Below are 57671 nucleotides of genomic sequence, written 5' to 3'. Positions count from 1 at the left end.
TTATACGTACATATACACCGTTTACTCAGCTTTGAAACAGCAACAGCATATCTTTTTTTCAAGACGATTATGATCTGGGCTAACAAGAAAATCTTACTTCGTAGCAATCATGACCATGCAGATATCATCTTTCTGATCCTCGCTGCTCTGCTCTGTAACAAACTCACGAACGGTAGCCGCATGCTCCCCAGGGGCCTGTCCAACCAACTGATTAATAAGAGTATCAAGCTTCGCTTCTTCGTTCTCGCCAAGTGACTCACTTAAACCATCGGTGTACAAAATAATTTTCATCTCGTCGAGGTAGGATAGACTGGCTTTGTCAATCTTGATGTTTTCAAACAAGCCAATCGCACAGCAGCCTTCCGTAAGCAGCGTCACCTGATCCCCAATTATCAGCTTGCCCGGGGGATGTCCCGCGTTAACATATTGAATCGTTCTAGCTTTTGTATCCAACACTAAGTATATGGCCGTAAAATAATAATTAAGAAGCTCCTCTTTCTTGTAGAGCTGATTCATATAGCGATTAAGCTCCTGCATAACCAAATCGGGTTCAGTAATACGTGTAATGGTATCCTTAAGGACAGAAGAGATGTACATGCAAACCAAGGAAGATGAAATGCCATGGCCCATCATATCGAGTAAAATAACGCCATATCGGTTATCGTCGATACGATACCAGCTGTAAAAATCACCAGCAAGCTCAGTAGAAGGCTGGTAAATCGCGCTGATATCTACATTATCATCATGAATCGGTTGACTTAATACATTTCTTTGCACTTTTTTGGCAAGCTCCAGCTTGAATTTCACCTGCTTGTCCCTTTCCTTATGCCAATCCATTTCCTGCTTCAACCTTAGGGAAGAACGGATGCGCGCTAGAAGTTCCATCTTATTGATCGGCTTCATCACATAATCGCTTGCCCCTGCATCCAAAGCCTCCGCCATTTTGTTAGAGTCCCCAAGCGCAGTAACGAATATGATAGGCACATCCTTATAACGTTCCGTCTGCAACACACGCTTGCAAGCTTCCAAACCATCAATCTCTGGCATCATCATATCCATAAGGATAAGATCCACGTTTGACTCCGCTATGGAGTTTGATTCCAAATCGAGGATTGAATATAGCTCCATCGCTGAGGAGGCTATCTTCAAATCCTCATACCCTGCTTTGTTTAGAATAGCCTTAATAATAATTTGATTCGTAGCATTGTCATCCACGATTATAATACTCATATGCAGGCTCCCTTTTACTCCAGTCTCTATACTTATATATTGAGCTCAACGAAACATGGAGTCAACTTTAAATGCGATAAATTTGAGTAAGGTGAAACGGCTGTCGCCGTCCTTTGGCGGCGCGGCGCGTTTCATTCCGAGAAATATAGAGAAAGGATGGCGAAATCATATACTTTCTTATATTTTAAAAAGGCCTATCCTCGCGGATAGGCCTCAATATGCAACTCTCTAAGCTATCAGTTAAACGACGTAATGAGGGTAATAGTATACGGCAGGGTCAAATTCTTCCCCCGTATACTCCTTGCCGCCCCATGCGATGACCAAAATTTTATCTTGGTCCATTTCTCGTTCCAGACGCTGCGCGTCTTGTTCTGATATGCCGAGCGACCGCATTTTTGCCCGCAGCTCGTCTCCGGTTGAACGGAAAATGTTTGCGATAGCATTTCCAAGGCCTTCTTCAGCCACTCCGATTTTTTCCGCGTCCGTATTGTCCACGATCCGTTTCGTCCGGTCTTTGTCATGGGTCAGGACATAAATCCGATCCTTCGCATAACCTTCCGTTTGGAACTTATACACTTGCTCCTGAACCTCGACAGGATTGTTCACCGTATGCACCTTTGTATTGGATAGATTATTCATTGTAATTCCTCCTCATATTTTTATAATAAATGTCCTTCTTCTTACATCAGCTGCCAGATCGATCTTAATTGGCCTTACACCTCCCTAAGCGAAGTTAACTGACTCGTCTTCGGCCAACGATGAGAGATACGATAAAGAGTACGACGAATATGACGAATAGAACTTTTGCTATCCCAGCTAATGCGGAAGCAATTCCCAAGAAGCCGAATATGCCTGCAACGATTGCGAAGATGAAAAATAATAATGCCCATCCTAACATTGGAATCACCCTTCCTTCGATTCTGTTTTTTGCTAACTTGTCATGTTATTAACCAGCCTGTTTCCCTTTGAAACAGCGGAATTTATTGGCATTGAACGAAATGGAAGGCTATTAATGAAGAAATAAAAATACGGAATTTCGAATGGCATTTTCGCTGTTTCAGATGCTTCGGATGAGGTTAAGAGACTACACCAAACAAATCGATAATAGAAAAGGCTGGTGATGATCGATGGAAAAGCAACGTATACACGTTAATGGCATCGATTTAGGCTATGAAGAATGTGGAAGTAGTAAAGGAAGTGCAATCGTATTGCTCCACGGCTTTTGCGGCTCATCTCAATACTGGCAAAAGATATGTCCGATGCTGGGCGACCAGTATCGTGTCATTATCCCGGACCTTCGTGGTCATGGCGAATCCTCAGCACCTGAGGGAACCTATACGATGGACATTATGGCTGAGGATATTGCAGCGCTTCTCGAAGCGCTTGAGATCGAGAAGGTAGTTATGTTTGGTCATTCATTAGGCGGCTATGTAACAGCCGCATTCGCAGATAAATATCCGGACAAACTTGCTGGCTTCGCGCTTATCCACTCTACCGCGCTACCCGATACCGAAACCGCCAAAGAAAAACGGGCAGATGATATTGCGGAGATTCGCGAGAAAGGCGTTTCGAAGTATCTCTATGGAATTATTCCTAATCTGTTTACCGATGAGAAGCTCGGCGAAATGCGCAATGAGGTCAACGATATGATTGGCGTAGGCCAACAAATGGAAGCCGGCGCGGTGATCTCTACCTTAAAAGGAATGATGCAGCGCCCGGACCGCAGCCATGTGCTTGCGAAAGCAAAATTTCCGGTGCTGCTCGTCGCAGGAGCCGAGGATGGCGTCATCAAACCTGACGACACGTTCACGGTCACCAATCTTAATCAGCCGGAGACCACCTATAAATACCCGCATATTTTGGAAACCACTTTCGAAGATGTAGGTCATATGAGTCTTGTAGAGGTATCCGATCAATTGGCTAGGGTGATGTCAACCTATTTAAAAACACTCTCAGAGCGTGAGAAAACAAGAAAAGAAGGGACTACGGAGGAGCCGGCCGATAAAAAACCGTATTTTCTTCATTGATCGTTTCAAATGTAATCCAAACGGGTATATAAGATTAGGCAGTTAACCCCCTATCTAACTGCCTTAAAATAACTGGAGGTGCTAGATACTATGAATAGTACGAATACTTCTTATCGAACGGGAGAAATTGTTGACCATGCTGGGAACTACATTTCAGAATCAGGCAAGAAGGATCAGCTCAAAAAGGGAGAAAAATTCCCTGCTTGTCCTCTTAGCGGTAATGAAACAACTTGGAAAATTACCGATTAATGCAAAATAAAAGTTTCAGAACCATATCGAAGGGCTGTTTCAGAAGGTAGAGCATCTACTTTTTGGGGCAGCCCTTCTGGCATTTTCATTTCCCTCTTTTCCTTCACTTAACTTGTATGGTAGTATGGTAGTGTACGGCGGAAGGGGTTATCTTTATGCAATTCAACTTACGTACGCAGCCCGTTTCGACAAGGGATGCGGTATATATGCAGCTCAAAGAACAAATATTGAAGCTCGAGCTCGTGCCGGGAACGCCGTTATCGGAGAATGAAACTTCCCTCCTGTTTAATGTTAGCCGTACGCCAGTAAGAGAGAGTTTCCTGCGGCTTGCCCAGGAGGGTCTCGTTCAGGTGCTTCCGCAGCGCGGCACATTCGTTTCTCTCATAGATACCGGACTTGTGGAGGAAGCGAGATTCATGCGCGAGCAACTGGAGAAAGCGGTGATTCGTCTGGCTTGCAGTGACTTCCCTGAAGCTTTCCTTGCCCGGCTGGAGGAGAATCTCAGCAACCAGCAGGAATGCATCCGTAAAAAGGATGACAAGAGCATGTTCGAGCTGGACGAGCATTTTCATCGTATTTTGTTCGAGGGCTGCAGCAAAAGCAACACTTGGTCGCTCATGCAGCAAATGAATGCGCACCTTAATCGGAGCCGCATGCTCAGGCTTGTAGATGATCACAATTGGGAGCATCTTTATGAGCAGCACCGCAGGATGGCCGAAGCAATTAAGCTCCACGACAGCGCGGCTGCCGAACGGATCATGTCAGAGCATCTCGCTCTAAACATTGCCGATCAGGCACTGCTGAAAGAAAAATATCCGAATTATTACATCTAACTACGGAGGTCTGGTTAAGCATGAAAATGACGTTCAGATGGTTTGGGGAAGGCAACGATACCGTACCTCTCCACTATATCAAGCAGATTCCTGGAACAGACGGCATTGTCTGGTCGCTTCATGATGTACCTGCGGGCGAAGAATGGCCAATGGAAAAAATACTTGAGCTTAAACAGCAAGCAGAAGCTGCCGGATTACATATTGATGTCGTTGAAAGCGTTAACGTACATGAAGATATTAAGCTTGGCTTGCCTTCCCGTGACGTGTATATCGAAAACTACAAACGGACGATTGAGAAGCTCGGCACCGTTGGCGTCAAAGTCATCTGTTATAACTTCATGCCGATTTTCGATTGGCTGCGGACTGATTTGCACAAGGCAATGGGCAACGGCGCTACCGCTCTATTTTACGAGAACAGTCGTATCGCAGATGCTGACCCTTTCCGCCTCGTGGAAGAAATCAATGCTAACTCAGCGCTGACGATGCCCGGCTGGGAGCCGGAGAGGCTGGCTCATTTATCGAAGCTGTTCGAAGCCTACCAAGGCGTGACTGAAGAGCATTTATGGGAAAATCTGCGTTATTTCTTAAATGAGATTATTCCTGTAGCCGCACGCAGCGGCATTCGAATGGCCATCCATCCGGATGATCCGCCATGGCCGGTCTTTGGCCTTCCGAGAATTATGACTTGCCAGGAAAACTTCCGAACCTTCTTGAAGCTATACGACAGCCCTTATAACGGGATTACGCTTTGCAGCGGCTCGCTTGGAGCTAATCCTGACAATGATATTATTGCGATGATTCATGAGTTTGCCGACCGAATTCCATTCGCGCATATCCGAAACGTCCGTGTCTACGAAAACGGTGATTTTATTGAGACCTCGCACCGTACGGAGGACGGCACTGTCGATATTGCGGGAATCGTTCGCGCTTATCATGAGATTGGTTTCACTGGCTATGCTCGGCCCGATCATGGGCGACATATTTGGGATGAGCAGTGCAGGCCTGGATACGGATTATATGACCGTGCGCTTGGCATCATGTATCTATGGGGCCTGTGGGATGCGAATCAGCTTCATGCGGGGAAGCAGGTGACCGGCTCATGACTCAGCTTCCCAAGCATGAATCGTTAGCAGGCAAGGTAGCCGTCGTTACGGGAGGCGCGGGCGTATTATGCCGAGTGATGGCGCTTGAGCTTGCCCGTCAAGGAGCCAAGGTGGCGATTCTGAATCGCACATTGGAGAAAGGCACTGCCGTCGCTGAGGAGATACGCGCTGCTGGCGGAGTAGCCATTGCGGTTTCGTGCGATGTCACCAGTGTCGAGAGCACGCAGTCTGCAGGCGCGAAGGTTCTGGCAGAGCTGGGCCCTTGCGATATTTTGATCAATGGGGCCGGCGGCAATCATCCCAGTGCCAATACGACGAACGAGACATTCAAACCGGAACATCTGCATGCAGAGGGCATGACAACGCTGTTTAATTTAAGCGTGGAAGGCTTTCGCAGCGTAATGGATCTCAATTTCGTAGGGACGCTTATTCCTACTCAAGTGTTTACCGAGCAAATGCTGGGACGGTCCGGTGTGACAATTATTAATATTTCGTCCATGAGCGCTCCATCCCCAATGACGAAGGTGCCCGCATACAGCGCAGCCAAAGCAGCGATTGTTAACTTTACGCAGTGGCTGTCCGTCCACCTTGCGGAGTCTGGCATTCGCGTTAATGCAATCGCGCCGGGCTTCTTCTTGACGGAACAGAACCGTAAGCTGCTCTTGAATGAGGACGGCTCGCTCACCGAGCGTTCCGGCAAAATTATTTCCCATACGCCAATGCGCCGTTTCGGCAAACCGGAAGATCTGCTTGGCGCTTTATTATGGCTTGCCGATGAGGCAACATCTGGTTTTGTGACGGGCACAACCATCCCGGTGGATGGCGGATTTCTAGCCTATTCCGGTGTTTAAGCACCTTATTTGAGCATATGGCCCCCGCCTTGTTCTTCTGTATGAGATCGGCAGTAATATGCCACCCTACAGGAGGAAAGGGGGGATCAATCATGTCATCGCCAAAAAACCGCCGCGAGAACGCTTGGCATCAACGAAAGCATACACAGCAGCCTCATGGCAAAGTGAAGTCGTTTGAAAAGCTTAGCCAAGAAGCTAGTGGCAAGGATAAGCCGGAGGCTTAGTTGTTTCATTAGCTAGGGAGAACTATCTCCTTTTTGTCTCTACCAACGATAACATTGAAAAAAGCCACTATCCTAAGCTTTGTACAGGCTTGGAATAGTGGCTTTTTTGCGAGCCTACGTTTGGAGCGTTAAGAGTGGTACGGTAGCTTTTATTCACGTACATAAGCTTGATCAAAGGCAACTGCTGTCTTGAAATCAAGACTTGTCAGGCCGCCAGCGCTCCATGTCGTGAGACGCAGCGTTACCATTTTATAATCGATAGCAATTAAGGGATGGTGATTCAGCAGCTCCGAAGCTTCTGCCACCTCATTTACGAAAGACATGGCATCCCTAAATGTACGAAAACGATATTTTTTTATGATCCACTTGCTGTCCTCCCGCTTCCAGCCCTCGCATAACGTTAGTTGATGATCTACTTCCGCTTCATTCAACTTCATTTCCACTCCCCCTTCCCTTCCATCTTTTTGAATTTATTTTATTCAAACTGTTTCAATAGCGTATGATAAGGATAATTATTATACAAGCAAAAGTATGAAAGTGAGGACTTATGGATGGGAATGACAGGATATTTACAGCAGGTTTCGATGCCGCAGTTGCAAGAACTCCTTGCTCGGTTGGATGAATTGAATGGTGTGATCGTTCATGAGGATTTTGATGTAGAAGCACTTGATATCGATAAAGCCTGGCATGCCATTCATTTCATGCTGAACGGGAGCTCCTTCGATGGAGAAGAACCGCTTCTCTATACTATACTTGGCGGGACGCCTGTCGGCGCAGACGAGGGGCACGGGCCCGCAAGATATTTGACCGATGGGCAGGTGAGGGCTGTAGCCGAGGAGCTCTCCCAAATCAATAACGAGGAGCTCGACAAACGCTTCGATCCCGAGCAGCTTAGCGCAGAAGGAATCTACCCCTCGGGCTCCGAATGGAACGATGAAGAGGACAAGGAGTATGTGCTCAGCTACTTCCATGAGGTGGCCAATTATTACACCGATGCGGCAAGCAAAGGGTATGGCATGATTTTATATATGATGTAGCGAAGCTTTAAGATCGTTTGATGCGTATGCCATTAAATAATAAAGTTGGATTAGAAAATTAGTTTAGGTCATTTTGTAATGAAAATACAAAAAGCCGCTTCCCCCTTGAGGTGTTGGCGGCTTTTTGCGTTGGCATGCAGCACTATGAATGGCTCGGATAGCATGGACAAAGCTGCTGTTCGGGGAGGGGCTGGAGCTATCCTGCACTTTGGCATTAACTTGATACAATGCTGCTGGATCTCCCCGCTTAATGAAGAGCTGTGCTACTTCGAATTTTTCAGATAAGCGGGGTTTTTCTTTTTTAGCAATTCTCGCAGAATCTCGATCTCAAGTTCTTTCTCACCGAGCACCTTCACGGCTTTTTCGTAACGCTCCTCCACATTTTGCAGTCGTTGGAGTTCTTGGAGGTGTTCGCCAGTCATCGGAATTTCCTCTGGTGGGATAGAGTCACGGTGGTCTCTGACCCATAGTCGTATCGTTTCAGGATGAACGTCATACAGGCGAGCAAGCACCCCTACTTTAATACCAGCCAAAGCCTCACGTACAATTTTTAAACGCGTTTCCTCTTTCAACCTCTTACCACCCATACCGAATCATCTCCCTTATCCTTATTTTAATTGATTTGGATAGGAAGACTCCAGTTTAATTAGGGGGCCTAGGAGCATTGGCATTAACTTCATACAATTGAAGCTGGCTGGCGGGCTATACTGCACATTAGCATTAACTTCATCCAATAGAAGCTTGTTTGGCGAGCTATACTGCACTTTGGCATTATAGTCGTTGTTCAAAGCACCTATTGAGCACGTTGGCGCCCTTTGCTCATTCTTATCCTGCAGTTGTACAATATAACCTTTAGAAATTAGGAATAAGAGGGCCCTGTCCTGCAAAAGTGCAAGATAGGCCACATGGCAACTAATTCTTAGAGCATGCTGGCCTAGATTCTTTGCTCCTATCGCGGTACGGCTTAGCTTTACTTTATTATGTGGAAGCCGTATGAGTATAAATACTTTCAAAATTATTATTTTAAACCAACTACATTGATCGCTCTTGAGCTGTAACTGGTGACATCTATCCTTCACTCGACCTCTGGAGAAGCTTCTGCTGAGTTGTGCTAAACTAGCGGGAATTTGTACCGTTAATTTAGCGTTATTTGCTCAGCCCATAAATTAGAGGGAATTTGTACCGTTAATCTTGGCACTTCCTTTAATTTTCGGGCATTCCCTATAAATTAACAGGAAAAATTCCAGCTATATGCCCAGAAAAGCTTAGAATCAATGAATTTACAGGAGAAATTCCAGCTAATCAAATGGAGTAGCTATCATTCAAGGCGTGATGCGGAAGAAGAGCCGATTGGATAAAGAAAACAGCTCCTGCCATATGCTGCGTGCCCACAACAAGAGCAAACCGCACCTTCAACGCATATTGTAATTCCCGTCATCAGCATGCTGCATCATCCAACCGGCTCCTACTCAGCTTAGTTAGCCACAACCAGTACTTTCCCTCATTACTCTCTCATGCTGTTTCCAGATCAGCTGGTTGTATATCATTCAATAAGAAAAGCCGATGGAATGATTCCATCGGCTCTTCCTCCTCCTCTTCCTTTCTTTCACCCGTTCAGCCCGCCTGCAAAAGTATCCAGCACAATTTGCACATGAAGCTTGGCACCTAGGACGAGAGCCCGCTCGTCCAAATCGAACTGCGGATGATGCAGCGGATGAACGATTCCTTTGTCCTTGTTGCCCACACCGATCAACACCATCGCTCCAGGCGCTTGATTCAAATAATAGCTGAAATCCTCGCCTGCAAGGCTCGGCTGTTCAAGCACGCTGGACTTGTCGCTGCCGAACACGTTCACGCCGGCACGCTGTACTAGCTCCACCGCTTTCTCCGCATTAAGGAGCGCCTTGCCCATTCGGAACCTTGTTTGTGCTTCCCCGCCAAAACGCTCAGCACAGGAGGCTGCGGATTGCTCGATGATGCTTCGAATTCGCTCAACCGTATCCGGCTCGAAAGCACGGTAGGTTCCTTCGACCGCGCCGGATTCGGCAATCGCGTTAATGACCGTCCCGGCTTGCAGCCTGCCGAAAGCAAACGCGACCGGTTCAAAAGGATTAACCGCGCTGGCAACTGCCGCACGCGTCTCGATCACAAAATGTGCTGCCATCAACAGCGCATCGGCAGCTAAATGCTGGGCGCCGTGATGGCCCGATCGACCCCGGAACGAGACCTGGAAATGCGAGGAAGCCGCCATCGCATACTTGCGGTGAACCGCGACTTCGCCGACCGGAAGGCCCGGCCAAACGTGAAAGGCAAAAGCGGCGGATATCCCGTCCGCCGCCCCGCTTTCAACCATATCGCGCCCGCCGCTTAGCAGCCTGCCGTCCAGCGGGCTTTCCGCTGCGCCTTCCTCTGCTGGCTGGAAGACAAACCTAACCTCGCCAGCAAGCTCCTCGCGGAACCGGCTTAAGCCGTAAGCCGCGGCGAGCAGCATCGTCACATGCGCGTCATGGCCGCAGGCATGCATGAAACCATCGATGCTGGACCGATAGTCCACCTCATTTTGCTCCTGAATCGGCAGCGCGTCCATGTCGGCTCTCAGCAAGATCGTTTTGCCCGGCTTACTGCCCCGCAGCACGCCGATGACTCCTTTGCCGAAATGTTTGCCAACCTGGCGCTGCACCTCAAGCCCATAGCTTTCAAGCAGTCCTGCAATTCGTTCCGAAGTCCGATCTACGTCATAGAGCAGCTCGGGCTGGCTATGGAAGTCACGCCTGAGCGCAATCCATTCCTGCTCTTTTGCCTCCAACAGCGCAAAAATCGGATTCGCTTTGTCCATTAGCTATTCACTTTTTCTTTTTGCTTAGTGTACCGGTTAGTCGGAACAGGCAGACCCAAGTTGCCGCGCAGCGTATCCGATTCATACTCCGTACGGTAAATGCCGCGTTCTTGAAGAATCGGAACAACCAGCTCAACAAAGTCGTTCAAGCCGCTTGGAATGGAGGAATGAATAATGAAGCCGTCGGCCGCTCTCTCTTCATGCCATTGCTCAATAAGATCAGCCACCTTCTCAGGCGTACCAATGAATTGGCCGCGCGGTGTAGCCGATTGCAGCGCCACTTGGCGGAGAGTAAGGTTTTGTTCCTTGGCATTTTTCTTGATTTTGTCGGTACCGCTGCGGAAGCTGTTATGTCCGAGATCGCCGAGCTCCGGGAACGGCTCATCCAGCGGGTATTGCGAGAAGTCATGATGCTCAAAGAAACGACCCAGATAGTTCAGCGCATTTTCAATCGTAACCAGCTCTGCCAGCTCTTGATATTTGCGCTCAGCCTCTTCCTCCGTACGCCCAATGATGGGCCCAATGCCTGGAAGAATTACAATGTCATCTTCAGAGCGTCCTTCTGCTACCGCACGGTCCTTGACATCCTTATAAAAAGCTTTGGCATCCTCAATGTTCTCATGACCCGTAAAGACCGCATCCGCTGCTTTGCCCGCCAGCTTCTTGCCGCTCTCTGACGAACCTGCTTGGAAAATAACCGGATGGCCCTGCTTCGAACGGGCAATGTTAAGCGGCCCTTGAACGGAGAAATATTCGCCCTTATGGTCCAGGCGGTGCAGCTTGGAAGGATCAAAGAACACGCCGGATTCTTTGTCTCTCACAAAAGCATCGTCTTCCCATGAATCCCATAGGCCGCGCGTAACCTCCAAGTATTCCTCAGCGATCTTGTAGCGCTCGTCATGCGTCGGATGGTCGGTTTTGCTGAAGTTGCTTGCGGAGCCCTCGAGTGGAGAAGTGACCACGTTCCAGCCGGCACGGCCACCGCTAATATGATCAAGAGAGCCAAACTGCCGTGCAACGGTAAATGGCTCGCTATACGAGCTGGAGAGCGTTCCGACCAAACCGATCTTCGAAGTAGCCGCAGCCAAAGCGGATAAAATTGTTAGCGGCTCAAAGCGATTCAAAAAATGCGGAATCGATTTTTCGTTTATATACAAGCCGTCCGCAATAAAAACAAGATCGAATTTCCCCGCTTCAGCCGTTTGCGCCTGCTGCTTATAAAATTGAAAGTTTACGCTCGCATCCGCCGGTACCTCGGGATGACGCCAGGCTGACACATTGCCTCCCACTCCATGAATCAATGCGCCAAACTTAATTTGTTTGCGATTCGCCATTATAAACAACCTCCCAATTCGATTATGATCATCCATGAATGTCTCCAACAACGTTACCTTCCACCAACAAAAATCAGGACTACTACAGAAAGCAGCCATATTCTTTCATGTTTAACTCTTGTCACTCAACCATCAGACTTCCAGCAATGCCGCTTGCTTGAGCTGCAGCCGGTAGCTTTTGACCAGTGTCTCGCCATTCATAATATCTTTGTCGAACGCCCGCTCGAAGCCAAGTCGCTCATACAGCCGAACGGCTGAGTCCATCATGTCGGAGGTATGGAGGTGCAGCGTTTCCGCTCCCCAATCGCGCGCCAGCTTGGCGCTGGCCCGTATAAGCTCTGTTGCCACGCCATAGCCGCGGGCTTTCTGGGATACAGCGAGCAAGCGAATGATGGGAGAATGAATCTGAAGGTCCTCTCGTCCATAAGCAGCTTCAGAGGAATCGAACAAAAACACGCTGCCCACAACTTCGCCGTCCAGTACGGCGACTAATCGCTCCTTCGTTTCCGCGCCTTCTACCGATGCCAAAATACTGTCCCTGTACTGAATCCAATAGGGCTCCGACAGCACCGAAGCATATTGTCCGTATGCATCAAGCAGCACCTCCCGGGTCGCATCGCGATCCGTAGGTTCCGCCTGGCGAATGGTAACGGCTTTACCTGACATGGTTCCTCACCCTCCTCCACGAAAAATAATGTATAAGTTATACGAGTCACATGGGATGATTTAAATCGCGCGGCTAGAGTTAAGCGATTCTGATTCTCCCTGCTTAATTCGGCGTACTTGAGCCAAATGATTCTGTACGTGAGCTACAAAGGCAGGCACAATAGTGGCTATTGCCACCGGCTCGCCTTTAAAGTTGATGCCGGTCTTACTCCATTCTTCGTCAGTCAAGCGGCCAAACAGCAGGCTATTGTATTGAACGAGCGCCCGCGCTGCAATAAGAATGTCTTTGGCATCGCCTTGATTGGCATGCTGGCCGGATACCCAGGCGTCCTGGTTAAAGATCGGCAGCCTTACTTCAGAGCCAGCCAATATTTCACGAATGCGGAACGATACGATAATGCTATGGTCAACCAGATGCGTAAGCACCTCCGTCACGCTCCAAGACTCCGGAGCAGCCTTCCATTTGAGCTGTTCTTCCGACAGGCCCTCTATTTCTTGCTCGATTTGATCATAGGCCTGCAAATACGCTTGAACATCGACAGTTGACTGGCTCATGTAAGCTCCTCCTTATGAATGGCAATAATATGGATCATCTCATTTAGCAAAACGGCTTAGCTCGAATAGTCGAAGATCATAGCCGGTAGGTTTCTTTTCCAATTGATCAGCTAAAATCTCGCCGACCACGCTTGCGAATTTGAAGCCGTGACCAGAGAAGCCTCCGGCAAGCAGCACGTTCGCATGCTCCGGATGGGCATCAATAATGAAGTCCTCGTCCGGCGTAAACTCATATTTGCACACCGCGCTTTGCAGCAGCTTCCCCGCTGCTCCGGGAACAAAAGCGTCGAGCGCACGGCGAAGGTCATCCTCGTCCTCCGGGTAAGCCCCGAACGGCGCAATGGGCTCGCCCGGGGACCATTCCACTCCCGTATCATGCCGGCCAATTTTGATTCCTGCGCCATGTATGCTCGGAAAGCCATAATAACCGCCTGCCGCGCCGCCCCAGGTAAAACCGGGAAACACGCCTGCATCGAATGCTGCCGAATTCGTTTCAAACCAGCCTACGACCTTACGGACGGCCCGGATCGGCAGCGAGATGTGATTGGACAGCATATTGAACCATGCGCCAACGGTAATAATAATTTGCGGCGCTGTATAGGAAGCATCTTTCGTAAATACCGTTACTCTCGAAGAAGTCGCTTGAATATCGGTGACGAAGGTGTTCACCAGCAGCTCGGCTCCGGCTGCAATGGCTAGCTGCTTATAGGCAGTCACGCAGCGTTCGCTGTATAAGTAACCGGCATTCGGCTCATACATGCCTTGAAAGGAATCCGGAAGCTGAACGCCCGGAAAGCGCCGATTGATCTCTGAAGCACTCAGCAATTCAACCTGCACGCCATTCGCCCGCGCATCGTCCAACCTGCCTTCATAGTTGTAATAGCTCGTTTCCGCCATATTCAATACACCAGAGCGCTCCAGCAGCTTTTGGCCGGTTTCCTTCTCCAGCGCAAGCCAGCGTTCATCCGCTCGCAGCGCCATCTTCACATAGTTGTCTCCGCCATGGTACGCATGCCTGATGAGGCGCGGTTCGCCGTGATGGCTCCCGTTCGAGTGAGGGGGGTCGAAAGCATCGATAAGCAGCGTCTTTGCCCCGCGCGCCGCAAGCTCATAACCGGCACTCATGCCCATCGAGCCCGCGCCGACGACGATGACATCATAGGATTTCGGAATGCTGTCGTCCTCCCCGCAACCGATCATCCGCCAGCTTTCGCAAGGCATCAGAAGCTAATGATGCAAAAAAAGATGCTGCGATCGGCAGTGCTTTCTCATCCAGATCAAAAGCCGGATGATGCCACTCCTGCGGACCTGCCGTGCCGAGAAAGACGAATAGCCCTTCCGTTTCTTTCAAATAGAAAGCGAAGTCTTCTCCCGCTGGCGAAGGCACGGGCTGTATGACAGTCAAGCCAAGCGCTTCAGCCGTAACCGTTGCCTGATCCGCCCACTTTTGGTCGTTCACGACCGCCGGAGGTCCTTCCAGCCATTTCACCTGCGCCGTTGTCGCAAACGCGGAAGCCACGCCGGTAACCACCTGCTCGAAGCGCTCGCGAACCTTCTCGCGTACGCTCTCGTCAAACGTGCGAATCGTACCGTCGAATACCGCTTTATCGGAAATGACGTTCCACGCCGTTCCCGCATGAAGCCTCGTCACACTGACAACTGCGCTATCAAGCGCGCTTACGCTGCGGCTGACGATCGACTGCAGTGCGGTAATGATATGCGCCGCCGTAACGATCGGGTCAAGACCGGCTTCAGGCACCGCAGCATGGCTTCCGCGGCCGGCAACCTCAACCACAAAGCCGTCAGCTGCCGCCATAATCGGACCACCCTTGATTCCGATTGTACCCACGGGCAGATCCGGCTTGTTATGCAGGCCAAACACCGCATCCACACCTTTTAGAGCTCCGCTCGCAATAAGCTGCCCTGCTCCTTTCGCCTTCTCCTCCGCCGGCTGGAACAGAAAGCGTACGGTGCCCCGCAGCTCCTGCTCCTGCTCTTTGAGCAGGAAGGCCGTACCGAGAATTGAAGCGGTATGGAAGTCATGGCCGCAGGCATGCATTTTTCCCGGAATCTTGGAAGCGAACGATAATCCCGTCTCTTCCTGTATCGGCAAGGCGTCGATATCGGCGCGAACCGCGACAACCGGGCCGTCCAGCAAGCCGCCAATCTCAGCAATGACACCGGTCTTCAGCCCATAATCAACGATTCGAATGCCAGCTTCCGTCAGCCAGCCGCGTATCGCCGCCGTGGTCTCGAACTCCTCATGGGAGAGCTCTGGATGCTCATGCAGCTGCCGTCTGATGGCTACTAACTGCTGCTCGATGGATTCAGCTGTACGTTTTGTCATACCAATTCCCCTTCAAAGGCTTCCTTCAGCAGCTCAAAGGATCGGATTCGTTTCGCGAAATCGGGAATGATCGTCGTAAATACGAATTCATCCACGCCGTATTGCTCCTGTATTTCGAGCAGCCGTTTCCGAACGGTTTCCTTCGTGCCGCGCGTAATGTCCGCGTCTCTTTCCTCGGCTGTAAATTCCTCGCCTGCTTGCCGCGCAAATTCCTTCGCTTGCTCCAGCGACCCGACATTAACCGTTTTGCCGCTAGCCAGCGTCACTCTCACGCTTTTGAAATTGCCTGCCAAAGCATTCGCTTCCTCTTCCGTATCGGAGGCAATGACGGATAATGCCAATATCGTCTTCGGCTCGCCGCCAAGCGAGCGGTTAAAGTTCTTCTTGTACGTATCCAGCGCTTGGCTAGCCAAAGCAGGATCATTATTAATAAATAGAGCAAAAGCGTACGGATACCCCTTCTCTGCAGCCAGCTCCGCACTCGATACGCTTGTGCCGAGCAAATAAATCTCTGCGGGTGCAACCGGCAGCGGGCTCGCTTCAAGCCCGGCCAACGGGTGCTCCTCGCCTGTCGGCGCATGGAGAAGCTGTTCCAGCTCTGTCAATTTTTCCGCTAGCGTCGGATGATCGGTCACGCCCTTCTGCAATGCTTTGGTCGAACGAGGCAGCCCGCCAGGTGCACGCCCAATGCCGAGCTCCACCCGTCCAGGCGCCAACGAAGCAAGCACGTTGAAGTTTTCAGCAACTTTATAAGGGCTGTAATGCTGCAGCATGACGCCGCCGGAACCGATTCGAATCGATTTCGTTTGAGCCAGCAAATACGCGATTAGCACCTCTGGCGAGGAGCCTGCCATTCCCGGGGAATCATGGTGCTCCGATACCCAAAAGCGCTCGAAGCCAAGCGATTCCGCCAGCTGTGCCAGCTTGACGGTATTCCCTAAAGCCTCAGCAGCCGTCTGGCCGGGGAAAATAATGCTTTGATCCAGAATGCCAATTTTAAGTGACATATCGATTCGCTCCTCTACTTATTTAAATGGAATACACGCCGTCTGGCGTAATTCGCTTGAAAAATTGCTTCGTTCTTTCTTCCTTCGGGTTATTAAAAATTTCGGATGGCTTCCCTTCCTCCACAATGACTCCCCCGTCCATAAATACAACATGGTTGGCGACATCCTGGGCAAAGCTCATCTCGTGCGTAACGATGATCATCGTAATGCCTTCCTTGGCGATTTTGCGAATGACGCCCAGCACCTCGCCAACCAGCTCCGGATCAAGCGCTGACGTCGGCTCATCGAACAGAATCACTTCGGGATTGAGCGCTAACGCACGGGCGATCCCGACGCGCTGCTGTTGCCCGCCCGAGAGCTCGCTTGGATACGCATCCAGTTTGTTGCCGAGCCCGACCTTATCCAGCAGCTCTACGCTCATTTCGCGTGCCTTCTCCTTCGGAAGCTTCTTGACGATGAGCAAACCTTCCATGACATTTTCCAGTGCAGTCTTATGCTTGAACAAATTATATTGCTGGAATACCATCGCGCTTTTCTGGCGAAGGGTATGAATATCCTTTTTATCCGGACGTTTGTAATTAACGGTGAATTCGTCAATCGTAATTTGTCCGTCGCTTGGCTTCTCCAAATAATTGATGCAGCGCAGCAGCGTTGTTTTTCCGGAACCGCTGGGGCCCAGTATCGCGACGACCTCTCCCTTCTTAACGGTAAGATCGATTCCCTTCAGCACCTCATTGCGACCAAAGCTCTTCTTGATTTGTGTCAGCTTAATCATGAAACACCGCCTCGGTTATACAGATTAAAGCGCTTCTCGGCCAGCGCCGTCAGCCGTTCAATAATAAAGGTTAGTCCCCAGAAGATAAGAGCTGCCGCGAGATAAGCCTCAAAAAATTTCCAATTTGTCGATGCGACGATTTGCGCTTTGGCATTAATGTCAACCACCGACACCGTAAAAGCGAGCGTCGAGCCGTGCAGCATGCCGATGACTGAGTTGGACAAGTTCGGCAAGCTAGCTGAAAAAGCCTGCGGCAAAATAATTCTTCGCATCGCCTGCGAAGTCGTCATTCCAATGGAATACGCGGCTTCAATTTGTCCACGGTTCACGGCGAGCAAGCCTGACCTGACAACCTCGGACATATAAGCCCCTGCTGTAATAGAAAATGAGATATAAGCAAATCCTATCATCGGAATAGAGACTGAACGAAACGATAGACCGAGTGCTTCCGATATGCCGTCAACGATAATCGGGAGACCGAAATAGATAAGCAATAGATGCGTCAGCATCGGTGTTCCCCGGATAAAGGTAACATAAGAAGCTGCTATCGGATGCAGGACAGGTATCTTGTAAAGCCGGATTATCGCTACGCTAGTTCCAATAAGAAGACCGCAGGAAACGGAAACGACCGTGATGGCCAGCGCCGTTGGCACAGCCGTCAGCAGCTGTAGAAATGCCGTCCAAATGAATGCAAAATCAAGCTTCATTTTCCCTGCCTCCTCTACTGTAGCCAAATCCTAATAAAGACCGCTTTGTTTTTCCAAGCTTCACCTGCTGCTCTTTTACCTCTGTCGTGATTCGGCGCTCGTGCTTCAGCAGCTTGCGCTCCAGCAGATGGAACAGCTTCTCTAGGCCAAAGCTAATTACAAAATAAATAATAGCGAGAGAAATGTACGTTTCCACAAAATGCCGCGACATAACGGCTAGCGTCTGCGACTTGCCCGTCATCTCCATAATGCCTAAGGAGAAAGCGAGCGACGTATCCTTCAAATTAGCAATAACCAGATTAGCAAAAACAGGTATAGCAATCGCCATGGCTTGCGGAAGCACGATTCGCGTAAAAGCTTGGAAACCGTTCATGCCAACGGAATACGCCGCTTCCACCTGTCCGCGATCCACCGCTCCAACGGCTGCCCGAATCATTTCGGCCATATAGGCTCCGCTGTGCAGCGCGTACGTGAGAATAACAAAATATAAAGCCGGTACCTTGGCCACATCCAGGTTAACGAGCTTCAAAATTTCGGGAAGTCCATAATAAAACAAAAAAAGCTGAATCAATATGGGAGTGCCTCTGAAGAAGGAGAGATACACCTGCGAAAACCGTCTTAAAATCGGAATCTTATAAAGCTGGGGAAGGGCGACGATAAACCCGACGCCCAGCCCGATTACGATGGAACTCACTACAATGAGAAGAGTGATTTTCAAGGTAGGTAGCAGCTTTACTAGATACTCGAACACATAACTGATATCAAATGGTTCTCCCATCTAGTCATCTCACCTTTCACCCACGTTTATTTTTCTTCAGAAGTAAAGTCGTCGCCGAGCCATTCTGAGCTTAGCTTAGCAAGCGTGCCGTCTGCCTTAAGCTCTTTAATCACTTCGTCAACAGCATCGGATAGCTTCTGTTGGTCAGGATCATCTTTGCGGAACATGAACAAAATGTCCGCTTCACTCAGTGCAGGCCCAACCGTCTTAAGCTCTTGCTTAGGATCGATTAGGGAAAGCGTGAAGTCTGCAGCAAGGAATGCCTCTACGCGGCCAGTCGTTACTTGTGCGACGGAATCGTTCGCGCCTCCGTTTTGGTATACGAGATTTAACGCGTTGTTATTCTCTTTGTTATAGTTTTCAAGAATCGTTGCTGCTGCGCTTGTTGCCGTCGTCAGCACTTTTTTGCCTTTCAGGTCAGCTAGTGATTGAACGGAATCATTGCCCTTAGCTACGACGATTTTGTTTCTCCAGTGTGCATAAGGCTCTTTATTAAACAGGTATTTTTGCTCCCGCTCAGGATTTTTTTCCATTTCATGCGCAATCAAATCGATTTTTTTCGTTTCTAGGCTAAGAAGCAAGTTCGTAAATTCCATTGTTTGAATATCGAATTCATAATCTTCCAGACGTTTGTCAATTTCTCTTACCAATTCAACGTCGAAGCCAGTCAGCTTGCCGTTCTCGTCAATAAAGCATACATTGGGGAATTGCGTTCCGGTGCCGACTACGATTTTTGTCACTGCTTTTGGAGCATCTCCACCAGCCGCTCCGGCATTTTCTCCTGTATTTTTGGTGTTGCTGCCGCAACCTGCAAGCGTAAGTGCCAGGACTAGTGCAATCGATGATACGAACCATTTTTTCATTTTCTTTTTCCCCCAAATAATGAAGTTTTTAAATCCTTATAATTCCTACCTGATAAGTAAGAATTAGCATTGAATTCACTTTACCACCTGAATGCCAACTTCGTCAATGCTATTTCTTATAGAGATCTTCTATAAGCAAATTGATTTGTCCGATGCAATGAAGCATAAAAAAATCCGCTGCTTCAGAAGAAGCAGCGGACGGATGTTATATTACACTATTCCAATCGGCTTTACTGACAATATAAATGTATCATAGCGGCAGGCTTCCCGATAATAGAGGTTTTCTATTACAGCTTTTAAATTGCCGATAAGCTGTGCTTCTCGCCAGCAAGCTGCTTTCCGATCCCGGTAATCGCATCGAGCAGCTCCAAATGCTCCCCATGATGCGAAATGAGATTGGTCTGCAAGAAAATCCCCTCGGTTTCAGGAACCCGAATCGGATGCAGCTTTCCATCCAATATTTCCTGCTTCGCACACAGATTAGGCAAAAAGCCGATTCCTGCTTTCTGCATAACGAGCTTCTTCGCCATCTCTGAATTATCCGTTTGAATTTGAATATTAGGCGGCAAATCCAAATGCTCGAATATGCGGTGGATTCGAAGCCAATCCAGCGAGCCGCATTCAAAGAAAACCAGCGGCTGCTCGGCAATCGATTCGATCGTCAGATTGTCCGACGTCAAAAAAGGATGCCCTTCATAAGCATATAGCTGGATCGGGTCCTCGTAAAACTTGCTGGATTGCAGGCTAGGATGGTTCACGTTCCGGACAAAGCCGATGTCCACTTCCTTGCCAAGCACTTTATTTGTAATCTCGTCCGTCGTGCCGGTCACAAGCTTATAATGCGTATTCGGAAACCTCAGCTTCAAACGCGGCAGCAAATCAGGAATAATATAATTGGATACCGATACGGTACAGCCGATTCGGAATTCATTGGGCAGTGATTTCTTCTGATTGATATGCAGCTTGCCCTTCTGGTAAATCAGGAGCAGCTGCTGGGCATAGGGCAAAAACCGTTTGCCATCCTCTGTAATCTGAATTTGCTTGCCTTGCCGATCAAACAGCTTGCAGTCAAGCTCCTGCTCCAGCGATTTGATCCTGGCCGTTACGGATGGCTGGGACAAATAGAGAGCATCGGCAGCCTTATTAAAGCTTCCACAGTGAATAACGTAGACGAAGGCCTCAATATTTTCAATGTTAATAGGAAACACCCCTCGCTCACCTAATACCGACTAATCCAATAAGAATATAATATTTTAAAAATAACAAACTAATGCCCTCCTGTCAAATGAAGCATCCCGATTGCAGCTTATTTGCGATAGCTATAGAAAGCGAACTAAAGTCGATTACAAATTTCATTGCTTTTGTCCGTTTTATGGAGGAACGATAGAGTGGTTATGAATTAGAGGGAATTTCTCCTATTAAAATAGCGTTTTTCGCCAGTTGGATGAATTAGCGGGAATTTCTCCTGTTAAAATAGCGTTTTTCGCCAGTTGGATGAATTAGTGGGAGTTTCTCCTGTTAGTTCAAACGTTTCGCGTCATTTCGGGCATATCTTCCAGAATTATAGGGAAAAATTCCTTTTAAATGCCGCAAAGGCCCAAATTTGATTAAAATAGCGGGAGAAATTCCTGCTAAATCAAATGGGGTGACATCATAGCCAAACGTGAAAACAAGGTCCGGCGAAGGCTAAATTTAGAAGTGGAAAACGGCCGTGTACAAGGAACTTATCCCGTAAGAGGCCGTCATTTTTTCAAGCCCGTTTTATAAATAAATTTAGCTTTATAGATAGAAAGAAGCCGCAGGCGAACTAGGTTCACCTGCGGCTTCTAACTGGCTGATTATGAGTTGCAATCCCTTAAATCTGTTCCATTTTCACTGTGACATTCCATGCTGTTACCTTCCAAATTGCTGCTATATAGCAACTTGGTCGCTGCGAGTAGATTATTGTTCGGAGTCGAAGTTGCAACCAGACTCTTTGCATACTAGAGCTACAATCAGACTGCTAGTGCAAACTCTTCGTCTCCCCAGAACGTTCTTCCCGCTCCGTATCCATCTTACGATTTAAAAGCATTGGACATCCCTCTTTTATATACGGTTAACGAGGAATCGTCCTGCCATTTATGCCACCGTTGTCTCCGCGCCCTTTCATTTTTTGGAACGTTTTGCGAAGGAAAGGAAGTGCGAAGTAGTCCACGCCGTATTTGCCTGCGTTTGTTCCTGCGACGACGACGATCATTCCGAAGAGCATGAGCCAAGGGTTAGTCGATACCGTACCGGCGAACATGAACATGAAGTTCATTAATAGTCCGAAGAAAGCTGCGGTTGCTGTTAGAGCACCAACGATAAGTCCCAATCCGACCAGACATTCGCCAATCGGAATCACTACATTTATGATTTTGGCATTTGGCAAGGCCACATGTTCAAGAAATGCGGTAAACGTCGGATACACTAGCTCATTGGTTGCCCTATCAATAACAGGGGTACCGATAGCCCCTTTCAAAAATCCGCTTGCATCGAATCCGCCTAGTTTATGCCAGCCTGCGCTCAGCCACTGCCAACCCAAGTATACGCGCAGCACGAGCAGCAACCCCGCTGCATATTTATTTTCGCTTAGCCATCTGATCACCATGACGATCAGCTCCTTTGTTTTATGATGTATCTTCACTATAAACCTTGTTAACCCTTTAGTATGTGATCTATTTCACAAAGTGGGCGAATGGGGCAGCCCATTTTTTAACTGCCCTCTACACTGGTTATACCGAGATCGTTTCAATAAGCTCCTTCAGCTTGCTCGCCGAACGGTGCAGCAGCGCCTTTTCTTCTTCGGTAATCGGAATATCAAGCACCTCTCGTACCCCTTGGCGGTCGACGACGCAAGGTACGCCCATGTATACATCCGATAAGCCGTGGTAGTTCTCTACCAAAGTAGACACGTTGAGGACTGCCGATTCATTTCGCAAAATTGCTGTTACAATCCGGTCCAGCGCCAAAGCAATCGCATAGTACGTTGCACCTTTGGCTTCAATGATTTCATAAGCCGCATCTCTGGTGTGGACAAAAATATCCGTTTTCTCCTCTTCGCTTAGCGCGATGGACGAGCCCGCTACGTTTGCAAGGCTCCATACCGGAAGCTCGGAATCGCCATGCTCCCCGATAATATGGGCATGCACGCTGCGTGGGTCGAGCTGCAATTTCTCTCCGATCAAATAGCGGAAGCGTGCGCTGTCGAGCAGCGTACCGGAGCCGATGACGCGGTGAGTAGGCCAGCCCGATTTTTGCCAGCAGAAGTAACTCATAATATCTACCGGGTTCGTAGCGATCAGCAGAATGCCATCATCATTGTATTTCAATACTTCCGTAACGATGCTCTCATAGATAGCAATGTTGCGCTTGAGTAGATTAAGCCTTGGCTCGCCCGGCTTTTGCGCAGCTCCTGCCGTAATAATGACGATATCCGCATCCTTGCAGTCCTCGTAGGTGCCTGCCCATACTTTGGTTTGGCCCAGAAACGGCATGCCGTGGTTCATATCGAGTGCATCCCCGACTGCCTTGCCTGCATTAGCATCAATGAGTACAAGCTCATCCATCCGGCTGCGAAGCAGCAAGGTGTAAGCTGTTGTGGATCCGACCGCCCCTACTCCGATTACGACTACTTTTGTTTTTTTCATTGTTATTCCACCTCATCAAATGGTTTATTTACGAAATAATACATTACGCCCATCAGGACGGAACCGCCGATTAAATTGCCGAGCGTCACCGGAACCAGATTATGAATCATGCCGCCGAGTGAGATCGTGCCCGGGTGATTAAGAACTAGCGCAATGGCGAACGTGCAGAGATTAGCGATGCTGTGCTCGTAACCGGAAATAAAGAAGCAGAACACGAACAGCATCATGGCGAATAGCTTAGGTCCATCGCCGCGCAGCGACATCGGTACGAAAAATGCTAAGCAGACCAACCAGTTACACAGCACGCCTCGGAAAAATAATTCCAATACGGGAGCGTGAAGCTTCTTCTCTACTACGCTTAGCAGAAAGCCGTTAACGGAAGCATCCTTAAATAGCCCCGTCGCCCAAATCAGAAGAGCAAAAGCAACGGCTCCCAGAAAATTTCCCGCATAGCTCGTAATCCATAATTTGATTACGTTTGCCCACCGCATTTTGCCGCGAAGGGCAGTGAAGGTGAAGTAGAAGGTATTGCCGGTGAACAAGTCTCCTCCGCCATAAGCAATTAAGATAATAGCTGCGCCAAACGTGATCGCCGCCATCGGATAAGTGAGCGGGCTATGCGTTTCATAGAAGAAGCTGCCTGTCTTGAAAGCCACGATGACGCCGAAGCCGATAAACATACTCGCCAGCATCGCTCGCAATATATACCTCAGTTTGCTTGACAGAAACACTTTCTGCTTCTTCAAAGCAAGCTGCTCAACCCTTTTTAAAGGTATGTGCTCCACTTTGTAATCCCCCTTACGTGTGATGCTTGGCGACTTGAGCTTTGTTTGCTCGCCCTTGCCATACCCTTATTCTAGGGGATTCCTTTTCATTTGTATGTCGGGGAACTCCCTGAACTATTACTCAGGGTTTCTGCTCGAAAGCCTCGGTATAAATAGGGAGGTTCCCCGATATGGCAGGAGCGCTCCTTCATTTAAAATAGAAACAAGAGATAAGCCGAGAGGGGCTGGCAAGTAATGGCAGTAAGCATATACTCGCTTTTAAACGAAGAGGAAAGCAGGCAGGATACAGGGGTGGCCGCTTTTTTCTCCGAAGAAAACTTCAATAAGCTAAAAGGCATTATGCATACCCGAAAGGTCGACGTTCACGGCTTTTTGTTTCAAGAAGGCGAATCCGCCGAATATATGTATTATGTAAGGAAAGGCCGCGTCAAGCTGACGAAAACGACCGATACAGGCAATAAAATCACACTATATCTTCATCATGCTGGTGATATGTTTGGGCATATTACACCGTTCCAGCCTTCTGTTCAGGCCTTTAGTGCGGAGGTCATTGAGGCTGCGGAGTTCGGGGTCATTGAACAAGGGGAACTGGAGAAGCTTCTGCTGGCCAATGGCGACCTTGCCATTGAATTTATGCGGTGGATGGGCGCCATGTACCGGATGACGCAAACCAAGTTCAGGGATCTGCTCCTCTATGGCAAGCCGGGGGCCCTTTGCTCCCTGCTGATCCGTATGAGCAATTCCTACGGCATTAAGCAAGGCAATCAAATTACAATAAACTATAAGGCGACTAATATGGATCTTGCGGAGATGATCGGGGCCACGCGGGAGAGCGTCAACCGTATGCTCAGCGATATGCGGAAGGCGGAGGTTCTCGAAATCAGCAACGGAACGATCATTATCAAAAACATGGATTATCTTCGCAACACCTGCAGATGCGAGCAATGCCCGATTGAAATTTGCCGGGTTTAGCCTGCCCCTCTGGAGACTGAATGAAATCAACGATAAATACAGAATCATAACAGTCTATCCCGCCACAAGCTTAACTGAAATCCTCTTTCATAGAAAGAGCTCTCCGAATAGCCTGTAAAGGCTAATCGGAAAGCTCTTTTCATTGTATATACATGTACTAAAGAATACCTAACAGGATAATGATTTGGGCTATGCTTAACGATTTACGATTATGCAAGATGCGTAATAACAAGATGAGCCGAAACGGATCTTGTTCCTCCGGCGAGAGGAGTAATCGTCAGTGCCGCCGCATTACCAGCGGGATTTCGCACAGTAATTATCGTATTAATAACCGTTGTTTGCACAATGGCCATGCCAACAAGTTGAGTAGTCCCTGTCGCGCGACCTACCACCGTATAAGCTAAATCTACGCCATTTAATGTTAAAAGCAGCTGTCCCGGTTCATTTACACTGACTTGAAAAAACACCTGATAGGTACCTATTGCAGCAATGTTAAATGAACTTGGTCCTGTACGAGAAACTCCTGCACCGCTCACAGGCCCATCCTGCGGAAAACTTACATCTGATCCAGGAGCTACTGTTGTAGCATTATCAGGCGGCATTAGCGCGAAGAAATCCGCAAAACCTAATATACCACCAGTTCCCGTTGCTCCTGTTGAACCCGTTGCCCCTGCCGTTCCCGTCGCTCCTGTCGCACCTGCAGGGCCTGCTTCCCCTGCCGTTCCCGTCGCTCCTGTCGCACCCGCGGGACCTGCTCCTCCTGCCGTTCCCGTCGCTCCTGTCGCACCCGCGGGACCTGCTCCTCCTGCCGTTCCCGTCGCTCCTGTCGCACCCGCGGGACCTGCTCCTCCTGCCGTTCCCGTCGCTCCTGTCGCACCCGCGGGACCTGCTCCTCCTGCCGTTCCCGTCGCTCCTGTCGCACCCGCGGGACCTGCTCCTCCTGCCGTTCCCGTCGCTCCTGTCGCACCCGCGGGACCTGCTCCTCCTGCCGTTCCCGTCGCTCCTGTCGCACCCGCGGGACCTGCTCCTCCTGCCGTTCCCGTCGCTCCTGTCGCACCCGCGGGACCTGCTCCTCCTGCCGTTCCCGTCGCTCCTGTCGCACCCGCGGGACCTGCTCCTCCTGCCGTTCCCGTCGCTCCTGTCGCACCCGCGGGACCTGCTCCTCCTGCCGTTCCCGTCGCTCCTGTCGCACCCGCGGGACCTGCTCCTCCTGCCGTTCCCGTCGCTCCTGTCGCACCCGCGGGACCTGCTCCTCCTGCCGTTCCCGTCGCTCCTGTCGCACCCGCGGGACCTGCTTCTCCTGCCGTTCCCGTCGCTCCTGTCGCACCCGCAGGGCCTGCTTCCCCTGCCGTTCCTGCCGCACCCGCGGGGCCTGCTGGCCCAACTGCTCCTGTTGTTCCCGTCGCTCCAGCAGCACCTGATGGACCCGCTATACCTTGAGGGCCACGTGGGCCTTCAGGTCCAGGAGGGCCAGGAGGGCAATTACACCTTCCCATGTACTCAGCTCCTTATGATCAGACAAACGTAATTCATTATATTGATTCCATTAAGAAACCAACACAGCAAACACCTATCAAATTTTAAAAATAGGCAAAATAGAGAACTATTTTCGTTCTATGGCCCCTTCATTATGTTAATGTCCCAGTCCGTTCTCTCTATACTTGCATTTAATAATAAAAGAGCTAGAGCAAAGGAGCGATGAGAGTGGACAAACGTCCTTTAATTGGAATTCTAGTCACGCACAAAAAACATAGAAAAACGATTTTGGAGCTTCATAAACGTTTTAACGACTTGAATGTGAGAGTATTTTCCTTCACGCCAGCAGATATTGTTTGGGAGAAACGAAAAATTATTGGACTTGGCCAAAAGAAGGGCAGCTGGAAGCAGCGTTCATATCCTTTTCCTGATGCCGTTTATAATCGGGGCTTTAACAAAAAAATAACGACACTCCAACGCTTGGAGCTTGCTATCGGCAAAAACAAATGCTTCAACACCGTCAACCATTTTAATAAATGGGAGCTTTATAACCAATTAACGCAATCCTGGCTTAGTTCGCATTTACCCGACACCTTCTTATACAAAAGAGAGAATATAGCGTCGCTAATCGCCAAGTACAAAATCTTATATTTGAAGCCCTTCTACGGCTCAAAGGGGGAATCCGTCCACCGGATTGAATTAATGGACAACGGGGATGTTCATATCTCCTTGCATTGCTTGGCCCCCTGCTATATTTGCAGAGAAAATGAAGAGGTTCCGATGCTATTGGATAAATTGGATAAGCTAGCTGGATTGAATAACTACATTATTCAGCAGGGCGTTCGTACGGAACAGCTTGGTCATCATTATTTTGATCTGCGGGTTCTTGCACAGAAAGGGGTTTTAGGAAACTGGTCAGTCACAGCAATAACAAGCAGAGTCGCTTACAAGGACTATTTTAATACGAGTATGTGTGAATCAATTTACGACAGCTATGAGTTGCTAGGACAGTTACTCTCCACAGAGGAAAGAGATCAAACACTCGAAGAGTTGTACGATCTCGCAATACAAGCTGCCAAATCAGCAGAAAGCTCCATCGGTTTATTAGGAGAGCTTAGTGTCGACTTTGTCATAGATAAACAAAAAAAACTATGGATCATTGAGCTAAACGGGAAACCACAAAAAGATATCTATAAGGATCTCAAAAGCCCGGAGCTTACCAAACGGATATACAGTAGTCCCTTGCAGTTTGCCTATTATATTTCTCAGCTGTGAGCAGAAAGCCGTCCTGTGGAGGCTATGCTCACGTTTAGCATAGCTGTATAGAGAAAGCATGAGCAAACTCATATCATTTACTATACGTAAAAAAAAGGGATGCCTCGCCGTTAAACCGGCTATGAGGCACCCTTGCTTCTTATTCTACATCCATTTTGATTTCTTCGTATTTCTCGTCAAACGAGATGCGCAGCGACTTTTTCTCCAAATACCATAAATTATCTTCTTCTATATAATAAGTTACGCCTTCCGCTTCTACGCTCAAACCGATGCTTCTTGGTTCATCCTTGGTGATGCCAAGAGAAAGACCCGGATGTACGCTGCCGCAGCCGCCTAATCGCACAAATATACGAATCGCGTCTCCATCGACCAGCCCCATCTCCGTCTTGTACCAGCTTGCCGCTGGCTGCTCAACTATTAATTTCATCGCGGTCAACTCCCTTCCCTGCCTATTCTATTCCATCATTGCGAATAAGCGGGGCTATGTCAACCTTTCGATTGCAAAATGGGGATCGTCAGCGTCCACTATGCCCGTTATATAGTTGAATAGCGATAAGCTGAGCATAGGGAGAGCCGTTTGTCGCCTCGATAACGATACGAATCGCTTGTGTCTTCACCGGCTTCTCCAGCTTCACGACATTCAATCGCCTGCGATTATCTGCCGTGGCTGCAACCGCATGCCACTCTCCAGCGGCAAAGGCTTCGATTCGGTAAGACTTGGCCAAATCGGGCAAAACCTCAAACGAGGTGTAATGATGATGCAAATTAATGAGATCCTCGTTCACATCATTATTCCAAATGATTCTTAGCTCCGTTACGGTCTGCTCCTGCTCCCAATCGAGCTGCAGCCATTCCTCGCGGCCAACCGCCATACACTCGGACATCCACAGATGAGGGCCTCCATACGGACGGATAATGCCATCTACAGCTTTAGCTGGCGCGTAAGCCGATGTGCTTCCTTGCACTCGGAAGCCAAATAGCCGATGGGCCAAATGCTTCATGCTCCACTCGATAACCGGCTGTGTTGGATCATGGTCCTCCAAATCCTTGCTCGCGTTAGGAGCTGCTTTACGCTCAAAGGCGAGCACGCCCGGGATGGATTGCTGCACCGTATGCAGCTTAATGTGGTCATTTTGCGCGATAATGACAAATGCGTTTTGCGCAAGTTCAGGCTGCCAGCCAAGCTCCAGCGCTGCCCATTGCTTCTCTCCTTTGGCTAAGCGGATCTTGGACGACGCTTGCAAACGAGAAGGCACGTAATTTTCCGCTCGCCCGGTATCCCAAAGCTCCACGCAAAGCTCCGAATCCTGCATCACGTCCACCAGCAGCTCCAAGCGCTCCAGTCCCCCGTCCACAGGAAACAGCAAAGCTGCATCATTTGTCAGAGCATACGTATGGTCGGTATCCGTATCGGTCTGCAACTTCTGAAACACGGAAGATGCGGATAGCTGGGCTGCTTGGGCAAGCTCCTCTTCATCGCTAAGCGCCAGCCCGATCAAGGAAGCATCCTGCTTGAGCAGCGTCCGTTGAAGCTCCTCCAGCCGGCTTTGATACAACTCTCTCGGCGTTACTTCATTGCGCGCACACAGCGCAGCCGCTGTTCCGGCAGCTTCGCCGATGACCGCGCAGGTCGCCATCACGCGTGTTGTGCCAAAGGCCACGTGGCTTGCGCTAATATTGCGGCCTGCGAACAGCATGTTATTCACATTAACCGAATACAGCGAGCGGTACGGAATGTGATAGATGCCGTCCGCATGCATATGCTTGGAGCCGCTCTCCGACGCATACATCCCTTGAGGCGGATGCAAATCGATCGACCAGCCGCCGAAAGCGATCCGATCCTCAAACGGCGTTTGCGCGATGATATCGTTTTGGTTCAGTACATAATCGCCCACAAAGCGGCGATACTCCCGCTTGCCAGGTAGCGAGCCTACCCACTCCAGCGTCATCGTATCCGCCTCGAATTGTCCCGAGTTTTTGATATAATCCCATATTCCGTAGATGACCGACCACAGCTCATCCCGGATCAGCTCATTCGCATGGACCGTGTCCAGCTCCCCGCCCCATTCGATCCACCAATAATGGCAGCCGGAATCCCCGCTTCGAATGACCCGCTTAATCGGAATTTGCGTTTGGGCAATGTCCTTGGCGAAGCTTGGCGGCACAAATCTCACGGGATGCCCGGCATCTTTCGTATAAAAGAGGAGCGTGCTGCCGAGCGTAATATCATCAGCCGTTTCCGGTGCCCATTCCTCATGAAATTCGTGCCGGGCTTCTCTGCCGAGCCGATATTTCGCCCCTGCCAGAAAACCGACAAGGCCGTCACCCGTACAATCTAGAAATATTGGGCTCTCAAAGCGAATGCGCCGCTCCGAGCCCATCATCCAGCCCGTCACCGATTGGATTTGCCGCTCATGCTCCGGCCCGTCCGCTTCCACCTCATGCACGTCCGTATGGAGGAAGAGCTGGATGTTAGGCTCCGCCTTTACCGTCTCCAGAACGACCAAATCCCATAAATAAGGGTTTCCATCCGGATTCTGATACTGGTTCTCTACGAACATTTCGCCCATGATGCCGGTTTCCCTAGCGTAACGGTTCGTTCCGTGCGCTGTTGCTCCGCATACCCATACGCGAACCTCACTGCTGGAATTTCCGCCGAGTACGCCTCGGTTATTGATTAGCGCCACCTTGCTGCCTAGACGTGCTGCCGCTACAGCGGCGCATACGCCAGCCAAGCCTCCGCCGACGACGGTTACATCCGAGCGGACCGTTTCTTCCTTCATGTTGAGCTCATCCTTTCACTGCGGAATTCGTAATGCCTTGCACGATGAAGCGTTCGCCGATAATGAATACGAGGAGCATCGGCACGATGCCCGCCGAAGCGGCCGCCATCATCCCGTTGTAGTCCACGTTATTTTCAAGAATGAAATTTTGCAGGCCCAGCGGCACCGTATACAGGCTTTCATCGATCAGGAATACAAGCGCATTCTCATAATCGTTCCAATGCCAGGAAAAGTCGATAATCGCAAGCGTTGCCAGTGCGGGCTTGGCAAGCGGCATAATCAGCCGGAAAAATATCCGGATATGCCCCGCCCCGTCTATAAATGCGGACTCCGATATTTCATTCGGAATCGAGAGGAAAAACTGCCGCATCATAAATACCCCGAATATCGTGAACATGCCTGGCAAGATAAGCGCCCAATGCGTATTGTAAATGCCCCAACTGTCGAACATAAGAAACTTCGGCACAAACAGTACCTGCGGCGGAACCATCATCATCGATAGGTACACGACGAAGAGTGCATTTCTGCCTTTAAACTCAATGCGGGAGAAGCCGTATGCCGCAAAAGCAGAGAGCAGCGTTGCCCCTACCGTGCTGATTAGCGACACTTTCAAAGAATTGATGTAATACGTGCCAAAGCTCTTCGGTCCCGTCCATACCTTGATGTGATGATCCCAGATCCACTGCGACGGAAGCCAGCGGACCGGGTATTCAAATACTTGCGCCGGCGTTTTGAAGGACGTACTGAACATCCAGACAAAAGGCAGAATCATAACAATCGCAAAAAATGCCATGAGTATGGTCAGCCACCAGTGGCTTGTCTTCGTAATTATTTTCATGCGTAAGCCTCCTCAGTAGTGAACCCAGCGTTTTTGCCCCCACCACTGCACGAGGGTGATCAGCATAATAATGAAGAACAAAGCCCATGATATCGTCGCAGCGTAACCCATCTCGTAATAACGGAAGGCATTTTTGTATACGAACAGTGACAGAATCATTGTGCTGTTACCCGGACCGCCTTGGGTAATGGCCTGAATAATACCAAAGGTCTTAATCGTCATGATCAGCCCCGTAATCATAAGCAGGAAGGTTGTCGGGCTGACTAGCGGCCACACGATTTTGTAGGTGACCTGATAGGGCTTGGCTCCGTCAATCTTCGCCGCCTCAAGCAGCTCGCCGGAGATTTCCTGCAAAGCAGCCAAATAAATGATCATATTGTAGCCGAGCATGAACCAAATCCAAATAATATCAATGGCGAGCATGGAGTACTCTGTTGTAGACAGCCAGCCCGGCGGGTTGCTGACGCCAAGGCTTGTCAGGATCGCATTGATCGGCCCCTGCTTTGGATGAAAGAGCAGCATCCATACGAAGGCGACTGCCACGCCGCTCGTGATGTAAGGCATGAAATAAAGCGCTCTCAGCGTTTTTTTGAAAAAGAGCTTGCGGTTTAGGGCCAGCGCTACGAGAAACGCTAGGCCAATCGATATCGGCACCGCAAGCAGGAAGACGACGGTATTTTGAAGAGAGACATAAAAAATTTCATCGCGAAGCAGCCGTTTAACGTTATCCAGTCCGATAAAGCTCATTTTCGGCGCCATAAATTTGTAATCTGTAAAGACAAGATACAGAGAATAGATTGCTGGCAAAATAAAAAATAAAACGACGCCAAGCATATTAGGTCCAATAAACAGATAGCCGAGCAGCTGCTGTCGCTTCATCCAATTTCGTTTCATGTACACACCTCATTTGCTGTTTATATGACCAGTCTACCAGCAGTCCACAACGATTTGAGGTAACAGAACAACCGACTTCATATCACAAAACCATTCATTTTCAGCTCACCGAACTCTTGAGAAAACAAAGATATGTTCTATTCCGCAAGAAGCATCGCAGCTGCAGGCAACAAAAAAACACCTGGATCGAATCCAAGTGTTTGACCATTTTGCTATATATAATCTACAAAGATAAAGAAGCGGCTTCCGCTCTTCTACAAAACCTCATGATCCTTGCTTGCGTTCTGCCCTTGATCAAACGGCCTTGAAAGCAGATAAGGAAATTGAAGCCTGACGAGCGTGCCGCTCTCTGAAGAAGAAATTTCAAGGCTTCCTTTTTCTTTGAACAGCAATCGCAGTCTCTCTTTTATATTTTTCAGCCCGATGCCCGGCCGCTTCCTTCCCGGCTGCATCGTAGACGCCCGTTCGACGCCCACGCCGTTGTCCTCCACCTCCACAATGAGGCTTTGCTCCTCCTCCGCATAGATTCGGATTCGAATGCTGCCGCCTTCGGTCATATGGGCAATGCCATGCTGAATGGCATTTTCGATCAAGGGCTGCAATGCAAGCTTCGGAACGAGCACATATTCATTGGCCTGCTCATATTCGTAATGAATCGTAAAGCGGTGATTGTAGCGCATTTGCTGGATATAAATATAAGCCTTGATTAGCTCCATTTCGTCGCGCAAATGTATTAAGTCTACATCGGAATTGAGGCTCGTCTCCAGCAGCTTCCCAAGCGACATGCTCATTTCTGCGATCTCATCCTGGTCATTGCGCAGCGCAAGCCACTTCATCGTATTGAGCGTGTTAAGCAGAAAATGGGGATTCAGCTGGGCCAGCAGCATTTGGAAATGGACGGCATCCTTTTCCCTCTCCTCGGTCTTCAAGCGCCGGATCAAGCCGTTCATGTCGGCGAGCATCGTATTGAAGGTTTGGGCCAGCTCAAACACCTCGCCCTTATAACGCTTCTCCGGCAAACGGATGTTCAAGTCCTTACGGACGGCCTCCCGCATTTTGTTTTGCATATGGGATAGAGGCCTGGTGAAGCCGTAAGCAATCATAAAGGCGATTAAAATAAATGCGGCAATGAAAATGAAAAAGGTTAAAAAATATTGCTGCTTGAGCGAGTAGAGATCATCGAACAAAATAGCCGACGGAATGCGGTTCACAATATACCAGTCCAACGATTCAATATAGCTGAAATTAATAAGCGCCTCCGACACGGGATCAATCAGATAACCTTCCTGCTTGCCGCCCGACACGATCTTCTCCGATACCTCCCGTGACAGCGAGTCTCCGGAAACCCCTTGCGCCACGTCTTCTCCTTCGCCCGTGATGAGGAAATACTCCTGTCCGCCGGAGGAGGTATTCAATATCGATTTAAACCAATAGGAGTAATCGATGCTTACGCGGGCCATGCCATACGGCTTATGCTGCGAATCTCTCAATACGCCATAGAGCGAGAGCAGGGTACTGCTTCGCGATAAATCCGAAAACAAATAATTATCGTCATTCGGAACCCACTGGTACGGCGTGCCTTTGCGCAGCGTTTCCTCGAACCAGCGGCTTTGCCGCATAGACTCGTAATTTAGTGTCGTCTTCGGCTGATAAGAAGTGTAGACGTTTCCCTGTAAATCCAGCAGCGTAAAATACACGGACGGGTTGTACAGAAAAAAGCTGTTGTTGATGCCTTTGAACTTCTCCTCCATCACATCCTTGTTATCCAGCAGATTTCCGGTTTCCGGCGCTTTCAGCAGATTGCGAACGACAGCATCCTGCTCCAGAAAAATAAGCGCCTTAAACGCGATGCTCATCTGGTCTTGCAGCGTCCGCTGTAAATTTTTGAGCTGCTCATGGCTTTGGTCACTGATTTTCTCCTGAATGACTGATTCAATCCGCTGAAAATTATAGACGTTCAAGATGCCGAACGGCAGCAGAATGAGGAGAGCAAAGGCGACAAACAGCCGATATTTCAGCTTATGGGGTATAACGTATTGGAACCATTTTCGCATGCGGACCAGCCTCCCTGCTGCCTGAGAGCGGACGGCTGGCGCCGTGCTTCACAGTTGGATATTGGGCAAAAAACCGTCCCCATACGCCTTTTTGGCGCATAGGGACAGCTATCGTACGTTCCTGCTTATTTGGCTTGCTTCAAATATTCATTATGGCGCTTAACCATATTGGCCGTGGTCTGGTCTGCGTTCTGATTGCCCAAGAAAAATTTCTCGTATTCCTGCGTAATCAAATCCGTAACCTCTTGCGGCAGCTCGCGGACATGCGTTGGCGTCTCGTCTTCGAACAACACGTACATCAGAGATTCTTTGTCGTAAGTGTCTCCTTTGTCGCCAAGCAGGTTCGCCACCATTTCGTCTTGATCGGCTGCATTCGAGGCAGGCAAGCGGCCACCGGCAGCCATTGGCGCCATTCCGCCATCGGCATACCATTTTAGAAATTCCCAAGCTTCCTTCGTATACGAGGATTTTGCATTGATCGAGATGTAATCCCCTAAGCCCCCGCGAGGGATATAATCCGCCTGATTCTCTACGAGACGAGGAACAGGTGCGAATGCAATCTTGAAGTCACGCGGGAAATCGGTGAAATTATTGGAGCTTCTCAGCAGCCAGGCACCGATGTTCAGCATTGGAGATTCTCCGGCAAGAAACACATTTTCAACCGGAATTTTCGATGTAATCTGCTCGCCAAGCGGCGGCGTCGTCTGATCTAGCGTCATCATTCCGCCAAGCGTCTCCAGCCATTTCTTCACAGAAGGCGAGTCAAGGTTCGATGTGCCATCCGCTTTAACGTAACCTTCCTTAGTCAAAGCCGCGTCAATCGGATCAAGGAATGGCTCCAAATGCTGGACCATACCGTAACCAGTAGCGGGCTTTAACGTTTTGGCATACTCTCTTGCTTGCTCCCATGTCCAATCCTTTGGAACCGGAAGGCCCGCCGCATCCAGCGCATCCTTGTTCAAAGCGACGAAGAAAGCGCTCCTTGTCGTTGGGACGCCGTAAAATTTACCGTTAACCTGCCAGCCTTCCGCGTTGCTGCCCATCTTCTCCAAAATATTGTAGTCGGTAAAGGCGCTCAAATCGAGCGCGACGCCGGCATCAATGCGCTTTTGGGTTTGGGTCAGCGTGTAGTTCACGAACAGGTCCACGTTTTGCCCAGTCAGCAAAGCCGTATCCAGCTTTAAGTTGCCATCGTCGTCATTGACGAAACGCACATATTCCACCTGAATTTCCGGATGCTCCTTATTCCAAGCATCGACAACAGCCTGCGGGCCCGACTCCGGCGGCACCCCGCCCCACATCATCAGCTTGACAGGTGCGGAAGGCTTATCCGTTCCCGCTGTCTGCCCGCCTTCCGTTTTATTGCCACCCGATCCGTTGTTACCGCTTGAGCAAGCGCCCAGCATACTGATCAGAACGATGAACACGAGTGAAAGCGTTATCCATTTACTAGTTTTCAATGCTTTGACCTCCCGTTTGTATATTCGATTTACGTTGCACACTTAGAATAGCAAGCCGGAGGTCGATCCTTTAAGGAACAAATCGTTTGAATTCATGGAACAGATATTTGCAAAACAAAACAATGACCAGCATCGATGTGAACGGTTTTGTTCTATCCCTTGCGGAATTGGCTTGGCGTCGTACCCGTAATCCGCTTGAATATTTTGATAAAATAATTATCGTTCATAAATCCTACGCGCTCGCCGATTTCATTGACGGTCAAGTCCGTCCGCTTCAAAAACTCCTTTGCTTTGTGGATACGGAACTCATGCAAATAACTAATCAAGGTCTGTCCCGTCTTTTTCTTAAACAGCGCACTGACATAGTTCTCGCCCATCATGACGTAATGGGCAAGAGATTTGACTGTTATATCCTGGGCGTAATGTCCCTCAATATACGTCAAAATCTTTTGCACCTCGGGATGCGCTGAGCGTTCTGGCTGACTTAGCACCTGAGGCGCAGGGGCTTCCTTAGCTCTGCTTGATTTCACTAATTCAGCGTTGATCTTGTGAAGCGTTTCTCTAAGATCCTTCACGCTCATCGAGAGCTTCAATATATAGTTGGACGCGCCGTATTCCATCGCTTGACGCATATACTCGAAATCCCCCATGCAGGTGAGCATAACGAATTTGGAGGAGCAACCGGCCTGACGGGCTTCCTTCAGCAGCTCGATGCCATCCATTCGGGGCATAATGATATCGGTTAGGACTAGATCGGGAGGGTCTTCCTTGATCATAGAGAGCGCTTCCATCCCGTCTCCCGCTTCACCAGCTAAGATGAAGCCCATCTCTTCCCACCGAATGATTTCCCTAATGGATTCACGAACAAAAACCTCATCCTCCACAAGCAGAACCTTCCACACTGGCGCTCCCCCCTTTTGCCCCCATTATAGCATCCTCTTCCGGGGACGCGCAGCAAAAGAGAAAAATGTATGGTTTTGTTCCACCCGTAGATGATGAGGGTTTATGAATGCGTAGATTTGTTCTATTGCTTGCGCGTTCTAATCTTTATGTTCCTCCAGACCGCCCGCGTCCATCTCGGACTTCGCTTCCTCGGGCAGCTTTTTCGAGGCGCTTGGCACCTGTCTCTTCTTCTCGTTCACTTCCTCGGAAGAACAGATGACGATGCTCGCTTGCCCTCCGCTTGCATAAGCGCGGATCAGGACGGGCTCGCTGTAATTATTTTGAAATACAAAATCTGGCCCATCCCAGCTAACCGTCGCATCGCGTCCATGTGGTACATATTTAACGTTGCGGCTGTGCGTATAGCGCTGAACGATTTGCAGGCCCGCGCGGTCAGCCGCATTAAAGAGCGTGGACGATATTTGGCAGATTCCTCCGCCTATGTCCTCGGACATTTCTCCTCTTACAATTACGGGTGCACGCAAATATCCCTTTTCCGTCGTCCGTTTGCCAACGACTTCATTGAAAGAAAACTTGTCGCCGGGAAAAACAACATAGTTATTAATGGCTTTGGCCGCCAAGCTGACGTTATGAGAGCGGTTTTTGTTATTCGGGTTGTAATATGTAGCATAATGGCCGATCCGCTTACCTTTTATCGTCGACAGCAGCTCACTGTCTACTTTGGCATACGTCGTTGTTAGCGGAGTTTCGAGACGGGCGAAGCCTCCTTCAAAAACAAAACGATGAAATTGAACCGTAAACGCGTCTCGGTCAAGCTTTCTTCCCGTTTGTTCCGAGACAATTCGTCCAGATCCGTCTAGCGCCGCATTAACGGGGAGTTTTAGCACTCTTTTGCCAAGCTCGTCCATAAAAACCTCAAGCTTATCCGGATCAATAAGAGGCACGCCAGCATTAGAATCGCTATAATGGGACCGGCTCATTTCGAATAGCTCCTGCCCTTCATGCTCGATAATCAAAGGATCAGGATAGTGACCTTGCTGGAACAAAATTAAAATGGCTATCACCCACTGCAGCCCCATAATCGCTAATCTCCCCCTTACGGTAATCTGCAGAGTAGTATGAGGCATTTTGGCGGAATCCATGCAATTTGGAACCCTGTACATAAAAGGCAACGATGATGTTGAACCTAATATAAAACGACTACGGATGGAGGGTGGCTTATGAACCGTCTAGCAAAGAAAATGACAGCCACACTCCTACTGTTTCTGTTGATGCTGCTCCTCTTGCAGCCTCAGCTTCTATCCGCACAAGCGGCATCAATCACGCAAAAACCGAATAAAGCAGGTCTAAAAAAGGAACAAAGCCAGATCATCATGACTGTTAGCACGTCGCCTAATGCCGCTTTCATCAGTGAAATTGCCTTGGCGAGCCGCGAAATCAATGATGCTCTTCGTGAAGCCAAGCAAGTACAAGCGTCTACATCGGGCTATTACTACGATGTAGATATCGTGCTGCAGGAGTCAGAGGGAGCAAAGCATTTCCGATTGGAGCATACGGGCAACCTTTGGAACGCCGCGAACGGCACAAGAACAGTGTTGTCTAAAAAAGCCGCAAACCGGCTTGTTCATCTAGCGGACGGTCTGCGCGCGCAGCATTATGGGAAGCTCGTTTCTTGGCAGGAGTCCGGGCAATTGTTGCCTAACAAAAGCATTTTTTCAGTGACCGAGCTCGACTCTGGCTTAACCTTTGAGGTGCAGCGGAGAGCAGGCAGCGATCACGCTGACGTGCAGCCGCTCACGAAAGAAGACACTCGCATCATGAAACAAATTTACGAAGGCAAATGGAGCTGGAAACGAAAAGCTGTACTTATCCATTCCAATGATACATGGATTGCCGCCTCCATGAACGGCATGCCGCATGGCGGGGACGGCATTCCGGAGAATGGCTTCTCGGGCCATTTTTGCATTCATTTTCAAGGGAGCTCCACTCACAAATCCGATAGCCCGGACCCTGCTCACCAAATTATGGTCCATAAAGCCGCAGGGCAAGTAAACGACTATTTGGATTCAGCCGCGCCGATGACGCTTGCCAAAACCTTTATTGAAATTTTGTATCATCAAGACACGGAGCTGCTGCGGCTGCTCGGAGAAGAATTGCCTCAGGATAAGCTCGCAGCCTTAGAAAGCTTCATGGGATCGCTTGTCTCCATCAGGGAACAAGTTCCGCAAAAAGGAAAAGATAAAGAACCCGAGATGGAGCTCGGCAGCGCCCTTGTAACTGAAATTAACCTGCCGGTCTCGATCCATCAGTTAAACGAACCGCGCCGCAACGGTTATTACCGCTTCTCATTCAAACGGGCATCCACAGCCTCGCCATGGCGCATTCAGGACATATCTACAAGCTGACTAATCCTAAAAAATCCCCATAACCGTTCAGCTCCTATGTTTCGGAACAAAGCGGGAATACCGATACAAGTGATTGTTGTATTCTTTTTAGACACCACACCAATGAACAATCTTTCAATACCTCCCCCTCCTGAACGAGGAGGATTCTAAGGTCCATTTTGCGTATGGTGAAGCTTAGCCTTGATGCAGTTGCCTCGTTGACGCTAATAGCTATAGTGTACATTTGCAGGATAGAAGCTGTTTTACCATTAGCCGGGTGCGCTATCCTGCATTTCGTACAATATAAAAACCCAATTTCAAGACAAATTGGCCGTTAATGCATTAAATTATTGCAAATTTGCAGGATAGTTCCGCCAAAGGCAGCAATGGTCTTAAAGTTCATGCAATTGTGCAGGATAGCAAAGCCCACCCGATCCAGTTGCTTTCCCACACAGGAATCAACTGCATGCTTGCTCTAATTCGCTACTTTTTCATTGTTCTTCAACGAAAGCTATTTTTGTTCATAATCCATAAAATTCAAAGCTAACGCTTTAAGCGTTGCGGCACTTGTATACGCTGCATAGGCTTGCAGCTCATCATTTTTATGCTCATCCGCATAATCGCTCACAGACTTGAGCACAAACACCTTGGGTTGAACGCCTGGACTATTTTCGGCTGCATAAAAAACGCTGTAGCTTTCCATATCTATTCCGATCAAATCTTTATGCTGCTTCTTGATTCCCTCAATTGCATCCTTATTCGCCAATACAGCGGCTCCCGACAGCATCGGTCCACAATGTATAGCCAGACCTGCGGGGCCTGTCTTGTTTTTCAGATTCAACTGCTCATTGCGGTCCCAATCCTCCCTGATCTGTTCCAGTAAGGCTGAATCCGCAGCAAGCAGCTCAATTTTGGAGCGTATTCTCGGCTGCAAATTTATCGGATTAGGCGCAGGGAGAAAATTCGAGCTTCCGTTATCCGTTGTTATTTTGCCACTGCCATGATCCCATGTAACCGTGACCACCAGAATGTCCCCCAATTTCACCTCTTCCATAGAGCGAGGGCCTTCCGAGCCCTCTTTTAACACCGATTTGCGAATACCTGCTGCGATTCCCGTCATCACCAGATACTCCGGCTGGAATAATGTAATCAGCTTGGTTGAAAGCGTGGCTGTAGCAGCCATTCCCTTCTGATGACAGCATGCTGCCACCACCCGAACTTCCTTGCCGGACTGATCCCGGAAATTGCAACTGTAATAATTTGTTGTTGAATCGGTGCTCGCAGGCTGATCCGTCAGCAGCTCCCAATCGCTTGCAACGCTCCTTAGCCCTTCAAGCTCAGATCTCATGGCACACACAACGGCAATATCGTAGCGTTTTGCTATGAAAGGAGCTTGCTGCACAGGCTGTTCTTCGACCTTGTCTTCTGCGATAAAAGCAAAAAAGCGTGCCGCGAAATCCTCTAGTTTCTCTTCAAGCATTTTATGAAGCCCTTGAATTGAGACCGTTTCATGCGGACGGTAAACGAAGCGCTCATAATTTTCCACCTGCCCAAATTTATACGTAATCCGAATCTCTGATCCTGTGAACAACTGGGTGATGGAATAATCGCTCACAGTCGTATCAGCTCTTTTCAACGTATACTTTGTCAATTGATTGGCTTCATCTGACTGCATTATTAACTCAATATCTTTGCTCTCATCAGTCTTATGCTTGAAATCAATCTTAAAGAAATGTCTTAACGTTTCGACCGAGCTTATAACTGAATCATAGTGCTCCTTTAGTTGATGAGAAAGGCTTGCATACAAGGTTTGTACGATAACCGTTTTATATGTAAAGCTCTGCAAATAATAATACAGGAACTGCGTTTTGGAGTTGGCATCCAAGCTGGAGGAATCAATAATCGTTTTAATTTGCTTTTCCCAGACCGCATTTCCCAAATAGCTCCAGCCGAAGGGAAAGTTTTGTACGGAAGATTTCTCATATTTTTGGAGTAACAGCTTAATCAATGCATTATCTAAAATATGTATATGCTTGCGGACCGTTTCCAATCCGCCAAACTCATAGCCAATCTCCGAATCTCCCAAACCTACTAGATGACTGTATAGCGCGTCGACAAAAAGATGATCATAGCCGTATAAATTGTCCTTATAATTGCTGTAAATATCCAAAAGTTCTTTTACATATTTAGAGTAATAAAAGCCGTCATAACGAACATTCCGATAATGCGTTAATGCTTCTAATAAATAAAGCTCTTGAAGTTCATATTTTTGAACAATACTCATTACTAGATCATCGAGGTATTCATAGCCGGTTATAAGAGAAATTTGTGTAGACAACAAGGAGCGCAACAAATGTTTCTGGCTTTCGGCCTCCTCCATACCAGCAAAATCCGAAAAATAATCGAGAAACTGCTCCAATTGATTGATCCTGTCATATATATTCGTAGTTGGACCAGTCAAAAGTCTATCATATAAGCTGCTCAGCTCTTGCCGTTGGCTTTCAATAGGAACATTAGCTGGCTCCAAATTAGGAAACCGCTCTTGTAATAGCTGTGAAAAAGAATTCATAGACAGACCTCCTTATGTTGTCACTGCTCTCTCTAAATAGTTTATTCATAAAACTTTTATTAATATCGTTTTGATAAATTCATTATGACATATTTAAATTTTTTGTCAATCTTTCTTACATGAGATTTCACAAGCCAGAAGGAGCCGCAGTTATAACGAAATGCCACTAACAAAAAAACCGTAAAGGTTCATCCCTTCACGGTTAATCTGTAGTATAGGCACCTTTTAAATGGTTTTCGGGCATACAGTGTAGACGCGGCTTCTATGTTCTTCTGTACAATTGTAGGACCGGTAAACCTTGAAGAACACTTCCTCGTATCAATATACAATCAGATGGGTCAATACAGGCTACAGCGTTCTATCAATCTTCTAAGGTAATAGAATCGCACGGAACAACAATTCCTCTCCAAAGGCACATCAACCAATTTAAAGCAAGCTTTTTCAACCGGCTATAAGATTACTTCACTTCTTGATTTACTCCTGCTTGCTCAAAATAGAATAGATGACTTTCGCTGCCTGCGCTCTGGTCGAGAGGCCATCAGGCACGAATGACTGATTAGCCATTCCGTTCAGAATACCTGCAGCCTGCATATCTTGAACAGCTTTGACCGCATAATCCGCAATAGCTGCTTGATCGGCAAAAGCTTCTCCACCGCTTCCTGCTAGCGTAATATTCGCGAGTGCCGCAGCACGGTGGGCCATGACGGCCATATCCTGACGCGTAATGAAGTCGTTGACTCCAAAGGTCCCGTCCGATTTCCCTTTCACGATGCCAAGCCGCTCAGCGGCAGCAATCGGACCGGCATACCAAGCCCCTTGCTGGACATCGGTGAAGCTGCTCGATGTTTCATTCTCTTCCAGTTCCAGCGCAAGCATGAGCATTTTTACAAATGCTGCCCTGGTCACCTGGACATTCGGACGGAAGCTTCCATTCTCGTACCCTTCGATTACTTGACGTGCAGCCAAGGCCTCGATAGGGTCTATCGCCCATGCCGCTTGCTGCAAATCTACGAATTTCGGAGCAGCGTGCTGGCTCGCATAGTAGCTGAAATGATTCGTTTTGAAGGTAACTAAGCCTGCCTTCGCATCATATTTCGCATTTCGAACCACTTCCAGCTTGCCATCATCCGAGATGTAATAAACGACGACATTGCCAGCCTTCTCGCCTGATTTCAGCACATAAGGAAGCGTGACTTCAACCGCATGCTTGCCACCTGAGAATTGGCTTATTTGTTGACCTCCAACCATGAGCTGAAAATCATATACAGCCGCATCGCCGACCTGCTTGCGCACCTCGTCAGATAAAGCGGAAGCCTCGACGCGCTGCACGGTTAGCTTCCAATCGCCAGAAGCTGCCCCAGCTGCTGCTTGCAGCGCCTCTGCTGAGAAGGTAAACGTGGCGGAGCCCGTTTCGAGCGATAAACGCAATGGCCCCTTCGCAGCAAGACTCGCTATGGCTGCCCCAGGAATGCTGACCTCCACCTCTTGGGCGGTATCAGCAGCGTTTATCTGAATAACAACTAACTGATTGCTCGCTGCTTGAATGGCTTGTTGAAGCTTAGCGGCATCGACTGCCGCGCTTGCTTTACCGTTCGCAGTGATGGCTGCGACAGTCACTATATTGGTCGCTGGCGCCGATGATGGCGAGCCTGGCGTTGCAGCTGGCGACGGGGTCGCTATTGGCGTCTCGGACGGCGCTGGCGACGGGGTTGCTGTTGGCGTCTCGGACGGCGCTGGCGACGGGGTCGCTATTGGTGTCTCGGACGGCGCTGGCGACGGGGTTGCTGTTGGCGTCTCGGACGGCGTTGGCGTTGGCGTCGCAACCGCCTCGGCCGTAATCTTAATTAGCTTCTCCCCTTTGACGAGCGAGCCGTCAATAGCCGTTGCCGTGACTTTAATTTCACCTTCCGCTAACGTCTGAAGCACCCCGTCCGGTCCGATCGCTGCTAGTTGGGTAGGGCTTCCATCCACATGTGAAACAGTCCAAGTTACCGTTTTATTTATGGAGGCATCCCCATAAACTTCCGCAGTAAATTGCAGCGTGCTGCCGGCCGCAACGGAATCCGCATTGTCAGCTGCCGTTACCGTAATTGCAGCAACGAGAGGACGAACATAACTGATGCTAGGCGCTGCCGGCAGCGCCATGCCGTGGCCCAAGAAAAAGCTCGGGTGCGGTGGCTGGTTGTAGCTGACATTTTGCCAAGCAACTCCAAGTCGGTAAATCGGATCATGCATCAGCGTGCGAATGCGGTAATCCGTTTCATCTACGGTCGAATAAATTCTAAATTCCATGCTGTCCTCTGAACGCCACATCACTTCCTCGCGCCAATCTCCGAACAGGTCAGCCTGCAGGCTAGAGTTCGCTTTGGTCGAATTGTTCGTAGCTGAGCCCACGGCTGTTAGTATGTTTACCGTTTTGTTATTTTCATAATCCCATTTATCGATACGGTTGTAATCTTGCAGCTCGCGGAGCAGGTCGCCGTCCCACCATACGCCAAAATTGGTCGAGCTCGGAATGCTGGACGTAATTTTTTCGCCTTTCACGCTGTATAATCCAGTTACTTGGATATGCTCGGCGTTTACAATGTTTGCACTCCACATTTCCTCACCGGGGTAACGGGGATCAAGGTCTGCGGACATCCCGCGTCCCGTATCCACGCCCGTATGGACTCCCCAAATGATCTCGCCCGTTCGCGCATCCTTCAGATCCATGCCGTACGGAGAATCAGAATGCTCCTGCACCGCAAATATTTCAAGGCCCGGACGCTCCGGATCCAGATCGCCAAAGTGCATCGCATCGCCATGCCCCAGCCCCGTATTATATAGCGGCTTGCCATTATCATCGATCCCCATCGCGCCAAAATGAATCTCGTCCTTGCCGTCGCCATCGGAATCGCCTACCGATAAATTATGGTTTCCTTGACCCGCATAGGAGCCGTACCCCTCTTCATTCGAGTCAAACACCCATCTTTTGGTAAGCTGCCCCTCCCGGTAATCGTAGGCTGCCAGCACGGTGCGCGTGTAATACCCTCTGCTGAAAATCAAGCTCGGATGCTCGCCGTCGAGGTAGGCTACTGCCGCCAGAAAACGGTCTACCCGGTTGCCGTAAGCATCTCCCCATGCAGCGACGTCGCCGCGCGGCGGATCATAATCGGTTGTCGCCAGCGCTTTGCCAGTCGCACCTTCAAATACAGTCAAATACTCGTTGCCAAGCAAAATGTATCCTGTGCTGTTCCGATAGTCCTTGCTTGGATCGCCAATAGCTTTGCCTGTTCCATCAATGGTGCCGTCTGCTGTCTTGAACGTTACTTCCGCACGTCCGTCGCCGTCGAGATCGTAAACCATAAACTGAGTGTAGTGCGCGCCCGCTCGAATGTTCGGGCCGAGATTAATGCGCCACAGCCGCGTACCGTCAAGCTTGTAGGCGTCCATATATACAATGCCCGTGTAACCCGCTTGTGAATTGTCCTTGCTGTTCGATGGCGACCACAGCATCACAATCTCGTACTGTCCATCGCCATCGAGATCGCCAACGCTAGCATCGCCAGCCGAATACGTATACGGCTGACCGTCCTTCGTATAGTCATCTGCCGGTTTCTGCAGCGGCACTGATTTGTATTGCTTTTGCCATACGCCGAAGCTGCTTGTTGCCGCCTGCTCGACGCCGTTCAAAACCGACTTAATCTGATACGAAGAAGAATCGGTCCCAGCAGCATCCACATAGTTCGTGCTCGCCGTAATTAAAGCGCCGTTCAGCTTCACACCGTCACGGTACACGTTGAAGCCGATTTCCTCCGGATCAAGCCCCAGCATGCGCCAGCCGATATAGTTGCCGCTCTCCGCTTTAATCGCTACTGGCGACCGATCCAAGTATTCCATCGCGCGTACAAGCGTCGTCACCGCCTGCGTCTCCAAATAGCTGGATGGCTCGGAGATGCCTCCCTCGTTCACGGAAGCGACTTTGTAGAAATACGGAATGGTTGTCAACACTGTCGTATCGGTATACGCGGCTATCGGCGATTTTCCGATTAACACATACGCTCCATCCGCTTTCTCTGAGCGGTAAATATTGTACATTCTCGCCTGCAAGACCGCATTCCATGAGAAGCTAATCTCATTTTTGTGAATCGCAGTAAGTGCTAATCCTTCTGGGATATCTGCTTTCGCAACATCCGGGTCGATCATGGATACGCTAAGCGCATTGGAAGCTACCGATTCAAAGCCGGTATTGTCTATCGCTGTTACGGAATAGATGTACTCCAGGCCGACATCCGCAGACGTATCCGTAAAGGACGTCGCAGTCGTCTGGCCAAGCAGCTCGGCGCTTGCAGCGACCGTCGCTTTGCGGTAAACCTTATATTTTACCGCTTCCGCAACTCCTGTCCAAGTAAGCTCCGCCTTGACCGGATTGCCGGCCAAATCTAGGTCGCTCAGCTCCAGCTTTGTAGGCGCCAGCATTAATGGCGTAATTTCCACACCGTTCAAATGCGCTGTCTGGCCGCTCAAGATCATATTCAGCTGGCCATCCTTCACAGCGATCATATTGAAGACCCGCTCGGCAATGTTTTCTTTGCCGGAGGCAATCGTCCCTTGATCCTTTCCTTCAATGACAATATTCGTTCTGGTCGAGCCGATCCAGTCTCCCGTGTAGGTTTTGACTGAATAATAGCCGTTTGGCAAATCTACTTTGAATTCATAGCTTTGCCCAAAATAGGCCACAAAGTCACGTCTCAGCGCATCTGTGGCAGAACCGCGGTCACGGTCGATCATGCCGGTGCTGTCCGTAATGCCGTAACCCCGCTCTGGCGTATAGATCGTATTGCGCGTGACTTCGTTATACCCTTCGGCTACTGCGCTGCCGACTGGACCAAAATCATATTTGTAAACGGCTGCCTTCGTCTTAATGTAAGCAGCATCGGACGGGGCGGATTCCCCTTTTCCATTCACGGCCGTGACGTGTACGTAATAACTGTCGCCTTCCACTAATCCGCCCATATTAAGCGTCGGAATCGTTGAGGTGCCAATCATCGCATATGCGCTGTCGGGCTCGGAGGAGAGCTTGCGATATATCTTGTAAATATCGGCAGATGCCGTTTCATCCCATTTGAGCAGCGCTCCCGCGTTGCTGATGCTTCCTGCAATTAAGCCTGTCGGCTTAGCTGGCACTTCGGCAGGCACTTCAATCTCCTTCACGGACTGCGCCAGCGGCAAATCAAGCTCTTTAATTCCTCCGGAGAGAAGCCTTGCCAGCTGAATCGCGCCATACTCTTGGAAATGCGTATCGTCCGCAGAGCCCGTTGGGAACGCTCCATATACGCCAGCAGGCGTGTGTAAGAACACGGATAGCGTCGCAGCAGGGCCAATGGAATCGTAATAGGCAATGCTCAGCGTGCTAAGGTCAACCAAATCTACATCGAGCTCTTGGGCGACTTCCTTCATCGCCTGTACGTACTCTGGAAAGCTGACGTTAAATTTCCCAGTCTCAGCGTTAAAGCTGCGTCTGCCCATCGGGGTAACGAGAATCGGTGTCGCTCCACGCTGCCTTGCACCGTTAATGTACGTCTTTAAATAATTTTTGTAATCGGCTGGAGCCGCATAGCGGTCCGGTACACTGATCGTGGCATCATTATGGCCGAATTGCACAAGGAAATAATCTCCCGGCTTAATCGCTCTTAAAATTTCATCGAGCCGCCCCTCGGATATAAAGTTTTTGGTGCTGCGGCCACCGATGGCGTGATTTTTGAAGATGACGTTGTCGGTGAAAAATCTTGGAATCATCTGTCCCCAGCCCGCTTGCGGGATCCAGTAGGCATCATAGGTTTGAACGGTAGAATCCCCCGCCAGATACACCGTTGGCAGCTCGCCTGCCGTACGGGATGCTTTCTTGGTGATGACAAGCGCATTAATTTTTGGCGCAGTACCTGTGAACTGGAAATTCATCTGACCGTCGACTAAAGCGATATCGAAGCTCATTTCCAAATAAGCGCCTGCAGGCCTTGGTGCATTCCCATCCAGCCGCTTCACCTTCTCTATGCTCTCAACTGTAATGGAAATATCGGTGATATCATTCGCATCTCCGGCAATCAGGGACACCGTGTAATCTCCGTTCGGAAGATCTACGTTAAAGGCGGTATCCTGCACAATGCTGAAGTCCGAGCGCAGCGCATCTGATGTTCCGCGGTCGATGAAGCTTACTTTTGCCGGATCAGTGAAGCCATATTTCCGCTCCGGAGTATAGGCAACGGCCGAGGTAATGGCCAGATAACCATCCTCTGCTGGCCCCTTACCGAAATCGAAACGCTTCACATCCCCCTCTGGCAGCGTAACCGGCGTCACGTATACCGCGCTTACCGCATAATCCGAGAAGTCGGATGAACCCTGCCCGTTAAATGCTTTTATTTTGTAATATTGCGGCACTCCCGTGTCAGCAGTAGCATCGGTAAATGACAATGCTGCTGCTTGGCCGATTTCAGCAAAATTGCCGTCTGCCGCGTCCGAACGGAATATTTTATATTCCGCTGCCCCCGCTGCCGCTAGCCATGTGAGCACCGTCGAAGCAGCATTAACTTCCGTTACGGCTAATCCTGCAGGCACTGCTGGCGCCTGTGGATCTGGAATCGTGGCTGCTTCGCTAGCCCCGCTGAGCGCGGACTGCTGACCGAACGCATTAACGGCAGAAACATAATAATGATAGCTGTTTCCAACGCTAACGGTCGTATCGGTATAGCTGCTAGCACTGATCTGTTCAGCGATTGGGCTGCTGGGCACACCGCTGCCAGTTACACGGTAAACATTGTAATAAAGCGCATCGGATACCGGCGTCCATTGCAGCGATACACTGCCTGCACTGATGTTTGCCAGCATAAGCCCTTCCGGCGCTGAAGGGAGAACTTGCTCAATGATGACCCCGTTCAAAATACTAAACGTTGCATCGCCTGTCAGTACAATATTCAATTGCCCATCCGTTACGGCTGTGTCGTAGCTTTTGCTCTCGACCGCTCTTCTGGAATTGATCGGATCCTTTGCCACATTCTCGATGGTTACTTTTGTTTTGTAGGTAGAGGTCGTTTGCAGCAAATCCCCTGAATAGAGCGTTACTTTGTAGTTGCCATTAGGCAGATCGGCAGAAAAGGTAAATGGCGTGCTGTTTCCTCCCAATACAAAATCATTCAACAGATGATCGGTTGACTCGGCCCCGCGATAGCGTGAAGCGAGGTTTTGATCCAGGCCATAGCCCAGCTCGCTCGTATACAGGGTCGTACCCGTAATCCCAATAAAACCATCCGCTACAGGTCCTCCCGTGCTGCCTGCCGGAGCAGGTGCCGCGCCAAAGTCGAACTTCCATACCTGCGGCTCCGCAATGGACGCCGCCTTCGCTTGCTGGACAGGCAAGCCTGCCAATACGGTATAAACCACCATGAATACTGCCAATGCCAAAGACATGCTACGTTTCATCCGGTTACTCATACAGCATTTGTTCCCCTTCCATGATTGGGATAATTTAAGCGGCAAATGCTCCTCAAACTGCTTAGTTAGCAGGAACAAGAAATATTTGCCTCTTAATAGTAACCCCAACAAGAATGCGCTTACATTATAAAAAACCATACGCTTTGTTCAAAATTCCGTGTTAATTGTATAATTGCAATGCATGGATGCTGTTTTTCATCTGAATAAGAATAGATATGCGTGCTTTGCGCGGGAATTTTGCGAGGAATGATATGTTCGTGGACTACGGTAAGAACGTATGTGTTCTTACAGCGTCAAAGTAAGGTTCGTTGGTTGGCTTTAAGAACGTATGCGTGCTTACAGAGGGAACTTTGCGTGAGATGATGTTTTCGCGGATCGCTGTAAGAACCTATTTGTTCTTACAGCATGAAAGTAAGGGTAGTTGGTTGGCTTTAAGAACGTATACGTGCTTACAGAGGGAATTTTGCGTGAGATAATGGTTCTCCGACTGCTGTAAGAACCTATGTGTTCTTACCGCGTGAAAGTAAGATTCGTTGGTTGGTTTTAAGAGCGTATGCGTACTTTGCACGGAATTTTGCGAGGAATGATATGTTCGTGAACTGCTGTAAGAACCTATGTGTTTTTACAGCGTCAAAATAAGGTTCGTTGGATGGCTTTAAGAACGTATGCGTGCTTACTTGGGAAATTAGCGAGGATGAGAGACTTCGATAGAAACATAGATAGACCAGCGGTTTACAATTTCAATACAATATTTTCCAACTGCTACCACTCTACATACTAGTATAATAAAACAAACCGTTCACATTGAGCTCACACTCTGCCTTGTACATGCAATTGTCAAACATGCTATAATTATGTGTACATTTACCTAGCTAGCCTAGTCATAGAGAATTAATAGAACGATACGGGTAACGTTCGAAAGGGGGAGATATAGATGTTCGCAAAGCGACTTAAGCAGCTGCGAAAAAAGAGGAAACTAACGATGCAGGAAGTAGCCGACTACTTAGGGGTTGCCAAAAGTACATATGCGGGGTATGAATCGGGATACAGACAACCAACAATCGAATCGATTCAGACGATCTCGCGCAAGCTGCGCACATCTGCCGACTATCTTCTGGGGCTTACCGACTATCCGGAGCCGCCGATCGAGCTTAACCATAATGCAAGGGAATATTTGAACTATGAACAGCTGCATTGGGACGGCGTCCCTCTGGAAAGGGACGATCTGGAGCTGATCCGCAGCTTGCTCGAACGCGTGCTCCGTGACCGTACCCTGCCAAAGGAAGAATAAGCTAACCGCCCATTAATGTCAGCAGCTTCGCTTCGAAATCACCTTGAAGCTGCAGCATTAAAGCGCTGAACTTCTGTTCCCAGCCCTCCGTAATGTCTGAATCCACTTCGTCTTTTTCAGCTCGTTCAATGATTCCCTCGAACTTTGCCGTACAGGCATTCTCCGCATTCGTCAGCCCATCGATCCATTTTTGATTTAGCTCTTGGAATGCATACGGATCTGTCATATCCAGCTCCTTGATGCTCGTATCGGCTCCCGCAAGCACCTCATTCATATCCTGGGTGCACTTCGCTTGAACCTGGATAATCTCCTGCTCGTATTTCGCAGACGCCTCAACTGGAGGCGGGGTTACTGTAGCTTCCGGCACTTCAGGCGTTGGCGTTGGTTTGGCGACAGTACCTGCTCCTGCGCCTGTGCCTTTGCCCGGCTTTGTCCCCGTACCTTGACCAGGCTTTACTTGTGTGGTTGGCTTCGAGGTCTGAACCGGATTCGGCTCGTTCTCCGTTCCAACAGGCTTATCCGTCGTCACTGCTTCAGGAATCGTCGCTCCTTTTCCTTCTTCCGCAGGTGGTACCGTTGCCTGTCCAGCAGGCTTGGCGGCCTGGTCCGTTGCTGCCGGCTTCACGGCTCCTGCCGGGCTTGTGCTCTCTGGAATATTCGTTTCAACCCCATCAGCCTGCAGCTCTGCATACTGGTTAAGCGCTGCCCCATCTGCACTTACGACAAGCGATTGGTTCGTGGATTCCTTCCAATACAGCCCACCCCATGCAAACACCAAAATAACCGCAAGCGAACCTAAAATAATGTTGATCGTATCCGGTTTTTGAAAGCGGGGACGCCTTTTTCTTCGTATATGCTGTTGACTCATTTGAGGCTGATACCACCTTCCAATTTGAATAAAAAGAAGCCAGCCCTCTTACTCCAGAAAGAGTAGGAAGACTGGCCGACACCTTAAGAGCGCATAATTTCGGTAATGATCGTGGTCAGCAATTTGTTGACCTTGCTTTTCGTTTCGTTAATCGCTTTGTTTTTCAATGCATTGGTCGCATTCACTTTGTTAATGGCATCGACCGCTTCGTTTCTTGCCTGTACCACCTCGATAATTAATTGCGCCTTTTGCTCATCGTCCGTGGCTGCTTTCAGCTTTTTCTTAATGTCAGCTAGCTGCGCATCCAAAGCCTCAGCGATTTTTTTCAGCTCAGCCTTCGGATCAACCTCGACATCACCGTTCTTAATCGTGATCTCTTGCTGGAAAACAATCTTGGCCGAACCGCCGTATGGATTCATCAGGGTCGCCTGAATGACGGCAGTTCCTTCCGCGACTTTTTTCGGAATGGTTACTTTACCCTTCCAGTCTACCGTTACGTCCTTGCTTCCAGATACTTTTTTCCATCTCAGCAGAGTTGAAGGAAGATTGGTGCCAAACAGCTTCAAGATGTATTCATGCTGCCTGCCGTTTGCCGTAACCTTTACCGTGGATACAACCTCTGAGCGAATATAAGCGACGGTCAGCGCATTGATCGCTTTCTCGTCATGCTTCAGCTTAACCTGAAAGTTCAGGACAGCTGAGCGGACATCCGCTGGCTTAACGCCAAGATTAGAAAGTGCCTCGCTAAGCGCATAGTCGTCTTTGGCAGCCAAAACCTTGCCCATTGCTTCGGTTAAAACAGCATTAATCTTCTCTTTGTTGCCCAGTAATAAAGCCAATTCATTCGGCTTCATATCCGAGATGATATCGCGTACTGTTCCTTCAACGCCTAAGCGCTCATCACCGTCTCCAAACAAGAGAACAAGGAAATCATCCATGGTCAGATCCGTGACTCCACCGGCTGCCGCTATCGTCTTCAGCGTCGCGCGGAACTCCGGATTTGTACGAATGGCCTCCAGCGCCTTTGCCTGCGGATCATATTGTATTGCCCCTACGGCCTGAATGATGCGGAACAAGCTTTTCTTCAGCTCTGCCTGATCGACCGTTGCCGGCAGGTTGGCCGCTATTTTCTTCCAGACCGGCTCGATCAATGCTTGATCCTTCGCAAAATCCAGCTTGGCCAGCTCATCCCGCAAGTTGCGAACATCCTGCACGTCTGCCGGATCGCCTGCAAGCAAGGAAGCATGAAGCTTATTCATTCTCTCCAGAAATTGCTCCGCCGGGAAATGGTCTCCCTCTCCGCTGGTTGCCTTCAAGGTCACTTCTTTCTCGAAAATCACCTTGGCCGTACCGCCGTATGGATTAATAAAGGTGGCCTGAATGATAGCCGATCCCGTTGCTGCGCCTCTCGACAGCGTCACGGAACCATTGGCTGCTACCAACACATTGTCGCTGCCGGATACCTTGCTCCATCGCAGCGCCAGCGCGGGAACCTCAATGCCGAATACCTTCAAGCTGAACTTTTGTTCACGGCCATTTTCGCTCACGACGACCGTCTCGCTCGATTCAGAACGCAACAGCGCAATCATTAGCGCACTTGCGGCTGGCCCTTCTTTTTTCAGCTTCGTTTGGAAGTTGACTACGGTAGCCGCTACCTCCTTAGTGGTTACGCCCAGACTGCCTAGCAGCGAGCTAACCTTGTAGCTTCCATTTTCAGCAAGCAGCTTCTCTGTTGCCTGAAGCAGCATCGCCGATAAAGCTTGCTGGTCTCCAAGCAGGCGCAAGAGCTCAGTCGAAGACAGGCCCGCCAGCTGTTTTCTAATCGTTCCTTCTACACCCAGATGGGTGCTTCCGTTCCCGAACAGGAAGAGCAGCAGATCATCGACAACAAAGCCCGCTTCTCCGCCCACAGCACCAAGCGCTTTCATCGCGGCCTTGTATTCAGGGTTTGCACGAAACGCTTCGAGAGCTGCAGATGGCTTCGTACTATACGAGATTGATGCCGCTTCTTTGAGCATAGCGAACAGGCTAGCTTTGATTTGGACTTGGTCGGCTGTAGGCGGAAGCTTAGCGGCGAGCTTATTCCAGATCGGATCGATTAAGGCTTGATCTTTTGCAAAATCCAGCTTTGCTATTTCCTCTTGCAAAGCTCTTACCGCAGCGATATCCCCTGGGTCCCCGGCAGCAAGCGCCGATTGGAGCTTATTCAGACGCTCTAGGAACGGGGCGGCAGGAAATTCGGTTTCCTGTGCGCCAGCGGCTGTTAACGTCACTTCTTGCTCGTAGATTACTTTTGCCGCGCCACCATAGGGGTTCACAATCTTTGCCTGAATGACGGCCGTACCGCCTGCAGCATCGTCCGGAATCGTCACGACACCGGTTGGCAGTACCGTCACGTTGGAATCGCCGGACACCTTAGACCACTGCAGTACCGCGGGCATAATATATACGCCGAACACATTCAGGCTGTATGTATGCACACGCCCGTCATAATTTATTTTCACGCTAGCTTTAGCCGCTGAACGAATGTACGCCACCGTCATGGCGCTGATGGCTGGCTCATCCTTCTTCAGCTTCACTTGGAAGTTTTGTACCGTCGAGCGGACATCCTGCGCCGTGATGCCTAGATTTTTTAAGATGGAGCTAAACTTGTACGTTCCCGTTTCCCCCAGCAGCTTCTCCGTTGCTTGAAGAAGAACCGCTGTAATGCCTTGTTTGTCGCCAAGCAATTGAATAATTTCGACTGGGGACTTGCTTGCGAGCAGGGCTCCGATCGTCCCTTCCACACCTTTTGCGCTGCCGCCATCGCCAAACATAAAGATGAGAAAATCATCCAGCCTAATATTTACATCCCCGCCTGCAGCTGCTATGGTCTTCAGCGTTGCGCGAAATTCGGGATTCGTGCGTATGGCCTCTAAATCGGAAGCCTGAGGATCATAGCGGAAGGAGCCAACCGCTTTAACCAATCGGAAAAGGCTCGCTTTCAGCTCTGCTTGGTCGACCGACTCCGGCAGCTTTGCACTGATTTTGTTCCAAATGGGATCAATAAGCTGCTGGTTAGCGGCTTCATCCAGACTCGCAATCTCATCGCGCAAGTCTCTAACCTCTTGCATATCCTTCGGGTCGCCCGCTGCGAGCGCGGCGTATAGACCTTTCATGCGTTCCAAGAATACGCTAGACGGCAATTCGCCATCCGCCGCATACACGGATTGACTGATTCCCAGCTTCTCCGCCAGCCCTTTCTGGCTAAGCGGAAGCCCTCCTAACGAAGCGCTGAGCATGGAAAGCGCTAGTGCGGATAAAGTCACTTTTTTTCTAAACGTCATCTCGTTCACCTCTGGTCATAAATTTGGGTTAAAATTGCAATACGGGCATTTGCTGCTTTACGCCTTGATTTAAGCTAGGACGGCCGACAGAGTAATACACAAACTCGGTTCCAAGCAGGTCTTTCTCATCGAACACGTTGCGGCCGTCAATTAAGATCGGACTCTTGAGCGCCTTCTGCAATTGGCCCAGATCAATTTTTGAAAATTCCTCCCACTCCGTCAGCAAGCATACCGCGTCCGCTCCGCTGGCTGTAGCCATTGCTTCCGTACACCATTCCACGCCGTTAATTTCATAGATTGCTCTAAAATTGTCCATGGCGATAGGATCATAGGCTTTAACTCTTACGCCGTTATCGACCAAATGCTGAATGATCTCCGCTGCTGGCGAATCTCGTACGTCATCGGTATTCGGCTTGAAAGCAAGACCCCAGATCGCGATTGTCTTGCCATGCAGCTCACCGCCAAAAATCGTCTCCAGCTTGCGGATAACGTTGAAGCGCTGGTCCTGATTGACTTCCACAACCGATCGCAGCAGCTTGAATTCGTAGTCGACATGTCCAGCGATTTGAATAAGCGCGCTCGTATCTTTCGGGAAACAGGAGCCTCCATAGCCGATGCCCGCTTTCAGAAAGGACGGGCCGATTCGTTTGTCGTAGCCCATTCCCTCCGCCACCTTCGTCACGTCTGCGCCAACCTTTTCACAAATATTAGCGATTTCGTTGATAAAAGAAATTTTCGTAGCTAGGAAAGCATTCGAAGCGTACTTGATCATTTCCGCGCTGCGAATGTCCGTGACGACGATTTGCTCAGTCAAAGGGATATGCAGGATCCTCATGATATCTGCCGCGCTATTTGAGTTGGCACCAATAATGATGCGGTCCGGGTGCAGCGTATCCTGGATCGCTGAGCCCTCTCTGAGAAACTCTGGCAGCGAAATGCTGTCGAAGCGCTCGCTCGTATGGGAGCTGATCAGCTCTGCTAACCGCTCGTTGGTCCCGACCGGCACGGTGCTTTTGACTGCTATAATTTTGTAGCCGTTCATCGCTTCCGCGATTTCAATAGCTGCTTGATTAATATAGGAGAGATTCGCTTCGCCGTTTGGCAGCGGCGGCGTGCCTACCGCCAATATAATAATGTCCGACTGGATTACCGCACTTGGCAAGTCCGTCGTGAACGTTAGCATTCCGGCTGCACGATTGGACGCTGCCAGCTCCTTTAGCCCTGGCTCGTAGATCGGAATGCCGCCAGCATTCAAAGTCTCAATTTTGCGCGGATCCTTATCCACACAAATGACACGGTTGCCAAGCTCGGCATAGCAAATGCCCGATACGAGACCGACATAGCCTGTTCCTATAACCGTAATATTCATGCTAATCGCTCCTTCATCGAATGATTTCGTTATACCGTGCATAGTTGCAAAATTTCATTCCAATCAAAGGCAAGCCGAACAATGTCCTCTTCAATAAGCTCGGTTCCCGTCTGAATTTCAATAATGTCCATTTCCGTTTCGGCGCGCAGGCTGTGCAGGCTCTCCTTCGAAATCGTCAGAACATCGCCTGCTTTTACGATGAAGCTTTGCCCGTTTAGCACCATGACGCCCTCGCCTGCTACCACCGTCCACACCTCATCCCGAAGCTGATGGTACTGGTAACTTAAATTCCGCCCCGGCGCCACGCATATCCGCTTCGTTAACACTTCCTTGCCATCGGGATATTTCAAGTAATCCAGCACCCGGTAACGCCCCCATCGCCGCTCCTCGTACATCGGCCGCTGATCCGAATGCTTCATAACCTCCTTGATCAAGGGACTCGATGCTTTGTCCGACACCAAAATTCCATCGGGGCTTGCAGCAACGATGACATTGGATACGTTGAGCAGCGTGATCGGAATATCCAGCTCGTTGATGACATGTGTATTGACCGAGCCGTCGGTGATGATTCCTTTGCCGATCAGCGGCGTTTCAATCTCCTCGGTCAGCGTGTTCCACGTGCCAAGATCCTTCCAATCCCCCTCGTACGGAAGCGCAACGATATGGTTGGATTTCTCTACGATTTCATAGTCAAAGCTGTTTTTCGGCAGCTTGCCGTATTGCTTCAGCATCTCGTCATATTGAATAGGAAGCTCATTGGCAATCAGAATATTGATGATAAAATCCAGCTTGAATGCAAAAACCCCGCAGTTCCAAAGCGCAGCCTGCTCAATCATGGCTGCCGCTTCTTCTTCACGGGGTTTTTCTCTAAAGCTGTGTACATTGACGTAGTTTTCGTCTGTCTGTGAGCCGGGCTCCGGCACGATATAGCCGTATTTCTCAGATGGATACGTCGGCTTGACGCCCATCAGGGCGAGATCCGCGCCCGATTCGTTCAGCACCTGCTCAAGCATCTTCGTCTTCTCAAAGAAGGATTCCTCTACGTACGGATCAACCGGCATCACGACCACAGCCTCATTCAGGCTCACGCCCTGCACGGAGTACAAGTATGTTGCCGCCAGTGCGATAGCAGGGAACGTATCCCGACGCTCCGGCTCCACAATAACCTCGATCTCGCTTCCAAGCTGGCTATGGATCATATCTACCTGCGGCTTGCTTGTTGCGATATAGGAATGCTCGCTCAGACCCGCTCTCGCAATCTGCCCCCACACTCGCTGAACCATCGATTCGCGCTCACCGTCCGCATTTTTGAGCACCTTCAAAAACTGCTTGGAGCGCGACTCGTTCGACAACGGCCAAAGGCGCTTGCCCGAGCCCCCTGATAAAAGAACAATTTTCATTCTGATTCCTCCTAAAAAGTTTTTGTGGAGCTTTACTTCGTGGAGATTCTTCGTAACAAAAACTTTGCTGTTTCGTAATCAAGTGAATAACAATTTTCAGTTTGATCGCTGCGCGAGTAGATCATTCTTACGATCGCGGTTGCAGCCAGATTCTTTGATTTCATTAGACATGTAAAGGTAAGAATCTGACTGCAAAGGCGAACACTTCGTTTCTCCAGAACGATCTGCTCGCTTCGCTTTCACTTCAAAATAGTAATTCAATTAAAATAACGTTCTATCAGCGCTTCGCTTCTTTAAAACTAGTCAGCGAAATGCGAATATAGTGAATTAACGGGAAAAGCTCCCGTTAATTCGTCTAACTTGATTCAACTATTGGTCAAGTCCAAATTTGTGTGTAAAATCTCATCTAGCTTATCGGAATGGATATCAACGGTTGTTTCGCCATTCATGGTAGGCAGCCATGTCCA

At 49.4% G+C, this 57671-nt stretch carries 46 protein-coding genes; 11 read left to right on the top strand and 35 right to left on the bottom strand.

What is annotated here, in order from left to right; translation table 11 throughout:
- Positions 1–93: 93 nt before the first annotated feature.
- The 3 genes from FJQ58_RS17425 to FJQ58_RS17415 all read right to left on the bottom strand — a co-directional run bounded on the left by FJQ58_RS17425 (position 94) and on the right by FJQ58_RS17415 (position 2128).
- Positions 94–1230 (bottom strand): SpoIIE family protein phosphatase, encoded by a 1137-nt coding sequence (locus tag FJQ58_RS17425; protein WP_139995701.1) that lies wholly within the window; start codon positions 1228–1230, stop codon positions 94–96.
- A gap of 240 nt (positions 1231–1470) precedes the next feature.
- Complete coding sequence (locus FJQ58_RS17420) at positions 1471–1869, bottom strand: YflT domain-containing protein (RefSeq protein ID WP_202915283.1); 399 nt, start codon at positions 1867–1869, stop codon at positions 1471–1473.
- Positions 1870–1963: 94 nt separating this feature from the next.
- Positions 1964–2128, bottom strand: coding sequence for a DUF1328 domain-containing protein (locus FJQ58_RS17415; RefSeq protein WP_139995697.1), 165 nt, complete (start codon positions 2126–2128; stop codon positions 1964–1966).
- A gap of 229 nt (positions 2129–2357) precedes the next feature.
- On the opposite strand from FJQ58_RS17415, the gene FJQ58_RS17410 reads away from it, so the two are divergent.
- The 6 genes from FJQ58_RS17410 (at position 2358) to FJQ58_RS32985 (ending at position 6517) form a co-directional block, all read left to right on the top strand.
- Positions 2358–3257 carry an alpha/beta fold hydrolase gene (locus tag FJQ58_RS17410; protein ID WP_139995695.1) on the top strand — a complete coding sequence of 300 codons (900 nt, stop codon included), beginning with the start codon at positions 2358–2360 and terminating at the stop codon, positions 3255–3257.
- Between the two features lie 90 nt (positions 3258–3347).
- The gene (locus FJQ58_RS32590) at positions 3348–3506 is read left to right on the top strand and encodes a hypothetical protein (protein WP_202915282.1); all 159 of its coding nucleotides are present in this window, start codon (positions 3348–3350) and stop codon (positions 3504–3506) included.
- A 155-nt stretch (positions 3507–3661) separates the two neighbouring features.
- Positions 3662–4339: a GntR family transcriptional regulator gene (locus FJQ58_RS17405; RefSeq protein ID WP_139995693.1), complete on the top strand. Its 678-nt coding sequence runs from the start codon at positions 3662–3664 to the stop codon at positions 4337–4339.
- Positions 4340–4359: 20 nt separating this feature from the next.
- A complete protein-coding gene (gene uxuA, locus FJQ58_RS17400; RefSeq protein ID WP_139995691.1) occupies positions 4360–5442 on the top strand; it encodes a mannonate dehydratase in 1083 nt (360 codons plus the stop codon).
- Positions 5439–6293 carry an SDR family oxidoreductase gene (locus FJQ58_RS17395; RefSeq protein WP_139995689.1) on the top strand — a complete coding sequence of 285 codons (855 nt, stop codon included), beginning with the start codon at positions 5439–5441 and terminating at the stop codon, positions 6291–6293. Before uxuA ends, FJQ58_RS17395 begins: the two co-directional genes overlap by 4 nt.
- Positions 6294–6385: 92 nt before the next feature.
- On the top strand, positions 6386–6517 hold the full coding sequence (locus FJQ58_RS32985) for a DUF6254 family protein (RefSeq protein WP_238404122.1): 132 nt from the start codon (positions 6386–6388) through the stop codon (positions 6515–6517).
- A gap of 149 nt (positions 6518–6666) precedes the next feature.
- On the opposite strand, the gene FJQ58_RS17390 is transcribed toward FJQ58_RS32985, so the two are convergent.
- Positions 6667–6954, bottom strand: a complete 288-nt coding sequence (locus tag FJQ58_RS17390) for a 4a-hydroxytetrahydrobiopterin dehydratase (RefSeq protein WP_139995687.1) — start codon at positions 6952–6954, stop codon at positions 6667–6669.
- A gap of 114 nt (positions 6955–7068) precedes the next feature.
- On the opposite strand from FJQ58_RS17390, the gene FJQ58_RS17385 reads away from it, so the two are divergent.
- Positions 7069–7554: a YfbM family protein gene (locus tag FJQ58_RS17385; protein ID WP_139995685.1), complete on the top strand. Its 486-nt coding sequence runs from the start codon at positions 7069–7071 to the stop codon at positions 7552–7554.
- A gap of 263 nt (positions 7555–7817) precedes the next feature.
- On the opposite strand, the gene FJQ58_RS17380 is transcribed toward FJQ58_RS17385, so the two are convergent.
- The 16 genes from FJQ58_RS17380 to FJQ58_RS17305 form a co-directional block, all read right to left on the bottom strand.
- Positions 7818–8126, bottom strand: a complete 309-nt coding sequence (locus FJQ58_RS17380) for a transposase (RefSeq protein WP_162341536.1) — start codon at positions 8124–8126, stop codon at positions 7818–7820.
- Positions 8127–9160: 1034 nt separating this feature from the next.
- Positions 9161–10390: a M20 metallopeptidase family protein gene (locus FJQ58_RS17375; RefSeq protein ID WP_139995681.1), complete on the bottom strand. Its 1230-nt coding sequence runs from the start codon at positions 10388–10390 to the stop codon at positions 9161–9163.
- Positions 10390–11724, bottom strand: coding sequence for an LLM class flavin-dependent oxidoreductase (locus FJQ58_RS17370; protein WP_139995679.1), 1335 nt, complete (start codon positions 11722–11724; stop codon positions 10390–10392). The genes FJQ58_RS17375 and FJQ58_RS17370 overlap by 1 nt, the downstream gene beginning before the upstream one ends.
- A gap of 132 nt (positions 11725–11856) precedes the next feature.
- Complete coding sequence (locus FJQ58_RS17365; protein ID WP_139995677.1) at positions 11857–12390, bottom strand: GNAT family N-acetyltransferase; 534 nt, start codon at positions 12388–12390, stop codon at positions 11857–11859.
- 60 nt (positions 12391–12450) lie between these two features.
- Complete coding sequence (locus tag FJQ58_RS17360; RefSeq protein WP_139995675.1) at positions 12451–12945, bottom strand: DinB family protein; 495 nt, start codon at positions 12943–12945, stop codon at positions 12451–12453.
- A 39-nt stretch (positions 12946–12984) separates the two neighbouring features.
- On the bottom strand, positions 12985–14145 hold the full coding sequence (solA, locus tag FJQ58_RS17355; RefSeq protein ID WP_139995673.1) for an N-methyl-L-tryptophan oxidase: 1161 nt from the start codon (positions 14143–14145) through the stop codon (positions 12985–12987).
- Positions 14102–15292 carry an amidohydrolase gene (locus FJQ58_RS17350; RefSeq protein WP_139995671.1) on the bottom strand — a complete coding sequence of 397 codons (1191 nt, stop codon included), beginning with the start codon at positions 15290–15292 and terminating at the stop codon, positions 14102–14104. The genes solA and FJQ58_RS17350 overlap by 44 nt, the downstream gene beginning before the upstream one ends.
- A complete protein-coding gene (locus FJQ58_RS17345; protein WP_139995669.1) occupies positions 15289–16299 on the bottom strand; it encodes an LLM class flavin-dependent oxidoreductase in 1011 nt (336 codons plus the stop codon). Before FJQ58_RS17345 ends, FJQ58_RS17350 begins: the two co-directional genes overlap by 4 nt.
- A 22-nt stretch (positions 16300–16321) precedes the next feature.
- Complete coding sequence (locus FJQ58_RS17340) at positions 16322–17074, bottom strand: amino acid ABC transporter ATP-binding protein (protein WP_139995667.1); 753 nt, start codon at positions 17072–17074, stop codon at positions 16322–16324.
- Complete coding sequence (locus tag FJQ58_RS17335; protein WP_139995665.1) at positions 17071–17781, bottom strand: amino acid ABC transporter permease; 711 nt, start codon at positions 17779–17781, stop codon at positions 17071–17073. The genes FJQ58_RS17340 and FJQ58_RS17335 overlap by 4 nt, the downstream gene beginning before the upstream one ends.
- Positions 17771–18559 carry an amino acid ABC transporter permease gene (locus tag FJQ58_RS17330; RefSeq protein ID WP_139995663.1) on the bottom strand — a complete coding sequence of 263 codons (789 nt, stop codon included), beginning with the start codon at positions 18557–18559 and terminating at the stop codon, positions 17771–17773. The genes FJQ58_RS17335 and FJQ58_RS17330 overlap by 11 nt, the downstream gene beginning before the upstream one ends.
- 26 nt (positions 18560–18585) lie before the next feature.
- Positions 18586–19422, bottom strand: coding sequence for a transporter substrate-binding domain-containing protein (locus FJQ58_RS17325; RefSeq protein ID WP_139995661.1), 837 nt, complete (start codon positions 19420–19422; stop codon positions 18586–18588).
- A gap of 296 nt (positions 19423–19718) precedes the next feature.
- Positions 19719–20630, bottom strand: coding sequence for a LysR family transcriptional regulator (locus FJQ58_RS17320; RefSeq protein WP_338016149.1), 912 nt, complete (start codon positions 20628–20630; stop codon positions 19719–19721).
- 887 nt (positions 20631–21517) lie between these two features.
- Complete coding sequence (locus FJQ58_RS17315) at positions 21518–22051, bottom strand: DoxX family protein (RefSeq protein WP_139995659.1); 534 nt, start codon at positions 22049–22051, stop codon at positions 21518–21520.
- A 124-nt stretch (positions 22052–22175) separates the two neighbouring features.
- Positions 22176–23090, bottom strand: a complete 915-nt coding sequence (locus FJQ58_RS17310) for an L-lactate dehydrogenase (protein WP_139995657.1) — start codon at positions 23088–23090, stop codon at positions 22176–22178.
- Between the two features lie 2 nt (positions 23091–23092).
- Positions 23093–23875 carry a formate/nitrite transporter family protein gene (locus tag FJQ58_RS17305; RefSeq protein WP_139995655.1) on the bottom strand — a complete coding sequence of 261 codons (783 nt, stop codon included), beginning with the start codon at positions 23873–23875 and terminating at the stop codon, positions 23093–23095.
- A gap of 234 nt (positions 23876–24109) precedes the next feature.
- Between FJQ58_RS17305 and FJQ58_RS17300 the strand changes: the two genes are divergently transcribed.
- Positions 24110–24847, top strand: a complete 738-nt coding sequence (locus FJQ58_RS17300) for a Crp/Fnr family transcriptional regulator (protein ID WP_139995653.1) — start codon at positions 24110–24112, stop codon at positions 24845–24847.
- Positions 24848–25056: 209 nt separating this feature from the next.
- Here FJQ58_RS17300 and FJQ58_RS17295 read toward each other — a convergent pair whose 3' ends face one another.
- Positions 25057–26343, bottom strand: coding sequence for a collagen-like protein (locus tag FJQ58_RS17295; protein ID WP_139995651.1), 1287 nt, complete (start codon positions 26341–26343; stop codon positions 25057–25059).
- Between the two features lie 208 nt (positions 26344–26551).
- Between FJQ58_RS17295 and FJQ58_RS17290 the strand changes: the two genes are divergently transcribed.
- Entirely contained in the window at positions 26552–27598 is a 1047-nt protein-coding gene (locus tag FJQ58_RS17290) for a YheC/YheD family endospore coat-associated protein (RefSeq protein WP_139995649.1), read from the top strand.
- Between the two features lie 139 nt (positions 27599–27737).
- Here the strand turns inward: FJQ58_RS17290 and FJQ58_RS17285 are convergent, their stop codons facing one another.
- From FJQ58_RS17285 to FJQ58_RS17250, 8 genes are all read right to left on the bottom strand, one after another.
- Positions 27738–28025 (bottom strand): HesB/YadR/YfhF family protein, encoded by a 288-nt coding sequence (locus tag FJQ58_RS17285; RefSeq protein WP_139995647.1) that lies wholly within the window; start codon positions 28023–28025, stop codon positions 27738–27740.
- Positions 28026–28113: 88 nt separating this feature from the next.
- Positions 28114–30381: an FAD-dependent oxidoreductase gene (locus tag FJQ58_RS17280; RefSeq protein ID WP_139995645.1), complete on the bottom strand. Its 2268-nt coding sequence runs from the start codon at positions 30379–30381 to the stop codon at positions 28114–28116.
- 7 nt (positions 30382–30388) lie between these two features.
- Entirely contained in the window at positions 30389–31219 is an 831-nt protein-coding gene (locus tag FJQ58_RS17275; protein WP_139995643.1) for a carbohydrate ABC transporter permease, read from the bottom strand.
- 12 nt (positions 31220–31231) lie between these two features.
- A complete protein-coding gene (locus tag FJQ58_RS17270) occupies positions 31232–32113 on the bottom strand; it encodes a carbohydrate ABC transporter permease (RefSeq protein WP_139995641.1) in 882 nt (293 codons plus the stop codon).
- 254 nt (positions 32114–32367) lie between these two features.
- Positions 32368–34167, bottom strand: a complete 1800-nt coding sequence (locus FJQ58_RS17265; protein WP_139995639.1) for a cache domain-containing sensor histidine kinase — start codon at positions 34165–34167, stop codon at positions 32368–32370.
- Between the two features lie 125 nt (positions 34168–34292).
- Positions 34293–35627: an ABC transporter substrate-binding protein gene (locus tag FJQ58_RS17260; protein WP_238404121.1), complete on the bottom strand. Its 1335-nt coding sequence runs from the start codon at positions 35625–35627 to the stop codon at positions 34293–34295.
- A 152-nt stretch (positions 35628–35779) separates the two neighbouring features.
- Positions 35780–36529, bottom strand: a complete 750-nt coding sequence (locus FJQ58_RS17255) for a response regulator (RefSeq protein WP_139995637.1) — start codon at positions 36527–36529, stop codon at positions 35780–35782.
- 138 nt (positions 36530–36667) lie between these two features.
- Positions 36668–37609 carry a VanW family protein gene (locus FJQ58_RS17250; RefSeq protein WP_139995635.1) on the bottom strand — a complete coding sequence of 314 codons (942 nt, stop codon included), beginning with the start codon at positions 37607–37609 and terminating at the stop codon, positions 36668–36670.
- Positions 37610–37750: 141 nt separating this feature from the next.
- Here FJQ58_RS17250 and FJQ58_RS17245 point away from each other — a divergent pair, with 141 nt between their 5' ends.
- Positions 37751–38935, top strand: coding sequence for a hypothetical protein (locus FJQ58_RS17245; protein WP_139995633.1), 1185 nt, complete (start codon positions 37751–37753; stop codon positions 38933–38935).
- A 490-nt stretch (positions 38936–39425) separates the two neighbouring features.
- Here FJQ58_RS17245 and FJQ58_RS17240 read toward each other — a convergent pair whose 3' ends face one another.
- On the bottom strand, positions 39426–41483 hold the full coding sequence (locus FJQ58_RS17240; protein ID WP_139995631.1) for a 5'-methylthioadenosine/S-adenosylhomocysteine nucleosidase family protein: 2058 nt from the start codon (positions 41481–41483) through the stop codon (positions 39426–39428).
- A 474-nt stretch (positions 41484–41957) separates the two neighbouring features.
- Positions 41958–48926 (bottom strand): rhamnogalacturonan lyase family protein, encoded by a 6969-nt coding sequence (locus FJQ58_RS33205; RefSeq protein ID WP_139995629.1) that lies wholly within the window; start codon positions 48924–48926, stop codon positions 41958–41960.
- A 958-nt stretch (positions 48927–49884) separates the two neighbouring features.
- Between FJQ58_RS33205 and FJQ58_RS17230 the strand changes: the two genes are divergently transcribed.
- Complete coding sequence (locus tag FJQ58_RS17230; protein ID WP_139995627.1) at positions 49885–50241, top strand: helix-turn-helix domain-containing protein; 357 nt, start codon at positions 49885–49887, stop codon at positions 50239–50241.
- Position 50242: 1 nt separating this feature from the next.
- On the opposite strand, the gene FJQ58_RS17225 is transcribed toward FJQ58_RS17230, so the two are convergent.
- The 4 genes from FJQ58_RS17225 to FJQ58_RS17210 all read right to left on the bottom strand — a co-directional run bounded on the left by FJQ58_RS17225 (position 50243) and on the right by FJQ58_RS17210 (position 57204).
- A complete protein-coding gene (locus FJQ58_RS17225) occupies positions 50243–51109 on the bottom strand; it encodes a hypothetical protein (RefSeq protein ID WP_139995625.1) in 867 nt (288 codons plus the stop codon).
- 83 nt (positions 51110–51192) lie between these two features.
- On the bottom strand, positions 51193–54435 hold the full coding sequence (locus FJQ58_RS17220) for a hypothetical protein (protein WP_139995623.1): 3243 nt from the start codon (positions 54433–54435) through the stop codon (positions 51193–51195).
- Positions 54436–54463: 28 nt separating this feature from the next.
- A complete protein-coding gene (locus FJQ58_RS17215; RefSeq protein WP_139995621.1) occupies positions 54464–55804 on the bottom strand; it encodes a UDP-glucose dehydrogenase family protein in 1341 nt (446 codons plus the stop codon).
- A gap of 29 nt (positions 55805–55833) precedes the next feature.
- Positions 55834–57204 carry a sugar phosphate nucleotidyltransferase gene (locus FJQ58_RS17210; RefSeq protein ID WP_139995618.1) on the bottom strand — a complete coding sequence of 457 codons (1371 nt, stop codon included), beginning with the start codon at positions 57202–57204 and terminating at the stop codon, positions 55834–55836.
- Positions 57205–57671 lie beyond the last annotated feature (467 nt).

Origin of the sequence: Paenibacillus paridis (genome assembly GCF_006345825.1) — a bacterium.
Classification (GTDB): domain Bacteria; phylum Bacillota; class Bacilli; order Paenibacillales; family Paenibacillaceae; genus Pristimantibacillus; species Pristimantibacillus paridis.
Note: the sequence above shows the minus strand (reverse complement) of the source record. Positions and strands in the feature narration are given on the sequence as shown.

Coding starts and splice junctions, on each gene's coding strand:
- FJQ58_RS17390 (WP_139995687.1), bottom strand. CDS start 6,954: ATGAAGTTGAATGAAGCGGAAGTAGATCATCAACTAACGTTATGCGAG.
- FJQ58_RS17210 (WP_139995618.1), bottom strand. CDS start 57,204: ATGAAAATTGTTCTTTTATCAGGGGGCTCGGGCAAGCGCCTTTGGCCG.
- FJQ58_RS17285 (WP_139995647.1), bottom strand. CDS start 28,025: ATGAAATTAATAGTTGAGCAGCCAGCGGCAAGCTGGTACAAGACGGAG.
- FJQ58_RS17220 (WP_139995623.1), bottom strand. CDS start 54,435: ATGACGTTTAGAAAAAAAGTGACTTTATCCGCACTAGCGCTTTCCATG.
- solA (WP_139995673.1), bottom strand. CDS start 14,145: ATGATCGGTTGCGGGGAGGACGACAGCATTCCGAAATCCTATGATGTC.
- FJQ58_RS17420 (WP_202915283.1), bottom strand. CDS start 1,869: ATGAATAATCTATCCAATACAAAGGTGCATACGGTGAACAATCCTGTC.
- FJQ58_RS17410 (WP_139995695.1), top strand. CDS start 2,358: ATGGAAAAGCAACGTATACACGTTAATGGCATCGATTTAGGCTATGAA.
- FJQ58_RS17350 (WP_139995671.1), bottom strand. CDS start 15,292: ATGACAAAACGTACAGCTGAATCCATCGAGCAGCAGTTAGTAGCCATC.
- FJQ58_RS17405 (WP_139995693.1), top strand. CDS start 3,662: ATGCAATTCAACTTACGTACGCAGCCCGTTTCGACAAGGGATGCGGTA.
- FJQ58_RS17300 (WP_139995653.1), top strand. CDS start 24,110: ATGGCAGTAAGCATATACTCGCTTTTAAACGAAGAGGAAAGCAGGCAG.
- FJQ58_RS17225 (WP_139995625.1), bottom strand. CDS start 51,109: ATGAGTCAACAGCATATACGAAGAAAAAGGCGTCCCCGCTTTCAAAAA.
- FJQ58_RS17365 (WP_139995677.1), bottom strand. CDS start 12,390: ATGTCAGGTAAAGCCGTTACCATTCGCCAGGCGGAACCTACGGATCGC.
- FJQ58_RS17295 (WP_139995651.1), bottom strand. CDS start 26,343: ATGGGAAGGTGTAATTGCCCTCCTGGCCCTCCTGGACCTGAAGGCCCA.
- FJQ58_RS32985 (WP_238404122.1), top strand. CDS start 6,386: ATGTCATCGCCAAAAAACCGCCGCGAGAACGCTTGGCATCAACGAAAG.
- FJQ58_RS17250 (WP_139995635.1), bottom strand. CDS start 37,609: ATGGGGCTGCAGTGGGTGATAGCCATTTTAATTTTGTTCCAGCAAGGT.
- FJQ58_RS17395 (WP_139995689.1), top strand. CDS start 5,439: ATGACTCAGCTTCCCAAGCATGAATCGTTAGCAGGCAAGGTAGCCGTC.
- FJQ58_RS17330 (WP_139995663.1), bottom strand. CDS start 18,559: ATGGGAGAACCATTTGATATCAGTTATGTGTTCGAGTATCTAGTAAAG.
- FJQ58_RS17370 (WP_139995679.1), bottom strand. CDS start 11,724: ATGGCGAATCGCAAACAAATTAAGTTTGGCGCATTGATTCATGGAGTG.
- FJQ58_RS17265 (WP_139995639.1), bottom strand. CDS start 34,167: ATGCGAAAATGGTTCCAATACGTTATACCCCATAAGCTGAAATATCGG.
- FJQ58_RS32590 (WP_202915282.1), top strand. CDS start 3,348: ATGAATAGTACGAATACTTCTTATCGAACGGGAGAAATTGTTGACCAT.
- FJQ58_RS17415 (WP_139995697.1), bottom strand. CDS start 2,128: ATGTTAGGATGGGCATTATTATTTTTCATCTTCGCAATCGTTGCAGGC.
- FJQ58_RS17245 (WP_139995633.1), top strand. CDS start 37,751: ATGAACCGTCTAGCAAAGAAAATGACAGCCACACTCCTACTGTTTCTG.
- FJQ58_RS17340 (WP_139995667.1), bottom strand. CDS start 17,074: ATGATTAAGCTGACACAAATCAAGAAGAGCTTTGGTCGCAATGAGGTG.
- FJQ58_RS17270 (WP_139995641.1), bottom strand. CDS start 32,113: ATGAAACGAAATTGGATGAAGCGACAGCAGCTGCTCGGCTATCTGTTT.
- FJQ58_RS17215 (WP_139995621.1), bottom strand. CDS start 55,804: ATGAATATTACGGTTATAGGAACAGGCTATGTCGGTCTCGTATCGGGC.
- FJQ58_RS17345 (WP_139995669.1), bottom strand. CDS start 16,299: ATGTCACTTAAAATTGGCATTCTGGATCAAAGCATTATTTTCCCCGGC.
- FJQ58_RS17325 (WP_139995661.1), bottom strand. CDS start 19,422: ATGAAAAAATGGTTCGTATCATCGATTGCACTAGTCCTGGCACTTACG.
- FJQ58_RS17240 (WP_139995631.1), bottom strand. CDS start 41,483: ATGAATTCTTTTTCACAGCTATTACAAGAGCGGTTTCCTAATTTGGAG.
- FJQ58_RS17385 (WP_139995685.1), top strand. CDS start 7,069: ATGGGAATGACAGGATATTTACAGCAGGTTTCGATGCCGCAGTTGCAA.
- FJQ58_RS17315 (WP_139995659.1), bottom strand. CDS start 22,051: ATGGTGATCAGATGGCTAAGCGAAAATAAATATGCAGCGGGGTTGCTG.
- FJQ58_RS33205 (WP_139995629.1), bottom strand. CDS start 48,926: ATGTCTTTGGCATTGGCAGTATTCATGGTGGTTTATACCGTATTGGCA.
- FJQ58_RS17375 (WP_139995681.1), bottom strand. CDS start 10,390: ATGGACAAAGCGAATCCGATTTTTGCGCTGTTGGAGGCAAAAGAGCAG.
- FJQ58_RS17230 (WP_139995627.1), top strand. CDS start 49,885: ATGTTCGCAAAGCGACTTAAGCAGCTGCGAAAAAAGAGGAAACTAACG.
- uxuA (WP_139995691.1), top strand. CDS start 4,360: ATGAAAATGACGTTCAGATGGTTTGGGGAAGGCAACGATACCGTACCT.
- FJQ58_RS17335 (WP_139995665.1), bottom strand. CDS start 17,781: ATGAAGCTTGATTTTGCATTCATTTGGACGGCATTTCTACAGCTGCTG.
- FJQ58_RS17310 (WP_139995657.1), bottom strand. CDS start 23,090: ATGAAAAAAACAAAAGTAGTCGTAATCGGAGTAGGGGCGGTCGGATCC.
- FJQ58_RS17425 (WP_139995701.1), bottom strand. CDS start 1,230: ATGAGTATTATAATCGTGGATGACAATGCTACGAATCAAATTATTATT.
- FJQ58_RS17360 (WP_139995675.1), bottom strand. CDS start 12,945: ATGAGCCAGTCAACTGTCGATGTTCAAGCGTATTTGCAGGCCTATGAT.
- FJQ58_RS17275 (WP_139995643.1), bottom strand. CDS start 31,219: ATGAAAATAATTACGAAGACAAGCCACTGGTGGCTGACCATACTCATG.
- FJQ58_RS17280 (WP_139995645.1), bottom strand. CDS start 30,381: ATGAAGGAAGAAACGGTCCGCTCGGATGTAACCGTCGTCGGCGGAGGC.